The sequence below is a fragment of the Streptomyces tardus genome (assembly GCF_018101125.2).
Lineage (GTDB): Bacteria > Actinomycetota > Actinomycetes > Streptomycetales > Streptomycetaceae > Streptomyces > Streptomyces tardus.
Genome location: NZ_JAELVF020000001.1, coordinates 3,097,320 through 3,140,664, shown reverse-complemented (window position 1 = coordinate 3,140,664; position 43,345 = coordinate 3,097,320). Strand labels below are relative to the sequence as shown.

The following is a 43,345-nucleotide window of genomic DNA, read 5'->3' as shown; positions in this document are numbered from 1 at the left end:
GTGGAGGGGTCGTTTCGACGGGAACGGTGACTGCGTCGGGCGCTGCCGCCGGCAGAGGCGGTCGGGAGCGGCAGGCGGGCCGCCCCTGGTACCGCGGTCGTTGGCGTCCGGGCCGTTGGTGCCGCGGTCTTCGATCTCCCTGTCTTCGATGTCGCTGTCTTCGACGTCGGGGCCACCGCGTCGGGGCGCTCGGTGCCGGGGCCGCCCGTGTCACAGGGAGCGGCCGAGGCCGGCCAGCAGGCGCGTTCCCGCGTCCGCGGTGACTGCCACCGGGACCGGCGCCGCGAACAGCGTGCCCCGGTCCCGGGGCTGCGGCAGCAGCGCGGGCAGGACCGTCAGCAGCCGCTCGGCCAGCGGGCCGGGCGGCGGGCCGGTGTCCGCCGCGCTCCTCGCCCGGCGTATGTCCCAGCCGTGGACCGTCAGTTCGAGCGCTCCGGTGCGGAGGAACAGCGTACGGGCGAGCGGGTGGCCGTCGACGAGCACCGCGGCGCGCAGGCCCTGTTCATGAGCGCCCCGGCAGAGGACGGGCAGTTCGGCGACCCGCCCCGCGAGGCACCGGGCATGAGCCGCGACGGAAGCGGGGCCGGGTGCAGCCCCGTGGGGCGCGGCCGTTCCGGACCGGGAGTCGGGCCCCCGGACCGGAACGGCTGCGCGCCCCCGGCCGGCCGACGAACCCGGCGGAGCGTGCCCGGCTGCCCGCGCAGAAGGCGCGGGGCGCGAGGGCGGGTCCGGTGCCGGGAGCGGCGAACAGCCCGGTGGCGGTGACGGGGGCGGCGGGGCCACCCGGCCGGTGGAAAACCCTTCCCGCAGTGCGCGCACGGACGCGTCGAGGTGGCTGAGCAGTCGTTCGAGGTCCCAACCCGCGCAGGGTGTCGGCAGGAAGCGCTCCGTCTCGGTGAGTCCGGCGAGACCGCCGACGGCGTAGTCGGCCGCGTCCTCCAGCAGCCGCCGGTCCCACCGTTCGCCGTCGCCCGCCCGTTGCTGCTCGCGGCTCGCCACCGCCCACCTCCCGTACGCCCGTGGTGCACTGCGGCCGTACGGATGCGGCCGGAGCCGTCCGTACGCGCTCACCGTGCAGACACCCGGCGGCGGCACAACTCATCGCGCGGGGCTGCCACGGCGTACGAGAGCGCGCACGCGCCGCGCTCTCCCGGCTCCGCGCCCGAGGCGCTGCGGGACGCTGCGGGACGCGCGATACGAGGCGGGACGGTGCGGCGAGCCGCCGCGGCCCGACCGGCCCCCGCGGTGCGGTTCACCGGATCGAGTGGTGTTCTCCCCGTCGCCACACATCCGTGACCAGCGGAACACCCGGACGGTAGGCGAGATGCACATGGCTGGGTGCGTCGAGGAGCGCGAGGTCCGCCCGCGCGCCCGGTGCGAGCCGTCCGACGTCCTCGCGCAGCAGGGCGGCGGCGCCTCCCGCGGTCGCCGACCACAGCGCCTCGTCCGGTGTCATCCCCATCTCCCGCACTGCGACGGCGATGCAGAAGGGCATCGAACTGGTGAAGGACGAACCGGGGTTGCAGTCCGTGGAGAGCGCGACGCTCACCCCCGCGTCCAGCAGGCGACGGGCGTCGGGGTAGACGGCGCGGGTGGAGAACTCGCAGCCCGGCAGCAGCGTGGCGACGGTCGTGCCCGAGGCGAGCGCGTCCACGTCCGCGTCGGCGAGGTGGGTGCAGTGGTCCGCCGAAGCCGCTTCCAGCTCGACCGCGAGGCGTACCCCGGGGCCGTGGGAGAGCTGGTTGGCGTGCACCCGGGGCAGCAGGCCGCGGGCCTTTCCTGCGGTCAGGATCGCGCGGGCCTGGTCACCGTCGAAAGCGCCCTCCTCGCAGAAGACGTCGACCCAACGGGCGTGCGGTGCACAGGCGTCGAGCATCGCGCCGGTGACGAGGTCGACGTATCCGGCCGGGTCGTCGGCGTACTCGGGACCGACGATGTGGGCGCCGAGGTAGGTGACGTCCTCGGTGTGCGCCGCTGCGATCCTCAGCGCCCTCGCCTCCTCCTCGACGGTGAGGCCGTAACCGGACTTGGTCTCCACTGTGGTGGTGCCCTGCCGGAGCATCTCCGTCAGATGGGCGGCGAGGTTGGCCGAGAGGGCGCCGTCGTCCGCCGCGCGGGTGGCCGCGACGGTGGAGCGGATTCCCCCCGCGGTGTAACTGCGGCCCGACATCCGGGCGTTGAACTCGGCGGTGCGGTCGCCGGCGAAGACCAGGTGGGAGTGGGAGTCCACGAAGCCCGGTACGACCGCCCTGCCGGCCGCGTCGAACGCGTTGTCAGTGGCGGGTGCTTTGCTGGACTCGCCTGCCCAGACGACGCGTTCGCCCTCCAGGACGAGCGCGGCGTCCGGGATCAGCCCCAGCGGACCGGTGCCGAGGGAGGGGTCGTTGGTGACCAGAGTGCTGATGTGGTGGATCAGGGTGCTCCGGCGGTCCGGCGCGGTGCGGTCCGGCGCGGTGCGGTCCGGCGCGGTGCGCTTTCGCGGTGTGCGGTCCGGAGTGGTGCGGTCTGCGTGGGCGTCGGACACGAGAGTGCTCCCTGGGGTCCGCCGAGGCGGCTGGGTGTCGTTCGGATCGAGGGTGCCGTGGGGTGGGGGCACGGCGTCGGAGACCGGCGGCAGCGCCGTACGCGTACGGGCCACGGAGCCCGTGCCCGCGCCCGCGCCCGTCGGCGGCGAAGGCGGCTGCCGCCGTGTCGGCGACTGCGTCAGTGCACCGCGGCGATCGCCGTCGCCAGCTCGTCGGGCACATCGGGGCGCAGCGTGTGCACCCCGTCCCGGACGATGTGCCGACCGGCGACCACCGTGTGCCGTACGTCTGCGCCGGTTCCCGCGAATATCGCCGCCTCGGCGGCCAGTCGGGGCGTGGGCCCCGCAGTGCGGACGGTGTCGAGCGCGAGGGTGGTGAAGTCCGCCGCCGCGCCCACCGCGAGCCGTCCGGCCTCCGGCCAGCCGAGCGCGGAGTGCCCGTGCTCGGTGGCGGAGCGCAGGAGCGCCCCCGCGCTCCAGTGACCGCGGACTCTGGTGCGCAGCCGTTCGTTCAGCTCCATCGCGCGCGCCTCCTCCCAGAGGTCGATGACCGCGTGGCTGTCGCTGCCGAGGCTCAGCGGGCTGCCCGCCCGTTCCAGGGCGACCGCGGGGCCGATCCCGTCCGCGAGATCGCGCTCGGTCGTCGGGCACATGCACACACCTGTCCGCGAGCTGCCCAGGAGGTGGATGTCGTCGTCCGTCAGATGAGTGGCGTGCACCGCGGTCGTACCGCTGCCCAACGCCCCGCTGTCGTGCAGCAGTCGGGTGGGGGTGCGGCCGTGCGCGGCGAGCGCGGCCTCGTTCTCCGCGGGTTGCTCGGAGAGGTGGACGTGCAGGGGCGCACCGCGTCCGCGCGCCCAGTCCGCCACCGTGCCCAGCTCGTCTGCGGGGACGGCGCGCACCGAGTGGATGGCCGCGCCGATCCTGGCGTGGTCGCTGCCGGTGAGTCGGTCGGCCCGGGCGGCCCACTGCTGCGCGGTGCCGTCGGAGAAGCGCAGTTGCGACTGTTCGGGAGGGGTGCCGAAGCCGGCCGAGAGATAGCAGGCGTCGAGCAGGGTGATCCGGATCCCGGCCTCGCCCGCGGCGGCGATCAGGGCCTCGCCCATGGCGTTGGGGTCCGCGTACGGGGCGCCGCCCGGGGCGTGGTGGAGGTAGTGGAACTCCCCGACGCAGGTGATCCCGGCCAGCGCCATCTCGGCGTAGGTCGCCCGAGCCAGGGCGAAGTAGCTGTCCGGCGTGAGGTTGTCGGCGACCCGGTACATCACCTCGCGCCAGGCCCAGAAGGAGTCCGGGGCCCGCCCGCCCGGACCGTCCTCGGCACCGCGGGCGCCGCCCGCGCCCACCTGGACGGTGCCGCGCAGCGCCCGGTGGAAGGCGTGGGAATGGGCGTTGGCGAGACCCGGCACCGTCAGCCCGCGCAGCACGACGGCGCCGGGCGGCGGTGCGTCCAGTGCGCGCACGGCAGCGACCCGGCCGCCGTCGGTCTCCAGGACCGCTCCGGTCCGGACCCCGCCGTCCAGCCACGCGTGCTCCGCCCAGTACGTCATCGGCACGCGAGATCCTCCAGTACATCGGCGAGTGCGACGACTCCGGCCGTGCAGTCGTCCTCGGTGGCGAACTCGGCCGGCGAGTGGGAGACCCCGGTGGGGTTGCGCACGTACAGCATCGCCGTCGGTACGGCGGCGGACAGCACGCCCGCGTCGTGGCCCGCACCGGTGGGCAGAATCGGCACCGCACCCGGCCCGCCCGCGCCGTACGAGGCCGGGCCCCGCGAGCCCGCACCGGCCGAGCCCGGGCCGCCGCGTTCGGCGTCCAGGCGGGCGAGGAGTGCGGCGAGCCGGTCGCGCAGCCCGCCCGCGAACTCGACGACCGGGGTGAACGACTCCCGCGTCACCTCGACCCCGACTCCGTCGGCCGCCCCGTGCTCCGCCGCGGACCGTTCGACGGCGCCCACCAGTTCGGCGAGGGTCTCCTCGTCGGCCGCGCGGGAGTCCAGCCAGCCGCGCACCAGCGAGGCGATGGCGTTCACCCCGTTCGGATCGACGGCGACCTTGCCGAAGGTGGCCAACGCCCCTGTCCCGGCGGCATGTTCACGGGCGGCCAGCACCGTGTGCGCGTAGGTCAGCATCGGGTCCCGGCGGTCGGCGAGCCGGGTGGTGCCGGCGTGGTTGGCCTCGCCCCGGAAGTCGAAGCGCCATCTGCCGTGCGGCCAGATCGCGGAGGCCACCCCCACCGGGTGCGGCCCCTCGGCGAGCGCTCTGCCCTGCTCGACGTGGAGTTCGACGAACGCCGCGATGCGGCCGAGCCGTTCGGGGTCCGCGCCGACGGCCTCGGGGTCGTGGCCGGCCCGCTCCATCGCCTGCGGCAGGGTGACACCGTCGGCGTCGGTCAGGCGACCGGCCTGCTCCGCGGTGAGCCGGCCGGCGGTCAGGCGCGAGCCGACGCAGGCGAGCCCGAAACGGGCGCCCTCCTCGTCCACGAAGTTGCTGATCGCCAGCGGTCTGCTGAACTCCGCGCCGCGGGCGCGGAGTTCGTCGAGTGCGGCGAAGGCGGAGACGACCCCGAGCGGGCCGTCGAAGGCGCCGCCGTCGGGCACCGAGTCCAGGTGGGAGCCGGTCACCACCGCGTCCCGGCCCGCCGGATCGCCGAGCCAGGCCCACTGGTTGCCGTTGCGGTCGACCTCGTGGGTCAGGCCGCGGCTCTCGGCCTGCGCACGGAACCAGGCGCGGCAGTCGGCGTCCGCGCCGGTCCAGGCGTACCGCCGGTACCCGCCGCTGTCCCTGTCCCGCCCGATCGGAGACAGTTCACGCCACATCTCGACGAAAGAGGTCCCGCTCCCGGCCCCGCGGCTCTCCGAAGCCCCGTGCCCCGGTCGCGCGCCGCTTCCCGCCTGCGCGCCGCTCTCGGCCGACGGCGCGGTCATGCCTCCCCGCCCTCGCTCATCGGGATGCGCACCTCGCGTTCGGCGGCGACCTCCTCGGCCCGGTCGTACCCGGCGTCCACGTGCCGGATGACGCCCATGCCCGGGTCGTTGGTGAGCACGCGCTGGATCTTCTCCCCGGCAAGCGGGGTGCCGTCGGCCACCGTGACCTGGCCCGCGTGGATCGAGCGCCCCATCCCGACGCCGCCGCCGTGGTGCAGGGAGACCCAGGAGGCGCCGGAGGCGACGTTGACCATGGCGTTGAGCAGCGGCCAGTCGGCGATGGCGTCGGAGCCGTCGAGCATTCCCTCGGTCTCGCGGTAGGGCGAGGCGACCGAACCGCAGTCCAGATGGTCGCGTCCGATGGCCACGGGCGCCGAGAGCTCGCCGGAGGCCACCATGTCGTTGAAGCGCTCGCCCGCGCGCTCCCGTTCGCCGTACCCGAGCCAGCAGATGCGGGCCGGCAGGCCCTGGAAGTGGACGCGCTCGCCCGCGAGTTGGATCCAGCGGGCCAGCGACTCGTTCTCCGGGAAGAGTTCGAGGACGGCGCGGTCGGTGGCCGCGATGTCCTTCGGGTCGCCGCTCAGGGCCGCCCAGCGGAACGGGCCCCTGCCCTCGCAGAAGAGCGGCCGGATGTAGGCCGGTACGAAGCCGGGGAAGTCGAACGCCCGCCCGTAGCCGACGAGTTTGGCCTCACCGCGAATGGAGTTGCCGTAGTCGAACACCTCGGCGCCGGCGTCGAGGAACCCGACCATGGCTTCCACGTGGCGGGCCATGGACTCCCGCGCGCGCTGGGTGAAGTCGGCGGGCTTCTCCGCCGCGAAAGCGGCCATGTCGGCGAAGTCGACCCCGATCGGCAGGTAGGCGAGCGGGTCGTGGGCGCTGGTCTGGTCGGTGACGATGTCGATGGGCGCGCCCATCCCCAGGATGCGCGGCAGGAGTTCGGCGGCGTTGCCGAGGAGCCCGATGGACAACGGCTTGCGCTTGTCCCGGGCGTCGGTCGCCAGCTGGAGGGCCTCCTCCAGGGAGTCGGCCCGCACGTCCAGGAAGCGGTGCTCGATACGGCGCTCGATGGCGCGCGGGTCGCAGTCCACGCAGATCGCCACACCGTCGTTCATCGTGACGGCCAGTGGCTGGGCGCCGCCCATCCCGCCGAGGCCCGCGGTCAGCGTGATGGTGCCGGCCAGGCTGCCGCCGAAGCGCTTGGCGGCGACGGCGGCGAAGGTCTCGTAGGTGCCCTGGAGGATGCCCTGGGTCCCGATGTAGATCCACGAACCGGCGGTCATCTGGCCGTACATGGTCAGTCCGAGGTGTTCCAGGCGGCGGAACTCCTCCCAGTTCGCCCAGTCCCCGACCAGGTTGGAGTTGGCGATCAGCACGCGTGGCGCCCACTCGTGGGTCGTCATCACCCCCACCGGGCGGCCGGACTGGACGAGCATCGTCTCGTCGTTCTTCAGGGTGCGGAGCGTGCGGCTGAGGGCGTCGAAGGAGCGCCAGTCGCGGGCTGCCCGGCCGGTGCCGCCGTAGACGACCAGCTTGTCGGGGTGCTCGGCGACCTCGGGGTCCAGGTTGTTGTGCAGCATCCGCAGCGCGGCCTCCTGCTGCCAGCCCTGGGTGGTGAGCCGGTTGCCCCGTGCGGCCCGTACGGGTCGCGGTCCCGAGATGCCGGACATCGCTGTGCCTCCTCGCCTCGACTGGCTATATTCAGACACCTTACGGACTGAATAGACCTAGTCAACAGCGCACACCGGCCACTTCCGCGCACCGCGTACGGTCGACCGTATGAACGACACACCGCACCTCCACGACGACTCCCCGGCCGACCGCGCCCGTGCCGCGCGCAGGGACGCGGCCGTGGCGGCTGCCGTACGGCAGGGCCTGGTGACGGCCGAACAGCCCGTCGCGGGGCTCCTGGACACCGCGGCGCTGCGCGAGGCCGCCGGCGCCCTGCACGCCGCGTTCGAGGAGGTCGCCGCGCCGGGGCAGCAGGTGCTGCACGCGTTCGCGGTCAAGGCCGCCCCACTGGTCGCCGTGCTGCGGCTGCTCGACGAACTCGGCCTGGGCTGCGAGGTGGCGAGCCCCGGCGAATCGGCGCTGGCCCGCGCCGCCGGCGTCGCCCCGCAGCGCACCGTGCTGGATTCCCCGGCGAAGACCGCCGAGGAGCTCCGGGAGGCGCTGCGCCTCGGCGTCGCGATCAACGTGGACAACCCCCAGGAGCTGGCCCGGCTGGACTCGCTGCGCGGGGAACTGCCGTCGGGGCACCCGCTGCCGCCGATCGGCCTGCGCATCAACCCGCAGCTCGGCGCGGGCAGCATCGACGCCATGAGCACCGCCACCGCCACCTCCAAGTTCGGCGTGGCCCTGGCCGACGAGGGCGCCCGCGACTGGGTGTTGGACGCCTACCGGCTGCGCCCGTGGCTCAACCGCCTCCATGTGCACACCGGTTCGCAGGGCATACCGCTGTCCCTGATGACCGAGGGCGTGGCCGCCGTGTACGCGCTCGCGGAGGAGATCAACGCGGCGGCGGGACGCCCGCAGATCACCGGCATCGACATCGGCGGCGGCCTCCCGGTGAACTTCGCCTCCGAGCGGACCGCCCCCACCTTCGCCGAGTACGCCCGGCTGCTGCGCGAGCGCACACCGGGTCTCTTCGACGGCCGGTACGCGCTGGTCACCGAGTTCGGCAGATCGCTGGCGGCCAAGGCCGGCACGACACTGGCCCGCGTCGAGTACGTGAAGTCCGCCGGCGGCCGGGCGATCGCCGTGACACACGCCGGCGCCCAGACCGCGGTGCGCACCGTGTTCGCGCCGGAGTCCTGGCCGCTGAGGATCGACGCGTACGACAGCTCGGGCCTGCGCAAGCACGAGCCGGACCTCGCCCAGGACGTCGCCGGGCCGTGCTGCTTCGCGGGCGACCTGGTGGCTCGCGACCGCAGCATGCCGGCGCTGGCGGCGGACGATCTGGTGGCGCTGCTGGACACCGGGGCCTACTACTTCTCCAACCCGTTCAGCTACAACAGCCTGCCCAGGCCCGCCGTTTACGGCTACACCGCGGACGAGGCAGGGACGGTCCGTTTCGCCACCGTCCGGCCGCCGCAGTCCACCGCGGAGCTGGTGGCCGAATCCGGCGGCTCCTGCGCGGGCGCACTGACGGCCCCCTGAGCCGCCGACTCGGCCGGCTCGTCCAACTCGGCCGGGCCCCGAACCCCTGGAGCCCGTAGACGCACGACCGCCCGCCCGCACCCGACACTGACGTGCCGACAGCACGGACGGGCGGGACGGGCGGGACGGGCCTGCCGGTTCGGCGCGCGGCTCGGGAGGCGGCTGCGTCACCCCGCCCGCGCAGCACCCCGGCCGCGGACCCGCCCGCACACCTCGACCGCCTCAGCGCGAGGCGATCACACGGTCGGCCAGGACGTACACCGTCTCCTCACCACAGGCAAAGGTCAGCGCGTACGCGCCGGAGACGCCCGAACCGCCGAGCAGTACCGGTGTCACGCCCTCGTCCAGGGCACGGGAGATACGGTCCGCGGTCTCCCGGTGCCCCGGGGTGAGGCAGACGGTGGTGTCGTCGGCGAAGACATAGACGTCCAGGGTGCCCAGCGGCCCGCTGCGCACGTCGGAGAGCGCGGTGCCCTCGTCGGCGAGGCTGCCGAGCCGCTCGATCGTGTGGTCGTGGTCGCCGTGCGGCGCGGAGCCGGGCGCGGACTCGGGCGCCACGGCTTGTGCCGGCACGACCGGCTCGCCCGAGAGCGAGTAGTTGGGGTCCGAGGGGTGGCGACGACGGGCGGCACGTCGGGCTTCGGACTCCGCCGCACCGCTCGTACCGGCGCTGTCGCGCGCGTCCAGCGCGTCGGCGCTCAGGGCGTCCGCGCTCAGATCGTCGACGTTCAGATCGTCGGCGCTCGCCTGCCGCGGCAGGAAGGGGCGCACGTCCCCGCCCGGGCCGTCGGCGGGCTCAGGGCCGGGCTCACCCAGCAGCGCGTCGAGCAGCGCGGCATCCACGGCGGATCCGTAGTCGCTGAAACCGGTGTGGTCGGGGCCGCCGTCGTGGCCGGCGTTCTCGTACTCCAGACCGGAGAAGGCGTACGGCGCGCCGTCCTCCTCCTCGCGTGCCTCCTGGGCGGCCCAGAAGGCACGTGCCTCGGCGAGCTCGCGCTCGCGCTCCTCGGCGAGTGCGTCGGCCACTACGGCTCTGACCTCTTCCAGAGCGGGAGTGTGTCGAGCGGCGGGTACCGCGACCCGGGCGGCGAGAAGCTCCTCGCGCAGCCCCGAGATCTCGCGGCGCAGGCCGCGTGCGTGGCGGGCGGCGGCACTTGCGGCCACCGCGGTCACCACGGCGACCAGCAGCAGGATCAGGGTTATGGCGCTCACGACTTTCTCCAGTACTCGGCTTCCGGTCCTAGGAATTACTACCGCAGGATTCCGCACGACACCTGTCGAACCAACCTGCAAACCGGGTAAATCCGGCCAATATTGGCTATTTGATCTTCTTCACCCCCTGCCCGAGCAGGCAAAACAAACAGCCGCCGGGTTAAACATCACATCCACCCCGGACTTCCGCAGCCCCCGCGACACACAAGTGACCCACGCAACAACACCAACAAAGAACAGCCAGAAACAATCACTCAAGGCTGGGCAACAACTACCGTGGGTATAAGTAAAAGGTGGCGGGAAATGCCGTATCGACATTTCCCGCCACCTTCGGGTTTCACGACCTGCCCGCCCGGGGCGCCGCGCCCGTCCACCGGGCCCCGACCCCGTTCGCCGAACCCACCCGGCCCCGGACGGCCCCGCCTCCGCAGAGGCCGACCGCGCCGAGGCGTCAGCTCAGGCGCTCGATCACCATCGCCATGCCCTGGCCGCCACCGACGCACATGGTCTCCAGCCCGAACTGCTTGTCGTGCCACTGCAGCGAGTTGATCAGCGTCGTGGTGATACGGGCGCCGGTCATGCCGAAGGGGTGGCCGACGGCGATGGCCCCGCCGTTGACGTTCAGCCTGTCCTCCTCGATGCCCAGATCCCGGTACGAGGGGATGACCTGGGCGGCGAACGCCTCGTTGATCTCCACCAGGTCGATGTCGGAGACGGACAGGCCGGCCCGCGCGAGCGCCTGCTTGCTGGCCTCCACCGGGCCGTACCCCATGATCTCCGGGGACAGGCCGGAGACTCCGGTGGAGACGACCCGGGCGAGCGGGGTGAGGCCCAGCTCGCGCGCCTTGGTGTCGGACATGACGACCAGCGCGGCGGCACCGTCGTTGAGCGGACAGCAGTTGCCGGCAGTGATCATCCCGTCGGGACGGAAGGCCGGCTTCAGACCCTCGACGCCCTCCAGCGTCACACCCGCGCGCGGCCCGTCGTCCCGGCTGACGACCGTGCCGTCCGGAGTCGTGATCGGTGTGATCTCGCGCTCCCAGAAGCCGTCCGCGATGGCCTTCTCGGCGAGGTTCTGCGAACGCACGCCGAACTCGTCCATGTCGCGGCGGGTCACACCCTTGGCGCGCGCCAGGTTCTCGGCGGTCTGCCCCATGGAGATGTAGACGTCCGGAACCATCCCCTCCTCGCGGGGGTCGGTCCAGGTCGTGCCGCTCTCCTGGGCGCGCGCGGCGGTACGGGCCTCGGCCTCCTCGAAGACCGGGTTGTGCGTGCCGGGCATCCCGTCGGAGGTGCCGTTGACACTGCGCGAGACGGTCTCCACGCCGGCCGAGATGAAGACATCGCCCTCGCCGGCCTTGATCGCGTGCAGCGCCATCCGCGTCGTCTGGAGCGAGGAGGAGCAGTAACGGGTGACGGTGCAGCCCGGCAGATGGTCCATCCCCAGCTGCACGGCGACCACCCGGCCGAGGTTGTGGCCCTGCTCGCCGCCGGGCAGGCCGCAGCCGAGCATCAGATCGTCGATGTCGCGCGGGTCGAGCTCGGGCACCTTGGCGAGAGCGGCGGCGATGATCTCCGTGGTCAGATCGTCGGGACGGACGTCCTTGAGCGACCCCTTGAACGCACGGCCGATCGGCGAGCGGGCGGTAGAAACGATCACTGCTTCGGGCATGACGGCTCCAGAGACGGGGAAGGGCTGACTGTCTGGGAAGCTACCCGCGCGTAGCGCACAGGTCACGGTCCCCCCGGTGTGATGCGGCTCGCAACACCCCGCCGCCGCAAGCGCCTTGCGGCGATCGGCCCCACACGCGACTCGCACGGCCGACCCGGACGCTCCGCGGGCCCGAACCGCCACCGCGCACCGGCCTCCGAACCGGACGCCGCCGCAACCCGGAACAGAACCGGAACAAAACAAGGCTTCCTTTCGTTCTCACCGGTGCACTAGCGTGCGGTCTTTGCTAACCCATTACTCTTGTACGCAAGGCCGTGCCGTGCGGCCATGGAGGAGTGAGATGAGGAGCAGTAACCCGGTCTTCTCGCGACGGGGAATCGGCCAGGGAGGCCAGGCGGGCTTCAACGCCGGCCCGCAGGCCGGGAATCCCTATGCCCAGGGCGCCCCCGCGGCGAACCCCTACGCGAACAACCCCTACGCACAGCCCCAGCCGGGCACCGCGGGCTTCCCGCCCGCCGCCCCGCCGCAGTCCGACCGGATGACGATGGAAAACGTCGTCTCCAAGACCGCGATCACGCTGGGCACCGTCGTCGCCGCCGCGGCTGTCGCCTGGATCCTCAACCTGGGCATGGGCATCGCCATCGTCGGCGCGCTCGTGGCCATGGGTCTCGGCCTCTGGCAGTCCTTCAAGCGTGAGCCGTCGCCCGGGATCATCCTCGGCTACGCCGTGGCCGAGGGCATCTTCCTCGGCGCGATGAGCAACTTCGTCAACAAGTGGGCGCCCGGCGCCGCCATGCAGGCGGTCATCGGCACCATGGCGGTCTTCGCGGCGGTGCTGTTCCTCTACCGAACCGGCATCATCCAGGTCAACCGCCGCTTCATGCGGTTCGCCATCGCCGCCGGTATCGGCTACGCGGTCCTCTCGCTGGTCAACCTCGGCTTCGCGCTCTTCGGTGCCGGCGACGGCATGGGATTCCGCACCGGCTGGGTCGGCATCCTGATGGGCATCGCCGGGGTCTGCATCGCGGCGCTCTTCCTCGCGCTGGACTTCAAGCAGGTCGAGGACGGCATCGCCTACGGCGCCCCGGCCAAGGAGTCCTGGCTGGCGGCGTTCGGCCTGACGGTCACCCTGGCCTGGATCTACTTCGAGTTCCTGCGCCTGGCCTGGATCCTCAACAGCGACTGAGGCCACGCACCGGCAATGAACCGAGCAGCGCCGTACGGAGGGCCTGCGGGAGAAGCTTCCTGCAGGCCCTCCGTCGTGTGTCGACGGACGGGACGCGCCGAGTGATCGGCGGCGGGGTCAGTATCTGCGCGCCGCCCGGCCGCGCCTTCTGTCGTGTTCGAGGACGATCGCCTTGGCGTGACCGCGGGCGAGCTGGTGCTCTCCTCGCAGCCAGCCGACCTTCTCCTCGAGGCGGGTGAGAGCCGGGCCCTCGTCCACCATGCGGAGCCAGTAGCCGACTTCGCGGCCGGTGCAGTCGGGGATGCGGGCGAGCAGATTCCGGTGAGTTGCTTCGTCGAAGACCTGGGACATCGGCGCCTCCGGAGGCGTTCGCTGAGCCTTCCGGCAACCGTGCCCGACCGCACGGACGTTGGCAACACCGCCTTGGGGACGCATAGGGTTGCGCCGTGCCCGATGTGACCCCGCTCGTGACAGCCGTGGACAGGCTCGCCGACCGTGTGCGTGCCCTGCCGCAGAGTGCGCTGCGCCGCGGCGCGGCCGAGGCGGCGTACGCCCTGTCCTGCGAACTCGCCCTGAGCGCCCAGCAGTTGGAGGAGCCGGGTACGGCGCCCCGCCCGCTGCCTCGCGTCGGCGAGTTCACCGCGGGCGACCAGCTCGCGGTGGTGGGGCACGATCTTGCCGCCGCGCTCGCCGAGCACGGCGCTCCGGACGATCCCGCGCGGGCACTGAGCCTGCTGGAGGAGCACGCCGACGCCCTGCGCTGAGCACCCGCTCCCGCCCGGACACTCCCGCCGCGTGCGCGCGGGCGGATCCCCGCCCCGGGAACGGGCCGCCGGTTCGCCCCGCCTCGGTAGGAAACGGGCCGCCGGTCACTCCAGGAACAGACCGCGCTCGGTCGCCCTGGCGTCGAACTCCTCCAACCGTGCCTGCGCTTCCGGAAGTTGGTCGCAAATCGCTTCCAGCAACGCGCGTCCCAGCAGCATCGGGGCGCAGGCGGTGTCGAAGGCGAGGCCGGTACCGACGGCGGCCGGAAGCAGGATGTCCCCGCCGGCCGCGACGGGTGCGAAGGCACTGTCGGCCACCGTCACCACCCGCAGCCCCGCCGTACGCGCCTGGTCCAGCGCCGCCGCGACCTCACGGGGATGGCGCGGGAGCGCGAAGCACAGCAGCGCGCTCGCGCCCGCGCGGACGGCCGCGTCGATACGGTCGGCGAGCATCGTGCCGCCCTCGTCGAGCAGGCGTACGTCGGGGTGGACCTTCGCGGCGAAGTAGGCGAAGCCGCGGGCCTGGGCCGAGGCGGCACGCAGCCCGAGCACCGGCAGCGGGCGTGAGGCCGCGAGCAGGGCCCCCGCCTCGGCCACCGGAACGGGGTCCGCGAGCTGCGCGGCGAGCATCCGCAGATTCTCGATCTCGGCGTGGATGGCCTGCTGGTAGCTGTTGCCGGCGGGCGGGCCGGCGTCCTCGGTCCCGGTCGGGCCGTGCTCGCGCAGATGACGGCGCAGTCCGGGATAGCCGTCGAAGCCGAGCGCGACGGCGAACCTGGTCACCGAGGGCTGGCTGACGCCGGCGAGCTCCGCGAGTTCGACGCTGGAGAGGAACGGCGCGTCGCCGGCCCTGCGCACCAGGCACTGCGCGATCCGCCGTTGGGTCGGCGTCAGCCGGTGGCCCTCGAAGAGCTTCTGCAACCGCGTGCTCGCTCCGCTCACACCGTTCACCTGTACCTCGCCACCGTCCGGCCCGCGCCCGTCACGAAAGTCCCACCGCCATTCATCGACTCATGACTCTGCATGACTCCATGCAGTGGAGCAAGCCGCGACTGCCCGGACGTTCCGCGCCCCGCACCGGACGGCTGCGGCCGGCACCGGACAGCGCCGGACCGCACAGAACCGCACAGAAGCGTCGCGCCGACCGCACGGACACGTCGCGCCGACCGGGCGGACTGCGGAAAGCCGCAGTCCGGAACTGAGTGAAACCTGGGGACGACTGGGGGGTTAGCACCACTGCCGTCGCTCGGTCCCGCGGTCTAGCGTTGTCCCATGGACCACCAGGAACCGGAGCTCCGGAAGGAGCTCGACGCCACGCTGCAGACGCGCAAGGACCTCGGCTCGGAGTACGAGTCCGAGCTCGTCGACTCCTTCATCGAGAAGCTGGACCACAAGGTCGACTCGGTGGTGGACAAGCGTGTGCGCAGGCAGTTGGCCGAGCAGCAGATGGCCATCGCACGGGGCAGCACACAGACGGAGGGGCCGGTCATCAGCGGGCTGGGAGCGACATTCGGACTGGCGGTGCTCAGCCTGATCCTGGCGATCCCGCTGTCGGCGATCGCGGTGGTCAACGCCGGGCTGCCGGGGCTCGCCACCGCCTGGATGGGCATCGTCGGGGTGAACGCGGTGTATTCGATCGGCCGGGTGTCCTGGACCAGGAGACAGAAGGAGCACGGCGAGACCGACTGGTAGCGAGCCCTGGGAGGCTGCCCCGCACAGTCCGAAGCGCCCCGCGGCGAAGCGAGCCGCATCGAAGACGCCCCGCTCCCCGTCGGCTCACGCACCGTCAACGCAGGCCCGTACAACGCAGGCCCGTCAACGCAGACCCGTCAACCGTGCGCTCCAGCGAGCACACACTCCGCCAGACCCGCGGCCCGGTGACCGCACGGCACGGCACGTGCGTCGCGCGACCGGTGAGCCCGGAAGTCCGGTGGGAGGTGCGAGAGGTGCGAGAGGTGGAGAAGTGGGCGGGAGCCGCCGCACCCCCGGTGGACAGGCCACCGGGAGCGGGACGACGGCGACTCCCGCCGGGCACGGACGCGTCAGAGTGCGTCACGTGCAGGGCCGCCAATGAGTCCGGGAGCCGCTCCGGAAGCTTGGCGCCGCTGCGTCGGCTGCGATGCCGACACCCACCACACTGCCGTACCGGTGTTAACCCCACTTTGCGGCGCCGTGACACTTGCGGTGCGGTTCGCGGGCGCCCGTACGCGCAGGGCCCCGCGAAGGTCTCGACTCCCCCACTGCGCGGGCGAGTCGACGGATCGCCGCTCGGCTCACTTCGCCGTGCGCGCCAGAAAGGCCAGCAGGTCCTGTCGGCTGACCACGCCGGTGGGCTTGCCCTCCACCAGTACGATCGCCGCGTCGGCGCCCTCCAGCACCGCCATCAGGTCCGGCACCGGCTCGCCCGACCCGACCTGCGGCAGCGGTGCGCTCATGTGCTTCTCCAACGGGTCGGCCAGGCTCGCCCGCTTGGTGAACAGCGCGTCCAGCAGCTCCCGTTCGACCACCGAGCCGACGACCTCGGCCGCCATCACGTCGGGGTGGCCGGCGCCGGGCTTGACGATCGGCATCTGCGAGACGCCGTACTCCCGCAGCACGTCGATGGCCTCACCGACGGTCTCGTCCGGGTGCATGTGCACCAGCGAGGGCATCGCGCCCTCCTTGTGCTTGAGCACGTCCGCGACCCGGACCTCGTCCTTCTCGCTCTCCAGGAAGCCGTAGTCCGCCATCCACTCGTCGTTGAAGATCTTGCTGAGGTAGCCGCGTCCGCTGTCGGGCAGCAGCACCACGACGACGTCCTCGGGCGTCAGGCGCTCGGCGACCTCCAGCGCGGCCACCACCGCCATCCCGCAGGAGCCGCCCACCAGCAGCCCCTCCTCGCGGGCGAGCCTGCGGGTCATCCGGAAGCTGTCCTTGTCGGAGACCGCGATGATCTCGTCGACGACCTTGCCGTCATAGGCGGTCGGCCAGAAGTCCTCGCCGACGCCCTCGGTCAGATACGGCCGCCCCGAGCCGCCGGAGTACACCGAACCCTCCGGGTCGGCGCCGACGATCCGCACACCGCCCTCGGACGCCTCCTTCAGATAGCGCCCGGTGCCGGAGATGGTGCCGCCGGTCCCGATGCCCGCGACGAAGTGGGTGATGCGTCCCTCGGTCTGCTCCCACAGCTCCGGGCCCGTCGTCTCGTAGTGCGAGCGCGGGTTGTTGGGGTTGCTGTACTGGTCGGGCTTCCAGGCTCCGGGGGTCTCGCGCACGAGCCGGTCGGAGACGTTGTAGTAGGAGTCCGGGTGCGAGGGGTCGACGGCCGTGGGGCAGACCACGACCTCGGCGCCGTACGCCCGCAGCACGTTGATCTTGTCCGTGGACACCTTGTCCGGGCAGACGAACAGGCAGCGGTAGCCTTTCTGCTGCGCCACGATCGCCAGGCCGACACCGGTGTTGCCGGAGGTGGGCTCGACGATGGTGCCGCCCGGCAGGAGTTCGCCGGAACGTTCGGCGGCCTCGATCATCCGGAGCGCGATACGGTCCTTCACCGAGGCTCCGGGATTGAAGTACTCCACCTTCGCCAGGACGGTGGCCCCGGTCGGTGAGGCGACGTTGTTCAGCTTGACCAGCGGGGTGTTGCCGACAAGCTCAATCATGGACTCGTGATACTGCACAGTGGTCTCCGCGTTCTCGGGGCACCCGCGGTCGCGGGCCCGTGTCAGCAGCCTATTGCGACGTCAACGGCACAAGCACGCGTTCCGCGGTCGCAACAATGGGCAACCAATGGGCAGCAGAGCGATCAGGGAGCACGGCACTACACGACACGGGAACCGGGGGCGGCGCCCTCGGCAGGCGTGCGCAGGGAGGCGGGACCGGATTTATGTCCAGGGCGACGGTGGCACGGCGGATCGCGACAGCGGCGGCGTTCGGCGGGGGCGGGATCGGGCTGCTGGGCGGCGCCGCGGTCGGACTGCTGCTCGCCGAGGCGCAGTTGGCCAAGCGCAGGCTCGGCATCTCCGACGACGTACCGCCGATGGCCGACGGTCTCTACGGCACCGCGTTCGGCCGCGATCCCCTGGTGGGGCGCCCGCTGCTGCTCGGTTTCCTCGGTGACTCCACCGCCGCCGGCCAGGGTGTGCACCGTGCCCGGCAGACACCCGGCGCGCTGCTGGCCTCCGGCCTCGCCGCCGTCGCCGAACGCCCCGTCGAGCTGCGCAACGTGGCGCTGCCCGGGGCGATGTCGGACGATCTGGAGCGCCAGGTCATCACTCTCCTCTCGGAGCGGGAACGCGCTCCCGAGGTCTGCGTCATCATGATCGGCGCCAACGACGTCACCGGCCGGATGCCGCTCGCGGCGTCGGTGCGCCACCTCTCGGAGGCGGTCGCGCGGCTGCGCACAGCCGGCAGCGAAGTGGTCGTGGGCACCTGCCCGGACCTCGGCTCCGTCGAGCCGGTCGGCCAGCCGCTGCGCTGGCTCGCCCGCAGGCTCAGCCGTCAGCTCGCTGCCGCCCAGACCATCGCGGTGGTCGAACTGGGCGGCCGTACGGTCTCGTTGGGCGATCTCCTGGGACCGGAGTTCGCCGCCAACCCCGGGGAGCTGTTCGGCCCGGACAACTACCACCCCTCCGCCGAGGGCTACGCGACCGCCGGGATGGCCGTACTGCCCACCCTCTGCGCCACCCTGGGGCTGTGGCCCACGGCCGAGGAGCCGGTGGAGCCCGCGCGGCGCGAGGGCGTGCTGCCGGTCGCCAGGGCCGCGGCGGAGGCCGCGGCGGAGGGCGGCACCGAGGTCGTCGCCACGCGAGGGCCGTGGGCCCAGTTGCGGCACCGCAGGCGCCGGAGGGTGCCCGCACAGGATCCCGAGCCCACCGGCACGGAGGAGACGGCCGGTTCGCAGGAGGCGACCGGCACGCAGGCCACAACGGAGAACGGGACCGGGCCGGACGGTGGCGAGGGTCCCGCGGCGAAGGATGTCGACGGCAACGCGTCGCCCCGCCGGACCCACCCGCCCCTGCGCTGAGCACACCGCTCCGACTCCGCGGCACACCCTCGGCGGGCGTCAACACCCCACCGCCACAGGGTGAAGGGCCCCGACCGTCTCCCGGTCGGGGCCCTTCGCTCTCAGGCGGACGTGGGCGCGGACTCCGTGCCCACCACCGTCACTCGGCCTTGATCGACTCCAGCATGTTCAGCTTCGCCGCCCGGCGGGCCGGCCACATCGCGGCCAGCACGCCGACCACCGCGGCGAGCGCGAGGAAGATCAGCAGCCGGTCCCACGGGATCAGCAGCGCGTAGGTCGAGAGGCCGGAACCGATGACCTCGCCGACCGCCCAGCCGAAGAAGACGCCCAGGCCGATGCCCATGACGCCGCCGAACAGGGCGATCACCACGGACTCCAGCCGGACCATCCGCTTCACCGCGCGCCGGTCGAGACCGATGGCGCGGAGCATCCCGATCTCCTGGGAGCGCTCGAACACCGACATGGCAAGGGTGTTGACAACGCCGAGCACGGCGACGATGACCGCCATGGCCAGCAGACCGTAGAGGATGTTCAGCAGCATCGTGAAGAGCATCGCGATGCCCTCGGAGATGTCCTCCGGGTCCTGGATGAGGACCGCGGGGTTCTTGCCGAGCGCCTCCTCCAGCTTGGTCTTGTTGGCCTCGGTGATGCCGCCTTCCATCTTCACCATGACCTGGGTGTCGCCGACCTGCTTCATGTGCGGCTCGATGGTCCGGGTGTCCGCGAGGACGCCCTGGATCATCTGGTTGCCCTCATAGATGCCGGTGACGTTGAGCTTGGCGCTCCGGCCGTCCTCGTAGGTGACCGGGAGCGTCGTGCCCTCCTTCCACCCGTTCTTCTTGGCCATGTCCCTGTCGACGACGACGTTGTTGCCGTTCAGTTCGTCGAACGAACCGGACTCGAAGTTGAGGGTGAGGAGCTTCTCGATGTCGCCGCCGTTGACGCCGGCCACCGTCTCCTTCTTGCCCTCGACCTCGGCCTGGGTGGTGCGCAGCGGGCTGACCGCGGTGATGGCCGGGTCCTGCTCCAGCTTCTGGCCGACCTCGGGCGCCAGCGGCGACATGTTCGCCATGCTGATCGTGTAGTCGGCCTTCAGGGAATCGGCCGCCATCTTGTTGATGGCTTCCTGGAAGCTGCTCGCGATGACCGTCATACCGGTGATCAGCGTGAGGCCGATCATCAGCGCGGAGGCGGTGGCCGCCGTACGGCGGGGGTTGCGGACCGAGTTCTGGCGGGCGAGCTTGCCGGAGATGCCGAAGACGCGCAGCAGCGGCGTCGCGGCGGCGATCAGCGGACGGGACAGCAGCGGCGTCAGCACGAAGACACCGACGACCAGCAGCAGCGCGCCGATGCCCATGATGCCCTTGGCGTCGTCCATGCCCATGCCGGTGCCGGCGAGCACCAGGGCGCCACCGCCGGCTGCGAGCACCGAGCCGATGGAGTTGCGCACGACCAGCGAGCGGGTGGTGGCCGCGGCGTGGATGCTGCTCATCGCCGCCACCGGCGGAATCTTGGCCGCCCTGCGCGCGGGCAGCCAGGCGGCGAGCATCGTCACCAGCACACCCACGGCGAACGAGGCGATGACCGCGGAGCTGCCGATCACCAACGGGCCGTCGGGGATGGTCATTTCGAGGCTGTTCATCAGCGAGCGCAGTCCGGCGCCGATGCCGATGCCGGCCAGCAGGCCCAGTACCGCGGCGAACGTACCGACCACGGCCGCCTCGATCAGCACCGAGCGGGTGACCTGCCGGCGGCTGGCACCGATGGCACGCATCAGCGCCAGTTCCTTGGTGCGCTGGGCGACCAGCATGGTGAAGGTGTTGGCGATGATGAAGATGCCGACGAAGAGCGCGATGCCCGCGAAGACCAGCAGGCCGGTCTGCATGCCGCTCATCTGGGTCGCGATCGCCTCGGACTGGTCCTCGGCGAGCTTCTCGCCGGTGACGGCCTTGGTGTCCTTGGGGAGGATCTTCTCGACCTGGCTGCGCAGCTCGCTCTGGGAGGTGCCCTCGGCGGTCTTCAGAATGATCTGCTCGTACTCGCCGGGTGCGGTGAAGAGCTGCTGGGCGGTCTTGGAGTCGAACAGCACGAGGGTGCCGCCGGCCGCGACGTTGCCGTCGTCGGTGTTGAAGATGCCGACGATCTTGTCCTGGCGGACCGGACCGTCGACGGACATCCGCACCTTCTCGCCGACCTTGTAGCCGGTGCGCTCGGCGGTCTTGTAGTCGAGCGCGATCTCACCCGACTTCTGGGGCGCGCGGCCGTCCTTGAGCGGGTAGCGGGGGTCCTCGCCGTTCTGGCCGACGTAGTAGTTGCCGCCGGTGGTGGCCCAGCCCTCACCGACGAGCTTGTCGTCCTTGTCGGCGAGCGCCGCGAAGCCGGAGGCCTCGCCGATCACCGAGGCGGTGCCCGGAAGCTTGGCTGCGTCTTCCAGCAGCTTCTGGCTGAGGCGCTCGGGCTGGCCGAGGCCGTCGTACCCGTCGCGGTCGGCCTGGAGGGCCACGTCCACGTGGGAGAAGCCCTCTTCGGAACTCTTCTGGAATGCCTGCGAGATGGTGGAGGTGAAGACGAGGGTGCCGGAGACGAAGGCGACACCGAGCATCACGGCGAGCGCTGTCATCAGCAGCCGCGCCTTGTGCGCAAGCACGTTGCGCAAGGCGGTACGGAGCATGAGAAATCCTGGTGGGAGACCCCCTCCTTGAGCTGTGGTCCGCGAGCGGCGCGTGCAGCGTGGAGAAGGTGGCGAATGACGAAGGGTGAGGACCGTCAGGTCGTCTGCGACCGGTGGGCCGGTGTCGGAGACTGGCTCGACCGACCGGCCCTCGGCTCAGCTGGTGCGGCCCTTCGCATCGAAGCCCTTCATGCGCTCCAACACGGAGTCGGCGGTGGGCGCCTGGATGTCGTCGACGATGCGGCCGTCGGCGAGGAAGATGACGCGGTCGGCGTAGGAGGCGGCGACGGGGTCGTGCGTCACCATCACGACGGTCTGGCCCAGCTCGCGGACGGAGTTCCGCAGGAAGCCCAGGACCTCGGCGCCGGAGCGGGAGTCGAGGTTGCCGGTGGGCTCGTCGCCGAAGATGATCTCGGGCTGCGAGGCCAGCGCGCGGGCAACGGCGACACGCTGCTGCTGACCGCCGGAGAGCTGGCTCGGCCGGTGCTTGAGCCGGCCGGAGAGGCCGACGGTCTCCACGACGCGGTCCAGCCACTCCGTGTTCGGCTTGCGGCCGGCGATGTCCATCGGGAGCGTGATGTTCTCCATCGCGGTCAGCGTGGGGAGCAGGTTGAACGCCTGGAAGATGAAGCCGATCTTGTCGCGGCGAAGCTGGGTGAGCTTCTTGTCCTTCAGCGCGGTCAGCTCCACGTCCCCGATGCGCGCCGAGCCGGAGGAGATGGAGTCAAGGCCGGCCATGCAGTGCATGAGCGTCGACTTGCCGGAACCGGAGGGGCCCATGATCGCGGTGAACTGGCCCTGGTGAAAGTCGACGGACACCTGGTCGAGTGCGATCACCTGCGTCTCGCCCTGGCCGTAGACCTTCGAGAGGTCCGTGGCGCGAGCCGCGGCGACACCTGAGTTGGCGACGTAGGCGCCTGGCTGGGTGGTAGTGGTGGTCACGAACTTGACTCCTGTGCGAGGGGACGAAGAGGTACCACTACATCGTCGCCCCGCCACGCCTCTCCGGGATCAGCCCCTGATCCGGTCTTGGCCGGGCCCACAGGCGTATCCGCCACCGGGCCGGCTCCTACCTGGGGATGACATGCCCGCGATGGATCCAGCCACGAGAAGGAACTACTTTGCGACATTCCTGATCTACTGGCATATGCTGCCAGCGCCCTTCTGGCCAGAAAGGGCCACAAGCAGACCTCGGCGCACACATAAAATAAGACAACGGCCTTGCCGTGTACCGCAGTTCGGAACTGAAGGCCGACTAGGCTGCGTCTCGCACCAGTGAGTGGTCAAGCAGCTACCGAGCTGCGCGGCTCCTGTGAGTCGGTGCCCGGGTGGTGGAATGCAGACACGACGAGCTTAAACCTCGTTGGCCTACGTGGCCGTGCCGGTTCAAGTCCGGCTCCGGGCACACCTCGCCGCTTCTGGTCCGCGCCTCGCGCGCGGACGCGGTACTTCCTCGTCCCGCCGTCGACGGCGGCGCCCACGGACCGGCACCCCAACTCCGCACCGCCCGGACACTTCTGACGTGCTGCCACCTCGTCCCGGGCGCATTCGATCCCTGTCACGACCGACCCCGGACACTAGCGACCCCCGCGCCCGCCGACGCGCTGACGACCCGTCGGGCCACGGGAACGTCGGAGCGCCCGGGCCGACCGGACTGCGAAGACCGTGGAACCTGCGGGAACGCCGAAAGGGCGCCCACACCACGGAGTTGGTGGGCGCCCTCGGGCGTGCGGTCGACTGTCGCGCCGAACCTCAGGAAGCCTTCGCGCCGGCCTTCTCGGCGTCGCGCTGCTCCTGGACCGGCTTGGCGTCGGCGGGCCTCGGCGCCGGCTTGGCCGCCTCGTAGAACTCCTCGCGCGGGTTCTCCATGGCGCCGAGGGAGACGACCTCGCGCTTGAGGAACATGCCCAGGGTCCAGTCCGCGAAGACGCGGATCTTGCGGTTCCAGGTCGGCACCGCCATGCCGTGGTAGCCGCGGTGCATGTACCAGGCGAGTCGGCCCTTGAGCTTGATCTTCATCTTGCCCATCACGATCATCGCCACGCCCTTGTGCAGTCCCAGCCCGGCGACCGCACCCTTGTTGGCGTGCTTGTAGTCCGACTGCGGGAAGCCGCGCATCCCGGAGATCACGTTGTCGCCGAGAGCCTTGGCCTGGCGCAGCGCGTGCTGGGCGTTGGGCGGGCACCAGGCGTCCTTGTTGCCCGCGGCGCGAGCGGCGAGGTCGGGCACCTGCGCGTTGTCACCGGCCGCCCACACATGGCCGGTGCCCTTCACCTGGAGGGTGGCTTCGGCCTCGACATGACCGCGCGGGCCCAGCGGCAGGCCGTAGCGGGCGAGCACCGGGTTGGGCTTGACGCCCGCGGTCCACACGAGGGTGTTGGAGTCGACCTCCAGGCCGTTGGCCAGCACCACGCGGCCGTCGACGCAGGAGTTCATCGAGGTCTCCAGATAGACCTCGACACCACGCTTCTGCAGGTGCTCCAGCCCCCACTTGCCCAGCTGCGGGCCGACCTCGGGGAGGATCTTGTCCGCGGCGTCGACGAGGACGAAGCGCATGTCCTCGCGCTTGACGCTCGGGTAGTACTTGCACGCGTCGCGGGCCAGGTCCTCGATCTCGCCGATGGTCTCGGCGCCGGCGAAGCCACCGCCCACGAAGACGAAGGTGAGCGCCCGGCGACGGGCCTCCTCGTCCTTGGTGGAGTCGGCCTTGTCGAGCTGCTCCAGCACGTGGTTGCGCAGACCGATGGCCTCCTCCACGCCCTTCATCCCGATGCCCTGCTCCGCGAGGCCGGGGATGGGGAAGGTGCGGGAGACCGCGCCGAGCGCGACGACGAGGTAGTCGAAGGGAAGTTCGTAGGAGTCACCGACGAGCGGGGTGATCGAGGCGACCCTGCGGTCCTGGTCGATCGTCGTCACTCGTCCGGTGAGGACCTCCGCACCCGGCAGCACCCGCCGCAGCGGGACCACGACATGTCGGGGGGAGATGGAGCCTGCAGCCGCCTCGGGGAGGAACGGCTGGTACGTCATGTACGAACGCGGGTCGACGACGGTCACGGTCGCCTCGCCGTATCGCATCTTCTTGAGGATGCGGCGAGCGGCGTACAGACCGACGTACCCGCCACCTACGACGAGGATTCGAGGACGCTCCGTGGTGCTCATGCCATCGAGTATCCCCCCTCCCCATGGGGGGTGCTCGTGAGCCCCTTCACAAGCACCTGGACGACTTCTGCTACACTCCCCCGCCGTCGTGACCGGAATGGATCATTCCGGCAGGCTCGCACCCTCGCGCTCCACCTCGTCCACCGTCGTGAGCTGCAGAGTTGGACCGTACCAGCGAGTAGCGAGCGGGCGGGCGCGCGGTTCGCGCCGGAGCGGGCGCACCGCCCCGAGGGCCGCACGCCGAGGGTCGGCGGGGCCGGTACGGCCCATCGGGTGCCGATCGACTGCCCGCAGAGGTCATTTTCTTGTGAAGAAGTTCACGAAGTTTCTCGCGAGGGTGCGCGAGCCACCCCTCCCAGGGCCCCCGAACCCCTTCCGCGGCCCGGCGCCACAAGGGCTCGGAGCGGTCGGCCAGGCCCACCGGCAGAGCGCCGACCCGCCGCCCCCGCCGCCGAAAACCACGCAACCGGCTCCTGCGCACCGACGCCGGGAAGCTCGCCGACCCCGCCGGGCTCCACCGGCTTCCGCGGACCCCGGCGGGGCGACGCAGGCCGTTGTCGGGTCACCTCTCGCGGGCAGCCGTCGGAACGATCAGAAGGTCGCGGTGAAGCGGTACGCGTGGTGGTCGGAACCGAACTTCTGGAGGCGCTTCACCTTGGAGTTGTTCACCGAGCCGGTGGCGTAGGACTGGTCGATCGGCACGCCCTTGGCACCCTCGACGCGGATGTAGTCGACTCCGGCCGGCAGCTTCAGTGCCTTGCGCCGGTTGAAGTCACCGACCAGGAAGATCGGCAGGTTCGGGTGCTTCTGGTGCAGGGTGCTGATCGACTTGCGCAGCTTCTCCGCGTGGGTGAGCCAACGCGCCTGGCGGTTGGGGTGCTTGCTCCAGGCGCCGGAGATGAAGTGCGTGTTCATCGCGACAAGGCGCTTGTTCGTCTTCTTGTGCTCCAGGACGGCCCACACGACGTAGCGGTTCGGCGTCACCTTGGCCTCGCCCTTGTGCGTCAGCTCTGCGGCGCCCTTGACGAACTCGAACGTGTCCTTGCGCCAGGAGATCGGCACCTGTCGCGCCGGCTCCTTGCCTGGCATGAAGTGGCCGTATCCCCCGAGCGTGGCCCTGAGCCGCTCCCGGTCCTGCGGGTCCTGGACCTCCTGCCAGCCGATGATGTCGGCGAACGGCCGGTACTCGGCTTCGCCGCGCAGCACGTTGTGCGTACCGACCGTCATCGTGACAGCGGCCCTCGCACCGGACGACCCGTCCTCCTGGGACGGTGCGGCGCCGGCGGGCACGGCGGCGAGCGCGACCAGGGAGGCCATCGGGATCGCCGCCGAGACGATCAGCGTCTTCCTGCGCTTGTTCACGAACAACTCCTCGCTGCTGAACGGTCTGTGCGGGCGCCGGTCCGCTCAGGACCCGAGCAGGCACTGGCCTCGGCGCACCCCGCTGTCTGCCGGTCGACGGCGTGCGACCGGTACGTGTTCGGCCCGACACACCGACCCGACCACAAGTACCGGCCGGACATACAACTGACCTACAAACCGGGGCCGTTCAGGGAAAGCGCCGGAGCCCAGGCGCGCAGCGGCAGATCCGGGCCATCGACCGACTCGAGGCCGACTCGAGGCCGACTCGAGGCCGTGCGCATCCTGACCGCACTGACTGCTCTCGGCGACCATCCGTACCGCGAGAACGCCGACATCAAGAACCTCACCGGCCCCTCGGGGCTCCACCGGCTGCGAGTCGGCAACCACCGGGTCGCGTACCTGATCGACGACGGTGAACTCGTCGTCCTCGTCGTCAGGGTGGGCCACCGGCGGGACCTCTGTCGCAGCCTGTAGCGCCCGCTCCTTCTACTGCGCGTCGAGTGCGGTGTGGATCGCGATGCCGTCGAGGATGTCGTGTTCGCTGACGACGACCTCCGGGGCTCCGCAGCGTTCCATCACGGCTTGCAGGATCACCGCGCCCGAAGCGATGACGTCGACCCTGCCGGGGTGCATCGCCGGGATGGCGGCACGTTCTGCGTGGGTGGAGGTCAGCAGCCGGGCGGCCAGTTCGCGCACCGCCGAGAGCGGGAGCCGGCTGTGGTGGATGGCGGCCGAGTCGTACTCCGGGAGGTCGAGGTGGATCGCGGCGAGCGTCGTGACGGTGCCGGCGAGGCCGACGAGGGTACGGGTCCCGGTCAGCGGCACGGTCCGTTCCGCCTCGTCGAGCGCGGCGTGGGCATCCGCGCGGATGGCGGCGGCCTGCTCGGCAGTGGGCGGGTCGCCGACTTCGCCGTCGGTCAGCAGATGGCGCTCGGTCAGGCGTACGCAGCCGATGTCCACGCTCCGCGCGGCCCGCACCTCCCGTTCCCCCACGACGAGTTCGGTGGAGCCGCCGCCGATGTCGACCACCAGATAGGGGGTGGGCAGATCCGACCCGGCCAGCTCCCTGGTGGCGCCGGAGAAGGAGAACGCGGCCTCTTGGTCTCCGCTGATCACCTCGGGGAGCACCCCGAGGATGTCCTGGACACCGCGCACGAAGTCCGCGCGGTTCTCCGCGTCGCGCGAGGCGGAGGTGGCGACGAACTTGACGTGTGTGGCGCCGAGTCGGCGGATCTCCTCGGCGTAGCGGCGGCAGGCGTCGAAGGTGCGTTCCAGGGCCTCGGGGGCGAGCCGGCCGGTTCGGTCCACGCCCTGACCGAGCCGGACGATCTCCATCCGCCGGGACAGCTCGGCGAGTTGGCCGGTGGCGGGGTCGATGTCGGCGACCAGGAGGCGGATCGAGTTGGTGCCGCAGTCGATCGCGGCGACCCGCACGGGGACGGAGGCGCTCATCGTCCGGCCTCCTCGCCGCCGCAGGCCCCGGGGGTCACGCAGGGGCCCTTGCGCCACCACTCGGGCAGCAGGGCGATCGCCTCGTCGCCGAGCGGGTTGACGCCGGGGCCGGCGACCAACGAGTGGGCCACCAGTACGTGCAGGCACTTGACGCGGTCGGGCATCCCGCCCGCGCTGGGAAAGCCCTGGAGCACCTCGATGGCGTCCCGGCGGGCGATGTAGTCCTCGTGGGCCGCACGGTAGGCCGCCGCGAGCTCCTCGTCCTCGGCGAGGCGGGCGGTCATCTCCTTCATGACGCCCTCCGCCTCCAGCGTGCCGATCGCGGAGGCCGCGCGCGGGCAGCTGAGGTAGTACGTGGTCGGGAACGGCGTACCGTCCTCCAACCGCGGCGCGGTCTCCACCACATCGGGCTGTCCGCACGGGCAGCGGTGCGCGATGGCGCGCAACCCTCGCGGCGGGCGGCCGAGTTGCTGCTGGAATGCCTCGATGTCCGCCTCGGTGGGCGTCGTCGGGTCGGTCGGGGGCGGCGCGGTGTCCATACGGGCTGGTCTCTTCAGTTCTGCTCGGTGGCGTGGGTGCGTGGGTGCGGGAGTGCGTGGGTGCGGGAGTGCGGGGGTGCGGGAGTGCGGGGGTGCCGCCGGAGCACGGGCCGCGGCGGCGGTTGCGGGCCGACGGCGTGGGCCGACCGGTCAGCGGATGGTGGCCTGGGGGCGGTCGGCGGCGTCGACGCCGTCCCACAGGTTCTCGTACCAGGCGCGGTCGGAGGCGCTGCGGTCCGAGGGCCTGCGCTCCTCCTCGCGACCGTGGCGCATCGTGTAGCCGATCTCGCCGGGGCGCAGATAGTGCAGGTGCCGGCGGGCCTGCTGCTCGACGTACGCGGGGTCGCGCCAGCGGGCCTTCTCCTCGCGCAGCTCCCGCACGCGCTCCCGGGCCTCCTGGGCCTGTCGCCGCTGGTCGGCGATCTCCGAGCGCTGCGAGACGTACTGCCTTATCGGATAGGCGAGCGCGACGATCAACGAGCAGACCACCAGGACCAACAACGCGGCCCTGCCGGTGAGGCGACTGCGACGCGGTTTGCGGAGCCTGCGGTTCTGGGCCCGGTAGACCCGCGCCGCGGCCTCCTCGCCGAGCGCCCGAAGCCGGGTCGCCGTGGAGGTCGCGGCCAGGCCCTGCCGCCGTTTGTCGGCGGGACGCTCACGCCCACGGTCCGCGGCCACATCGTCTCCCTGTCCGTCACACCACTCGTCCCGGCTCACGGTACGGGACCGTGGGCCGGGACGAGGAGGTGACGGGCTGTCGCGTGACGGGGTCAGCCGTTGAAGCGCGGGAAGGCGCTGCGACCGGCGTACTCCGCGGCGTCGTCGAGGATCTCCTCGATGCGCAGCAGCTGGTTGTACTTGGCGACGCGCTCGGACCGGGCCGGCGCTCCGGTCTTGATCTGACCGCAGTTGGTGGCGACGGCGAGGTCGGCGATGGTGACGTCCTCGGTCTCGCCGGAGCGGTGGCTCATCATGCACTTGAAGCCGCTGCGCTGGGCCAGCTCGACGGCGTCCAGGGTCTCGGTGAGCGAACCGATCTGGTTGACCTTCACCAGCAGGGCGTTGGCCGACTTCTCGTCGATGCCGCGCTGGAGGCGCTCGGGGTTGGTGACGAACAGGTCGTCGCCCACCAGCTGGACCTTCTCGCCCAGCTCGGAGGTGAGGGTCTTCCAGCCGTCCCAGTCGTCCTCGAACAGCGGGTCCTCGATGGAGACCAGCGGGTAGGCGTCGACCAGCTCGCCGTAGTACGCCGACATCTCCACCGCCGTACGGGACTTGCCCTCGAACTCGTACGAGCCGTCCTTGTAGAACTCGGAGGCGGCGACGTCCAGGGCGAGCGCGATGTCGCGGCCCGGGGTGTAGCCGGCCTTCTCGATGGCCTCCAGGATCAGGTCCAGGGCCTCGCGGTTGGAGCCGAGGTTGGGGGCGAAGCCGCCCTCGTCGCCGAGGCCGGTGGAGAGCCCGCGCTCCTTGAGGACCGCCTTGAGCGCGTGGTAGGTCTCGGTGCCCCAGCGCAGCGCCTCGGAGAACGACTCGGCGCCGATGGGCGCGATCATGAACTCCTGGATGTCCACGTTGGAGTCGGCGTGCGAGCCGCCGTTGAGGATGTTCATCATCGGGACCGGCAGCAGGTGCGCGTTGGGGCCGCCGAGGTAGCGGAAGAGCGGCAGGTCGGACGCCTCGGAGGCGGCGTGCGCGACCGCGAGCGAGACGCCGAGGATGGCGTTGGCGCCGAGCGAGGACTTGTCGGCGGTGGCGTCCAGGTCGAACATCGCCTGGTCGATCAGCCGCTGCTCGGTCGCGTCGTAGCCGACCAGCTCCGGGCCGATCTGCTCGATGACGGCCAGCACGGCCTTCTCCACGCCCTTGCCGAGGTAACGGCCCTTGTCGCCGTCACGCAGTTCGAGGGCCTCGAAGGCGCCGGTGGAGGCGCCGGAGGGGACAGCGGCACGGCCGGTGCTGCTGTCGTCGAGGCCGACCTCGACCTCGACCGTGGGGTTGCCTCGCGAGTCGAGGATCTCGCGGGCTACGACGACGTCGATGGACGGCACGAGGGTCTCCTTCGTGTGTGGCGGCTGTCAGTCGAGAGCCTAGCGTTCCCACGGCACCGACCGACGCTCCCGTCCCTGCGGAGGGCCGTCACGGCCTCTGAGCCACGGGGGAAGGCGCAGCTCAAAGGCGCGTGACGAGTTTGTTTTTAGCTGGAATAAATTCCCCGGGTGCGAGGACGCGCCGTCCTGCACGGCACTCGCGGAAGACGTGTCGCCGCCGAGAGCAAGGGAATTGCCCTGAATCTGCCGATTGGCGGCTTTGACAGTGGTACGCATGTCGGCGCGACCGGTGCCGCCCGGGCTGTCCGCACCACCCTGACCTGCCCGGACTATCCGGGTTGCTGGATCTACCGGCTTGTCTCCGCGTCGTCCTCTTCGCCGAGTTGAAGGAGCTGGCCGGGGAGGATGTGATCCGGGTCCTCGCCGACGGCAGGCCGGTTCGTCTCGTACAACTCGGGCCAGCCGCCCGCCAGTTCGTGCCGTTCGGCGATCGAGGTCAGGGTGTCGCCGATCTCCACGAGGTGACCGTCGTCCCTGCCGCTGCGATCGGCCCTGTCCTTCTCGGCGGGGTCCGGCCGGCCGCGGTGCTTGCCCGAGCCGGAGCCGGGATCGGACTCGGCAGCCCCGTCGGTCGGATCGTCGGGGTCGTCCGTGCCGATCCGGCCGTCGTGGCCGCCGGACGGGTCGCCGGCGCCCTTGCCGTTGTCGACCTCTTCCTCGGCGGCGTCGCTGTTGCCGCTGCCCGAGCCGGCGCCCGACGAGTGCTCGGGGTCCGGGTCGGTGTCCTGCTCGCGCTCGTCCGGGGAGGGGACGGAGGTGTCTCCGGGCGGCTTCGGCGAGTCGGAGCCGTCGGAGTTGTCGGGGCGCTCCTTCTCGTCGGCGTCCTCGGAGTCGTCGGCGTCGTCGGAGTCGTCGGAGTCGGAGTCGCCCGGCTTCTGGGCGTCCTCGTCCGCGTCATCCTCGTCCGCGTCGCCCTTGCCGTCGTCGTCGCTGTCCGCGTCGTCGCTGTCCGCGTCGTCGCTGTCCTCGTCGCCGCCCTTGTCCGGGCCGGGGAGGGGGAGTTCGAGGTCCGGGGCCTCGTTGACCTCCTCCTCCAGCCCGCTGTCGACGGCGCACGCCGGCCAGGCGCGCGGGCCCTCGGCGGCGAGGATCTTCTCCGCGACCCGGATCTGCTGGCCGCGGCTGGCGAGGTCGGGGCGGTCCGCGAACTCCGTACCGCCGTACGCCTCCCAGGACTTCAGGGTGAGCTGGAGGCCTCCGTAGTAGCCGTTCTCCTTGTTCAGACTCCACGCGCCGCCGCTCTCGCACTGGGCGACCGAGTCCCAGGTCGAGGCCTCCACGGCCTGCGCACCCGAGGCGCCCAGCAGCGAGGTGGCGATTCCGGCCCCGGCCACCCCTGCGGTGACCAGGAGGGCGGGAGCCTGACGAGGGCGGCGATGGCGGCCTTTCCCGGAACGCATGCGGTGCCTCTCCTGAAGTCCTGTGACAGCCGGGAGAGTTGAGGTGGGCCCCGCAAGGGCGTACGCACACTCCGGCGTACCCCGCAACGGACCTCGCCAATCCCGACTTGACGATCAGCGGCGAACGTAGCCGTCAATCCCGTCCATCACAAGCCAGTGTCGCGGAGATCACGCAGGGGTCACGGGGTGGAACCCGACCGGCAGTTGGCGCAGCCCGCGCATGATGAGCCCGCCGCGCCAGCTCAACTCCTCGGGCTGAGCGGCCAGTCGGAGGTCCGGCAGGCGGCGCAGCAGCGTCGCCAATGCGATCCGGCCCTCCAGGCGGGCCAGTGGCGCGCCCACGCAGTAGTGGATGCCGTGACCGTATCCGAGGTGGGGGTTCTCCTGCCGGGTGAGGTCCAGTACGTCCGGCTGCTCGAAGCGGGCGGGGTCGCGGTCGGCCGCCGCCAACACCACCAGCACCGGGTCGCCCGCCGCGATCTGCCGCCCGTCGATCGTGAGCGGCTCGGTCGCGAACCGCCAGGTGGCCAGCTCGACCGGGCCGTCGTAGCGCAGCAGCTCCTCGACGGCGGTGTCCAGCAGCCTCTCGGCCTCCTCGCCGCCCGCGGCCAACGCGTCCTGGAGCAGGGCGCGTTGCTCGGGGTGACGGAGCAGGGCGTACGTCCCGTTGCCGATCAGGTTCACCGTGGTCTCGAAGCCGGCGAAGAGGAGGATGAACGCCATCGCGGCGGCCTCGTTCTCGCTGAGGTGCTCGCCGTGGTCGCTCGCCCTGATCAGCCCGGAGATCAGATCGCCGCCGGGGGCGTCGCGCTTGCGGTGGATCAGCTCGGCGAGGTAGGCGCGCATCCGCTTCACCGAACGCCCCACACCGCCGCGCGGTCCGCCGCCGTGCCGGATCATCATTCCGGCCCAGTCGCGGAAGTCGTCCTGGTCCTCGGGCGGAACGCCCAGCAGATCGCAGATCACGTGGATCGGCAGCGGAAAGGCGAACTCGTGGATGAGATCGGCCTCGCCCCGCGTCGCGAAACCGTCGATCAGCCCGTCGGTCAACTCCTGGATCCGCGGCCGGAATTCGGCGATCCGCCGCGGGGTGAACGCCTTGGAGACGAGTCGGCGCAGCCTGGTGTGGTCCGGCGGATCGATGTTGAGCAGATGCGTCATCAGGTTCGCGCTGCGCTCGCCCGGGATGCCGATCTTGCCCCGGCCGTCGCTCCCGGAGTCCCGGTAGTGCGCCGAACTCTTGCTCAGCCGCTGGTCGGCGAGCGCCTGGCGGGCGTCGGCGTACCGCGTGACCAGCCACGCCTCCACACCGCTGGGCAGAGTCGTGCGGTGGACCGGATCGTGCTGGCGCAACCAGGCGTACGCCGGGTACGGGTCGGCGGCGAACTCCCAGCTGAACAGCTCGGGACGGGGCGGGTCGGTGTCGAGGTGCTGCACACCGCGACCGTACGGGGCGGGGCTACTGCCGCTCCAGCCAGCCCGTGGTGATCAGGTACTGGCCCAGCAGATAGCCGGCCATGATCAGCACCTCCTGGGAGGGGAACTCGTGGCCCGCCGCCTTCAGCCCGATCAGGGCGTCCGAGCCGAGGAAGGACATCGCACCCGCGCCGACCTTGCCGCCGACGGCGAGCGCGGTGGCGCCCATCGCGACGAGCGCCAGACTGTATCCGGCGACCGGCAGTCGGAGTCCGCGGTCCAGCGAGGGCTGGATGACGGCGTTGGCTGCGACCCACACGCCGAGGCAGCCGAGCGCCGGCCGGGGGTTGGCGGCGATGCCGCGCAGCGCACCCATCCGCGCGAAGCCCGCCGTGTACGCGGTCTGGGTGCCGAGGAACGCGGCCATCCCGAGCAGGAAGGCGGGTTCACGCTTGTCGAAGAGCAGCGCCGTGTCGCCGACCGTGGCGCAGGCGAGCCCGAACAGCAGCGGGCGCGGCACCGGTTCGGCGAGCACGTCGTCCCGGCCGGCCCGCCGGCGCACCACGTGCACGGCGAGCGCGGGCATCAGCAGCGACTTGCCGGCCCTCGCCGCGGAACGGGGGCGCGTGGCGGTGGCGAGCAGATCCGCCGCGGCAAGCGCGCCGTACGCCGCGAGGGCGCCTCGTCCGTGGCCGTCGGGCCTGGTCAGTCGGGCGGCCGTCCGGGAGAGGAAGCCGCGGGTGCCGCGTGCGGTGATCGCCATGGTCGGCAGTCTCCTGGGCGGCGGGACGGCGCGTCAACGGAGACCGGCTGTGACGTCCGGCCCCTGCCCGTGCAGGCGGGGCGGGACATCACCGCCGGTCGCTGCCGGTGGCTGCCGGCACAGCCGGTCGCTGTCGGGTGAGACCGGGCGCTGCTGCGGGACGCGGCGCGTGCGGAGACGTGCGGACGAGGCTCGTACGGCCCGGCCCGCGACAGGTGCCGCCGGCAGAAGGAGGGAACCACCAAGGGCCTCCTGCGGGGCGGCCCTCACCGCATGGCAAAGGGGCCGAGGAAAGACCGCCGAAGCGGTCTGGCACATCCTGGGCCCCTTCTCACCAAAACCACACCCGAGAAGGCGTAGTCGAGTCGGCATCGTAACCGTGCCCCACTCGCAGCAGCCAACCGATCAAGGGACGCTGCGCAGTCAACCGCCGGTCCGGGGATCGCGGGTGCGCACCATGGTGCGCACTGGCCTCTGGACGCCAACGGCGGCGTCGAGCAACGGAGTTGACCGGCGCGTGCCGCGGGCGACGGTGCGGCACGGCGCCGCAGGCGGCGCGGCGGGCTCGCGCGGCGGGCGGGCTCAGTGTGCCGGACGGGCTCAGTGTGCCGGACGGACTCAGTGTGCCGGACGGGCTCGGTGCGGCGGGAGGCCGAGCCAGCGGGCCCTGGTGCGCGGCATGCCCGAGTCGCCGCCGTCGGTGGTGCGGACGGCGAGGACCTGGTTCACGCCGATCCGGTTGCGTTCGAAGGCGAGCGCGGAGGCGGCCATGTACAGGTGCCACACCCGTACCCGGCCCGGTGTGGTGAACGCGTCGAGGGCCGCTCGGTGCCGTTGGAGGTTGGTCACCCAGGCACGCAGGGTCAGCGCGTAGTGCTCGCGGATCGACTCGACGTCCCGCACCTCGAAACCGGACCGCTCCAACAGCCCGACGGTCGACCCGATCGTCTCCAACTCGCCGTCGGGGAAGACGTACCGGTCGATGAACTCGTCGGTCCGGTAGCGGCCCGCGTCCGTAGTCGGGCGCCGGGAGATCTGGTGGTTGAGCAGTCGACCGCCCGGGCGCAGCAGCCCGTACAGCTGCTCGCCGTACGCCCTGAAACGCGTCGCGCCGACGTGCTCCGCCATGCCGACGGAGGAGATCGCGTCGTACGGGCCGTCGGTGACCTCGCGGTAGTCCTGCACCCGGATCTCGGCCCGGTCGGTCAGCCCCGCCTCGGCCAGCCGCTTGCGGGCGAGCCCGGCCTGCTCCTCGGAGATCGTGATGCCGACGGCCCGCACCCCGTACTCCTCGACCGCGTGCAGCACCAACGAGCCCCAACCGCAGCCGACGTCCAACAGCCTCCGGCCCGGACGGAGTTGGAGCTTGCGGCAGATCAGGTCCAGTTTGGCGCGTTGCGCGTCCTCCAGCGTGCCCGCCTCGTCCTCCCAGTAGGCGCAGGAGTAGACCATCGACGGGCCGAGGACCAGCGAGTAGAAGTCGTTGCCGACGTCGTAGTGGTGGCTGATCGCCTCGCTGTCGCGGCGCAGGGTGTGCAGCGGGCCGCGCCGGGTCGGGGTCTCCTCCGGCGGTGGCTTCGGCGGGCCGGCCGGACCGGCCAGCGCCAACAACTGCGCGCCGGCGCGGAGTTGGCGCGGTCGCGCGAGCGCGGACAGCGCCCGCAGGGCGGCGGGCAGGCTCTGCCTGCGACGACGACCTGCCTGGTCGTCCCGGTGCCACAGCAGGTGCCCGAGGCGGTCCAACGCCTCGTAGAGGTCCCCTTCGAGGTCGAGGTCACCGGCCACCCAGGCGCGTGCGAGACCCAGATGGCCGGGCTTCCACAGCAGTCGACGCAGCGACTGCCTGCCGGTGAGCACGACGACGGGAGCGCCCTCGGGCCCTGCCTCACTGCCGTCCCAGGCACGGATCCGCAGTGGGAGGGGGCGGCCCTCCAGCGTCTGCTCCGCCAGCGCCGCGAGCCGTTCGGCGATGCCACTCATGACCGCAACCTCCAGAAGCTGTCCGGGAATTCCCCGTTTGTCGGAGGCGATGCTCGGACATGCGCACCGGCCCGCCGGACCGCCGGGCCGGGACCTCCGCACGGGCCGACCCTTCGAGCGAAACGCGCCCGGTGAGGTTGACGGTCGGCAGCGCCGCGACGGAGCCGGCCCGGCGGGCGGAAGCGGCGGGACGGACTGGGGAGGCAGACGGGGCGGCGCGGAGGCTTCGGGGCGATGAGTTCCGCCGGCTCGGGCCGTCTGCACCGGTGAACGCACTCGAACCGGAGGACGACCATGAAGCTCGTCGTGACCACTTTCCTCACCATGGACGGCGTCATGCAGGCGCCCGGCGGCCCGCAGGAGGACACCTCGGGCGGCTTCCGCCACGGCGGCTGGCTCGCGCCCCACTTCGACGAGACCCTCGGGGAGGTGATGACCGCGCGGATGGGACAGGCCGACGCCTTCCTGCTCGGCCGCAGGACGTACGAGATCTTCGCCGCCCACTGGCCCGGGGTCGACAACGCCGACGACCCGATCGCCGACTCGCTCAACCGCCTCCCCAAGCACGTCGCCTCCCGCACCCTGGACCGGGTGGAGTGGCAGGGCGCGGAGTTGATCAGCGGCGAGGTGCCGCAGGCCGTCGCCGAGCTGAAGAAGCGCCCCGGCCGCGAGCTGCAGGTGCACGGCAGCGCCGACCTCGTACACACCCTCGCCGCGCACGACCTCGTCGACGCGTACCAGCTGCTGGTCTTCCCGGTGCTGCTCGGCAGCGGCAAGCGGCTGTTCGCCGAGGGGCTGGAGCCGACCGCGTTCGCCCTCACCGAGGCACGCACCAGCAGCACCGGCGTGACGGTGCAGGTCTACGAGCGGACGGGCCGTCCCGAGTACGGCCTCGTCGGCAGCTGAGCCGCCGCGCGGCGCCGGGTACCGGCGGCTCGGGCGCGGGAGTGGCTGCTCGGGCGTGGGCGCGGCGGCGTGGGCGCGGGAGTGGGCGCGCTGTTCAGTCGACCGGGACCAGGGTGAGGTAGGCGAGGCCGAGCACTCCGCGGTAGCCGCGCAGCCAGCTCGACCGGTGCCGCCGCACCCGCTCGCGCGTCCCTGCGGCCTCCGGGTGGTCGTGGTGGGCGGCGAGCCAGACCTCCACATCCGACTGGTAGCGCGACTCGAACTCCTCCCACTCGTCGCGGTTGGCGGTCTCGATCCACTCGACGCGGAAGCCCGCCTCCTCGGCGAGTTCGGCGAGCGTGGCGAGGTCGTGGTGCTCCTCGGCGGAGGCGCCCGGCCACATCGCGGCGAGTTCGTCGGCGGTGGGAGGGCGCTCCCAGAACCCCTCGCCCAGCAGCACGCGCCCGCCCGGAGCGACGAGGCCGCGCAGCACGCGCAGTGCGTCGGCGGTGTGCGGCGGAGCGTTGTCGGTGAGGGCCTGGGCGGCACCGAGGCACAGAACGAGATCGGCCGCGGCGCCTGGGAGTTCGGCCGCGTTGCCCTCGACAAAGTCGGCACGGTCGGCGAGCCCGCGCGCCTCGGCGTTGCGGCGACCCCGGGCCAGGTCCTCGGCGTTGAGGTCGACGCCGACGGCGGTGGCGGTGGGCTGCGCCTCGAGCAGCCGCAGCGTCAACTCCCCCCAGCCACAGCCGATGTCCAGGATCGTGGCGGGGCCGTTGCGGACGAGCCTGTCGACGAGACCGGCGGCCCGGGTCTCGGAGAGCGGTCCGTGGAAGGTGAGGCGGGACAGACGTGGCGGATCGGTGAGCGTCATCGCGCGAAGCTAGCAGCGCACCGCGCGTACGCCCACAGGATTTGTGCGGCCGGCGAGGCGAAGCACCCAACTCCCGTATGTAGCTGTGGTGTTGATACAGGAGGTCACTCCGACTCCCCTGCGCAGCCCGCCGGTCGGCCCAGCCCCGAGGCCGGGAAGGGCACCGGGCGGAGCGAGAACTCCCAGGTGCAGTCCGCACCGTCGTACGCGTGGGCGACGACATGGCCGCACAGCAGCCGGGCCCGGGTGCCTTCCTCGGTCGATCTCCGGCTCCAGTCGTGGAACGCCGCGACCTCCCCGCCGTCCGCCGAACCCGGCCCGAGGACGGCCGCGATGCTCAACGCCCGCTCGTACGCCCAGTGTTGGACCTCGGCAACACTGGTGGAGAACGCCTCGCCGAGGTGGTACATCCGAGGTTCCGGCTCACCCTGGTAGGCGACGAACTCCGCGCGGTACGCACGCCGCCGGTTCACCGGGCGTGCCCGCGCGGAGTGGCCAACAGGCAGCGGAACCACACCCACTTGCCGTCCGGCGTACAGGTGTAGCCGAGCGCGTCCGCCATCTCGCGCAGCAGCCACAGCCCTCTGCCCTCCTCGGCGTCCCACGTCGGCACGCGTACGGCCGGCACCTGCGGCGAACGGTCGAAGAGCCGTACGCGGACGCCCGCACCTTCCCGTTCCACCTCCAGGCGGCACCGCCGGTCCCCCACGTGCTTGCACACGTTGCTCAGCAGCTCCGACACCCCGAGCCGCGCAACCGCCACCGCACCGTAGTCCCCACCCAACTCCCGCACAACATGGGCAACTTGGCGCCTCCAGGACTCCAGATCTTCCGGGCGAATCCGTAACTCCCACTGGTACACGGGCTGCTGGCTTTCAACTCGCAGTGCGCCGTTCACGGGACCTCCCTTGGCAGACGTAACACGCGTGCAGGCATGCAGGCGTGACTCAGACACACACCGCTTGGCGTAACTGTCCGCACTCACAGGATGACAACGACGCCTTGCATGGTGCAAGTCATACACCGTGATTCACTTCTACGAGCGACTGGCGGCTCAACTCCCAGCGGTACCCTGTCGATCAACGAAGGAGAGGGAGCGCATGCCAGACGATCCGAAGCCGACAGTCCGTCGCCGGGTACTGGGCACCAACCTTCGACGCCTTCGCGAGGAACGTGGCCTGCACCTGGAACACGCAGCGGACCAACTGAGCTGCAACCCTTCGAAGGTCAGCAGGATTGAGTCGGGGCGAAGCCCGATACGCCCTCTCGACCTCAAGGCATTGCTGGACCTTTACGAGATTGAGGACACCGCAACTCGCGACGGTTGGCTCTCACTTGCACGAGAGAGTCGGAAGCAGCGCTGGTGGCGAGTACTTGAAGACCGGCTTCCCCAAGATTTCCTTGATCTCATTGGCCTGGAAGAGGATGCCTCCTACTGCCGAGGATTCGAACCGGGAGTAGTCGATGGCCTCTTCCAGACGGGAAGCTACGCGGAGGCAGTCATTGGGGGCGGCTCACCAGGGCCTCTCGACTCTGATGCCCAGACGAAGTTGGACGTGCGCCTTGAGCGCCAGAAGGCCCTTACTCGCGAAGAGAACCCGATCTCTACTTGGGTGATCCTCGGCGAAGCCGCACTCCGTCAACAGTACGGAAGCGTGTCCACCATGCGCACTCAGCTTGGCCACCTACTTGAGTTGTCACACCTACCGAACGTGACGCTGCAAGTACTACCCTTCTCTGTGGGCGCCTATCGAGGCGGCCCACTCCCCTTCAAGATCTACCGGTTCCCTGCGCCCTCGAGCATGGAAGTGGTGTTGACCGAGAGCCATGTGAGCCATACGTACCTCGAAGGACCGGACGATCTCGCCTACTACGCGGATGTTTTCGATCACCTACGAGCTACAGCCCTCGGCGAACTTGAGAGCAAGGCGCTTATCGACGAGATCCGTCAAGAGTCGACCGAGTAGAGAGAATCAGTCGAGATGAACACAGACCGTTCGCGTTGGTTCAAGAGCAGCTACAGCGCCCAGAACGGCGCATGCGTGGAAGCGCAGTACCGATCTGACGGGCGCATGGCGTTCCGCGATTCGAAGACTTTCGCGGGCCCGGAGGTCACTTTCCCGGGCAATGGATGGCTCACCTTCCTCGCAGCCGTCAAAACCGGTTCCTTCTTTGCCTGAGCATGAAGGAACGGCCTGATCGCGAGCCTGGAAGGCAGGTAAGACTGATGGAGAAGCAGGACCTTTACTCGATCGACCCCACGCCACCTATCTGACAGAAGAGCATTCTGACCGCGAGCAACAGTCAGTGCTGCGAACTCGCTGCGCTACTCGTAGGTGGCATGGCCGTACACGTCTCCAAGCACCCCCATGCCTCTCACCTCTGCTTCACTGCCGGCGAGTGGCTGGCGTTCAAAGGGGGCGTGCACAAGAACGACTTCGACAATCTCGGTTAGGTGCAGCACCGCACCGCGACGGCACCTCTTGCCGGAGGAAACAGCATGCGACACGATCTGCCCGCACATCTGTGGCACAAGTCGAGCTATTCCAACGGAGGCAGCGGCAACTGCCTGGAGACCCAGCTGACGGCCGACGGCCTCGTCGCGGTCGGCGACAGCAAGGACCGCACCCGTGGCGCCTTCGCCTTCTCCCCCACAGAGTGGGCCGCCTTCGTCGACCTCATCAAGCAGGGCGACTGACCGAACCACAACACCCGCACCAAGCAGAGGCGCAGGTCGGCACGCGGTCGGCGCCTCTGCTCATGGCGCAGGTCGGGCCAAGGCAGGGACGATCCTCGCGCACGGGCAGTGCCGTCGACGGGCGCACGGGGTCAGCTCGGGGTGAACTCGCCTGCCGCTCGCTCCACTTGGCGATGGTGGCGCTCCCACCAGGCGCGGTCGTCGGTGGGCATGTTGTCGTTGCCCTCGCGCATGCCGACCGCCCCGTCGATCAACTCGCGCAGGATGTCGGCGTGCCCCGCGTGCCGGGTGAGGTCGGCGATGACGTGGACCACGATCTGGTGCAGCGTCACATGTCTGCGGTCCTGCGGCCAGTGGGGCACCTCGCCGGGCGCGTCCAGCGGCAGCCTTTCGATCGTCGCGTCCGCGTGCTCCCACACCCGGCGGTAGAGGCCGACGATGTCCGCGCTCGACTCCTCCGCCGTGGCCCACATGTCCACGTTCTCCTCGGCGTTCTCCTCGGCGTTCTCGATGTCGACCAGCCAGGCGGGCAGCGGGTCGAAGGGCCGCCCGAAGGTCTCGCCGAAGTAGCCGATCTCCACCCCGGCCATGTGCTTGACGAGCCCGAGCAGATTGGTGCCGGTCGGCGTCATGGGGCGTCGCATCTCGTACTCGGACAGCCCGTCGAGCTTCCACAGCAGAGCCTCGCGGCCCGCCTGCAGGTACCGCCGGAGGTCTGCCTTCTGCCGCGCTTCCGTCATGCCGGTCAGTCTCGCACCGGGCACTGACATTGATGCTGATACTCGGGTTCCGGCGGTCGTGACTCGGGCACTGACTGACGCCCTGCTGGGCTGTCCTCGCGCTGGTCTGTCCGGCCGCCGGAACTCGTTCTCATGGCTCCGGCCGGGCGGAACATGACCTGATAGGAGCTTGGTCAGAAGCCCCTTCAATGTCCTGTCTGCGCCACCCGGCCGGCGCCTACCTTCGGCTGGGAAGGCAGTATCAGCATGGCATCAGAGGTCGCGGCGGACACCATGGACCGGGACGTGTTCGGCGGGGTTGACTCCCACGCCGACACCGTCCACGTCGCGGTCATCAGCGACAACGGCGGCCATCTCGCGGACGCGGAGTTCGCCACCACCACCGCTGGATACGCAGCGGCCCTGGCCTTCCTGACCGCCCACGGAGGTGTGGTCGCGATCGGAGTGGAAGGCACCTCGTCCTACGGGGCCGGCTTCACCCGCACCGCCCGCTCCCGCGGGCACCAGGTCGTCGAGGTCAACCGCCCTGACAGGGCCGAACGCCGCCGCACTGGCAAGTCCGACCCGATCGACGCCTACGCCGCCGCTCGCGCCGCCCTGTCCGGCAGAGCCTCCAGCTCACCCAAGGACGAGACGGTCGCCGGGATACGCGCCCTGCACAACGCCGCCCGCTCCGCCGTCAAGGCCCGCACCGCCGCACTCAACCAGATCGGCAACGTCCTCATCACCGCCCCGGACGCCATCCGCGCGAAATACGGGCAGCTCAAGAGCACCGACCGCACCGAGGCCCTGGCCCGGCTGCGGCCGACCGGCGACGCCCTACACGTCGCCGTCCTGACCGCACTGAAAAGCCTCGCCCGCCGCGTCAAGGAACTCACCGCCGAGCACGAGACGCTGACGCGGGCCCTGGACGCAGAGGTCACCACCCACAACCCGGGTTTGCGGGCCGCCTACGGTGTCGGCCCCGACACCGCCGCACAACTGCTGATCACCGCAGGCGGCAACCCCGAACGGATGCGGACCGAGGCGTCCTTCGCAGCACTCTGCGGAGCCGCGCCGGTCCCTGCCTCCAGCGGCAGAACCAACCGGCACCGCCTCTCCCGAGGCGGTGACCGAACAGCCAACGCAGCCCTCTACCGCGTCGCCCTGGTCCGCATGTCCAGCGACGCCCGGACCCGGGCCTACGTCGCACGACAGACCGCTGCCGGACGGACCAAGAAGGAAATCATCCGGATGCTGAAACGGGCCATCGCCCGGGAGATGTTCCGCTGCCTCACCACCACGGTCACCATCCCGGGCACAGCCGATCTGCGTCCCTTGCGGCAGGCCAAGAACATCACTCTCACCGCTGTCGCCCAGCACTTCGGAGTCTGGCCCACCACCATCTCCAGAATCGAACGAGGACTCAGCAGAGACGACGACCTCACCTACGCCTACCGCAACTGGCTCCAAGCCGCTTGACAGCAATAGGAGCATCAGCGAGCACCCGACTGTTCCGTGGCCGTCCGCCGGCCGTCAACCGAGTCCGAGCCGGCCGGGCTCAACCCGGTCGCGCGGAGCCGGAAACGTGCAGCGGCCGAGGCGTACCGTACGGCGAGCGAACGGGCGCCCACGGCCGGAGTAGCGACAGGCGCGAACGCGGCCTCCGCTCGCGCGTGGCTGCTCCTCGTGGGGCTGTCGGCTCAGGTGGTGCCGCGTCTGATCAGCCGGTGCGGGACGACGAGTTGCTGCGGGGGAACGGTGTTGCCGGGGCTGTAGACGCGGTCCGCCAGGCATTGCAGCGACCGTTCGGCGATCTGCTGCTTGTCGGGCGCGATGGTGGTCAGCGCGGGGTGGCTGTAGCGGCCGTCCTCGATGTCGTCGAAGCCGACGATCGCGATGTCCTCGGGCACGCGCAGGCCCCGCTGGTGCGCCACGTGGAGGGCGCCCAGGGCGAGTTCGTCGCTGAAGGCGAACACGGCGTCGGGGGCGGACGGCCCGTCGAGGAGTTCGGCCATGGTGCGGGCGCCGTCGGCCCGGTGCAGCGCGGCCGTGGAGCGCTGGGCGGCCGGTTCATGAGGAAGCCCTGCGCGGTCCAGTGCGCGGCGGTAGCCCTCGGCGCGCAGCCGGGCGGTGCCGTTGTGGAGATGGGGCTGGAGGCCGATGGCGGCGATGCGTCGGTGACCCAGACCGATGAGGTGGCTGGTGGCTTCGTCGGCGGCGGCGACGTTGTCGACGGCGACGTGGTCCGCCGCCCCGTGCGGACTGCGCTCGCCGAGGAGAACGAGCGGGACGGCGGGCTCCGTCGCGGCCAACTCGGCCGGATCCAGCGCCCAGGGGCTGATGATGAGGCCGTCGACCATCCGCCCGCCACCCGGGACGAGCAGGCGGCGTTCGGCGTCCGCGTCGCCCCGCGTCTGGTCGATGACCACGGTCCAGGACCGGCGCTGGGCGCCGTCCACCAGGAGTCCGGCGAGTTCGCCGAAGTAGGGCGAGTGCAGTTCGGGTATGGCCAGGCCGATGATGCCGGTGCGGCCCGCGCGCAGGCTGCGGGCTGCGAGGTTGGGGCGGTAGCCGAGCTCGTCGATCACCTCCTGGACGCGCCGCCGGGTCTCCGGGGCGACCGGTGCGGACCCGCTGACGACGTTCGACACGGTGCGCACGGAGACGCCGGCCCGGGCTGCCACATCCTTCAGTCGACTGCTCACCCTCGTCATCCTGCCATGCGCCAACATCCGCACAGGAGTTGTCGCACAGACTGTTGCAACGCTGCATTCATCGATGCAATCTGAGGCAGGAAGCTCTGCCCGCGAGGAGGCGAGGATGACTGTGTCCGCATATCCCGGAGACCGTGCCGGCGACCTGGACGTC

General features: G+C 71.1%; 39 protein-coding genes, 1 tRNA gene and 1 pseudogene (1 of these 41 running past the window's edge). 14 read left to right on the top strand and 27 right to left on the bottom strand.

The genetic code is table 11. The features are described from left to right. Window positions 1-210: 210 nt before the first annotated feature. The 5 genes from JGS22_RS13475 to hutU form a co-directional block, all read right to left on the bottom strand. Window positions 211-999: a DinB family protein gene (locus JGS22_RS13475; RefSeq protein ID WP_211040862.1), complete on the bottom strand. Its 789-nt coding sequence runs from the start codon at window positions 997-999 to the stop codon at window positions 211-213. A 253-nt stretch (window positions 1,000-1,252) separates the two neighbouring features. Beyond that, entirely contained in the window at window positions 1,253-2,416 is a 1,164-nt protein-coding gene (gene hutI, locus JGS22_RS13470) for an imidazolonepropionase (RefSeq protein WP_236073905.1), read from the bottom strand. A gap of 287 nt (window positions 2,417-2,703) precedes the next feature. Continuing rightward, on the bottom strand, window positions 2,704-4,071 hold the full coding sequence (locus tag JGS22_RS13465; protein ID WP_211040860.1) for a formimidoylglutamate deiminase: 1,368 nt from the start codon (window positions 4,069-4,071) through the stop codon (window positions 2,704-2,706). After that, window positions 4,068-5,339: an allantoate amidohydrolase gene (locus JGS22_RS13460; RefSeq protein ID WP_211040859.1), complete on the bottom strand. Its 1,272-nt coding sequence runs from the start codon at window positions 5,337-5,339 to the stop codon at window positions 4,068-4,070. Before JGS22_RS13460 ends, JGS22_RS13465 begins: the two co-directional genes overlap by 4 nt. A gap of 104 nt (window positions 5,340-5,443) precedes the next feature. Continuing rightward, window positions 5,444-7,108, bottom strand: coding sequence for a urocanate hydratase (gene hutU / locus JGS22_RS13455; RefSeq protein WP_211040864.1), 1,665 nt, complete (start codon window positions 7,106-7,108; stop codon window positions 5,444-5,446). A 118-nt stretch (window positions 7,109-7,226) separates the two neighbouring features. Between hutU and JGS22_RS13450 the strand changes: the two genes are divergently transcribed. Then, window positions 7,227-8,606, top strand: a complete 1,380-nt coding sequence (locus JGS22_RS13450) for a type III PLP-dependent enzyme domain-containing protein (protein WP_211040858.1) — start codon at window positions 7,227-7,229, stop codon at window positions 8,604-8,606. 222 nt (window positions 8,607-8,828) lie between these two features. On the opposite strand, the gene JGS22_RS13445 is transcribed toward JGS22_RS13450, so the two are convergent. Next, window positions 8,829-9,818, bottom strand: coding sequence for a hypothetical protein (locus tag JGS22_RS13445; RefSeq protein WP_211040857.1), 990 nt, complete (start codon window positions 9,816-9,818; stop codon window positions 8,829-8,831). Window positions 9,819-10,269: 451 nt separating this feature from the next. After that, window positions 10,270-11,490, bottom strand: coding sequence for an acetyl-CoA C-acetyltransferase (locus JGS22_RS13440; protein ID WP_211040856.1), 1,221 nt, complete (start codon window positions 11,488-11,490; stop codon window positions 10,270-10,272). A gap of 340 nt (window positions 11,491-11,830) precedes the next feature. On the opposite strand from JGS22_RS13440, the gene JGS22_RS13435 reads away from it, so the two are divergent. After that, window positions 11,831-12,676 (top strand): Bax inhibitor-1/YccA family protein, encoded by an 846-nt coding sequence (locus JGS22_RS13435; protein ID WP_211040855.1) that lies wholly within the window; start codon window positions 11,831-11,833, stop codon window positions 12,674-12,676. A 117-nt stretch (window positions 12,677-12,793) separates the two neighbouring features. On the opposite strand, the gene JGS22_RS13430 is transcribed toward JGS22_RS13435, so the two are convergent. Beyond that, window positions 12,794-13,027 (bottom strand): DUF4287 domain-containing protein, encoded by a 234-nt coding sequence (locus tag JGS22_RS13430; protein ID WP_211040854.1) that lies wholly within the window; start codon window positions 13,025-13,027, stop codon window positions 12,794-12,796. Window positions 13,028-13,122: 95 nt separating this feature from the next. Here JGS22_RS13430 and JGS22_RS13425 point away from each other — a divergent pair, with 95 nt between their 5' ends. Continuing rightward, a complete protein-coding gene (locus tag JGS22_RS13425; protein WP_308405651.1) occupies window positions 13,123-13,440 on the top strand; it encodes a hypothetical protein in 318 nt (105 codons plus the stop codon). Between the two features lie 105 nt (window positions 13,441-13,545). On the opposite strand, the gene JGS22_RS13420 is transcribed toward JGS22_RS13425, so the two are convergent. Continuing rightward, window positions 13,546-14,382, bottom strand: a complete 837-nt coding sequence (locus JGS22_RS13420; protein ID WP_211040853.1) for a MurR/RpiR family transcriptional regulator — start codon at window positions 14,380-14,382, stop codon at window positions 13,546-13,548. Between the two features lie 330 nt (window positions 14,383-14,712). Between JGS22_RS13420 and JGS22_RS13415 the strand changes: the two genes are divergently transcribed. Then, a complete protein-coding gene (locus tag JGS22_RS13415; RefSeq protein ID WP_211040852.1) occupies window positions 14,713-15,132 on the top strand; it encodes a hypothetical protein in 420 nt (139 codons plus the stop codon). Between the two features lie 581 nt (window positions 15,133-15,713). On the opposite strand, the gene JGS22_RS13410 is transcribed toward JGS22_RS13415, so the two are convergent. After that, window positions 15,714-17,099, bottom strand: a complete 1,386-nt coding sequence (locus JGS22_RS13410) for a cystathionine beta-synthase (RefSeq protein ID WP_211040851.1) — start codon at window positions 17,097-17,099, stop codon at window positions 15,714-15,716. A gap of 206 nt (window positions 17,100-17,305) precedes the next feature. Between JGS22_RS13410 and JGS22_RS13405 the strand changes: the two genes are divergently transcribed. Next, window positions 17,306-18,445 (top strand): SGNH/GDSL hydrolase family protein, encoded by a 1,140-nt coding sequence (locus tag JGS22_RS13405; RefSeq protein ID WP_211040850.1) that lies wholly within the window; start codon window positions 17,306-17,308, stop codon window positions 18,443-18,445. Window positions 18,446-18,584: 139 nt separating this feature from the next. Here JGS22_RS13405 and JGS22_RS13400 read toward each other — a convergent pair whose 3' ends face one another. Both JGS22_RS13400 and JGS22_RS13395 read right to left on the bottom strand, forming a co-directional pair. Next, window positions 18,585-21,116: an ABC transporter permease gene (locus JGS22_RS13400; RefSeq protein ID WP_211040849.1), complete on the bottom strand. Its 2,532-nt coding sequence runs from the start codon at window positions 21,114-21,116 to the stop codon at window positions 18,585-18,587. A gap of 156 nt (window positions 21,117-21,272) precedes the next feature. Next, window positions 21,273-22,058, bottom strand: coding sequence for an ABC transporter ATP-binding protein (locus JGS22_RS13395; protein ID WP_211040848.1), 786 nt, complete (start codon window positions 22,056-22,058; stop codon window positions 21,273-21,275). Window positions 22,059-22,438: 380 nt separating this feature from the next. Between JGS22_RS13395 and JGS22_RS13390 the strand changes: the two genes are divergently transcribed. After that, window positions 22,439-22,521 (top strand) — tRNA-Leu (locus tag JGS22_RS13390). 347 nt (window positions 22,522-22,868) lie between these two features. Here JGS22_RS13390 and JGS22_RS13385 read toward each other — a convergent pair. Both JGS22_RS13385 and JGS22_RS13380 read right to left on the bottom strand, forming a co-directional pair. Further along, window positions 22,869-24,275 carry an NAD(P)/FAD-dependent oxidoreductase gene (locus JGS22_RS13385; protein WP_211040847.1) on the bottom strand — a complete coding sequence of 469 codons (1,407 nt, stop codon included), beginning with the start codon at window positions 24,273-24,275 and terminating at the stop codon, window positions 22,869-22,871. Between the two features lie 591 nt (window positions 24,276-24,866). Then, window positions 24,867-25,637 carry an endonuclease/exonuclease/phosphatase family protein gene (locus JGS22_RS13380; protein WP_211041578.1) on the bottom strand — a complete coding sequence of 257 codons (771 nt, stop codon included), beginning with the start codon at window positions 25,635-25,637 and terminating at the stop codon, window positions 24,867-24,869. Window positions 25,638-25,861: 224 nt separating this feature from the next. Between JGS22_RS13380 and JGS22_RS13375 the strand changes: the two are divergent. Next, window positions 25,862-26,111: pseudogene (locus JGS22_RS13375) on the top strand (type II toxin-antitoxin system RelE family toxin). A 12-nt stretch (window positions 26,112-26,123) separates the two neighbouring features. Here JGS22_RS13375 and JGS22_RS13370 read toward each other — a convergent pair. From JGS22_RS13370 to JGS22_RS13335, 8 genes are all read right to left on the bottom strand, one after another. Then, window positions 26,124-27,089, bottom strand: a complete 966-nt coding sequence (locus tag JGS22_RS13370; RefSeq protein ID WP_211041580.1) for a Ppx/GppA phosphatase family protein — start codon at window positions 27,087-27,089, stop codon at window positions 26,124-26,126. Next, window positions 27,086-27,628 (bottom strand): DUF501 domain-containing protein, encoded by a 543-nt coding sequence (locus JGS22_RS13365; RefSeq protein WP_211041581.1) that lies wholly within the window; start codon window positions 27,626-27,628, stop codon window positions 27,086-27,088. The genes JGS22_RS13370 and JGS22_RS13365 overlap by 4 nt, the downstream gene beginning before the upstream one ends. A gap of 150 nt (window positions 27,629-27,778) precedes the next feature. Continuing rightward, on the bottom strand, window positions 27,779-28,255 hold the full coding sequence (locus JGS22_RS13360) for an FtsB family cell division protein (RefSeq protein WP_211041594.1): 477 nt from the start codon (window positions 28,253-28,255) through the stop codon (window positions 27,779-27,781). A gap of 143 nt (window positions 28,256-28,398) precedes the next feature. After that, window positions 28,399-29,679 carry a phosphopyruvate hydratase gene (gene eno, locus JGS22_RS13355; protein ID WP_211041582.1) on the bottom strand — a complete coding sequence of 427 codons (1,281 nt, stop codon included), beginning with the start codon at window positions 29,677-29,679 and terminating at the stop codon, window positions 28,399-28,401. Between the two features lie 347 nt (window positions 29,680-30,026). Further along, window positions 30,027-31,139: a LysM peptidoglycan-binding domain-containing protein gene (locus tag JGS22_RS26825; protein WP_211041583.1), complete on the bottom strand. Its 1,113-nt coding sequence runs from the start codon at window positions 31,137-31,139 to the stop codon at window positions 30,027-30,029. A gap of 168 nt (window positions 31,140-31,307) precedes the next feature. Beyond that, a complete protein-coding gene (locus tag JGS22_RS13345) occupies window positions 31,308-32,576 on the bottom strand; it encodes a cytochrome P450 family protein (RefSeq protein WP_211041584.1) in 1,269 nt (422 codons plus the stop codon). Between the two features lie 22 nt (window positions 32,577-32,598). Continuing rightward, window positions 32,599-33,318: a lysoplasmalogenase gene (locus tag JGS22_RS13340; protein WP_211041585.1), complete on the bottom strand. Its 720-nt coding sequence runs from the start codon at window positions 33,316-33,318 to the stop codon at window positions 32,599-32,601. A gap of 618 nt (window positions 33,319-33,936) precedes the next feature. Next, complete coding sequence (locus JGS22_RS13335) at window positions 33,937-35,298, bottom strand: class I SAM-dependent methyltransferase (RefSeq protein WP_211041586.1); 1,362 nt, start codon at window positions 35,296-35,298, stop codon at window positions 33,937-33,939. Between the two features lie 294 nt (window positions 35,299-35,592). Here JGS22_RS13335 and JGS22_RS13330 point away from each other — a divergent pair, with 294 nt between their 5' ends. Beyond that, a complete protein-coding gene (locus JGS22_RS13330) occupies window positions 35,593-36,204 on the top strand; it encodes a dihydrofolate reductase family protein (protein WP_211041587.1) in 612 nt (203 codons plus the stop codon). A gap of 94 nt (window positions 36,205-36,298) precedes the next feature. On the opposite strand, the gene JGS22_RS13325 is transcribed toward JGS22_RS13330, so the two are convergent. The 3 genes from JGS22_RS13325 to JGS22_RS13315 form a co-directional block, all read right to left on the bottom strand. Further along, the gene (locus JGS22_RS13325) at window positions 36,299-37,057 is read right to left on the bottom strand and encodes an SAM-dependent methyltransferase (protein WP_211041588.1); all 759 of its coding nucleotides are present in this window, start codon (window positions 37,055-37,057) and stop codon (window positions 36,299-36,301) included. Between the two features lie 104 nt (window positions 37,058-37,161). Then, window positions 37,162-37,530 carry a hypothetical protein gene (locus JGS22_RS13320; RefSeq protein ID WP_211041589.1) on the bottom strand — a complete coding sequence of 123 codons (369 nt, stop codon included), beginning with the start codon at window positions 37,528-37,530 and terminating at the stop codon, window positions 37,162-37,164. Further along, window positions 37,527-37,955 carry an ATP-binding protein gene (locus JGS22_RS13315; protein ID WP_308405650.1) on the bottom strand — a complete coding sequence of 143 codons (429 nt, stop codon included), beginning with the start codon at window positions 37,953-37,955 and terminating at the stop codon, window positions 37,527-37,529. Before JGS22_RS13315 ends, JGS22_RS13320 begins: the two co-directional genes overlap by 4 nt. A 202-nt stretch (window positions 37,956-38,157) precedes the next feature. Between JGS22_RS13315 and JGS22_RS13310 the strand changes: the two genes are divergently transcribed. From JGS22_RS13310 to JGS22_RS13295, 4 genes are all read left to right on the top strand, one after another. Then, a complete protein-coding gene (locus JGS22_RS13310; RefSeq protein ID WP_211041590.1) occupies window positions 38,158-39,024 on the top strand; it encodes a helix-turn-helix domain-containing protein in 867 nt (288 codons plus the stop codon). Between the two features lie 15 nt (window positions 39,025-39,039). Then, window positions 39,040-39,237 (top strand): DUF397 domain-containing protein, encoded by a 198-nt coding sequence (locus JGS22_RS13305; protein WP_211041591.1) that lies wholly within the window; start codon window positions 39,040-39,042, stop codon window positions 39,235-39,237. 104 nt (window positions 39,238-39,341) lie between these two features. Then, window positions 39,342-39,512: a DUF397 domain-containing protein gene (locus tag JGS22_RS13300; RefSeq protein WP_211041596.1), complete on the top strand. Its 171-nt coding sequence runs from the start codon at window positions 39,342-39,344 to the stop codon at window positions 39,510-39,512. A 45-nt stretch (window positions 39,513-39,557) separates the two neighbouring features. Then, window positions 39,558-39,755: a DUF397 domain-containing protein gene (locus tag JGS22_RS13295; RefSeq protein WP_211041592.1), complete on the top strand. Its 198-nt coding sequence runs from the start codon at window positions 39,558-39,560 to the stop codon at window positions 39,753-39,755. Between the two features lie 131 nt (window positions 39,756-39,886). Here JGS22_RS13295 and JGS22_RS13290 read toward each other — a convergent pair whose 3' ends face one another. Further along, the gene (locus tag JGS22_RS13290) at window positions 39,887-40,495 is read right to left on the bottom strand and encodes a DinB family protein (RefSeq protein ID WP_211041593.1); all 609 of its coding nucleotides are present in this window, start codon (window positions 40,493-40,495) and stop codon (window positions 39,887-39,889) included. 246 nt (window positions 40,496-40,741) lie between these two features. On the opposite strand from JGS22_RS13290, the gene JGS22_RS13285 reads away from it, so the two are divergent. After that, window positions 40,742-41,956: an IS110 family RNA-guided transposase gene (locus JGS22_RS13285; RefSeq protein WP_236073140.1), complete on the top strand. Its 1,215-nt coding sequence runs from the start codon at window positions 40,742-40,744 to the stop codon at window positions 41,954-41,956. Window positions 41,957-42,177: 221 nt separating this feature from the next. Here the strand turns inward: JGS22_RS13285 and JGS22_RS13275 are convergent, their stop codons facing one another. Further along, window positions 42,178-43,182 (bottom strand): LacI family DNA-binding transcriptional regulator, encoded by a 1,005-nt coding sequence (locus JGS22_RS13275; protein ID WP_211043088.1) that lies wholly within the window; start codon window positions 43,180-43,182, stop codon window positions 42,178-42,180. 115 nt (window positions 43,183-43,297) lie between these two features. Here JGS22_RS13275 and JGS22_RS13270 point away from each other — a divergent pair, with 115 nt between their 5' ends. Then, window positions 43,298-43,345, top strand: the 5' end (the start) of a protein-coding gene (locus JGS22_RS13270; RefSeq protein ID WP_211043090.1) for a phytanoyl-CoA dioxygenase family protein. It continues 804 nt past the right edge of the window; only the first 48 of its 852 coding nucleotides appear in the window; the start codon lies at window positions 43,298-43,300; its stop codon lies off the right edge, out of view.

Coding starts and splice junctions, on each gene's coding strand:
- JGS22_RS13465 (WP_211040860.1), bottom strand. CDS start 4,071: ATGACGTACTGGGCGGAGCACGCGTGGCTGGACGGCGGGGTCCGGACC.
- JGS22_RS13295 (WP_211041592.1), top strand. CDS start 39,558: ATGCGACACGATCTGCCCGCACATCTGTGGCACAAGTCGAGCTATTCC.
- JGS22_RS13430 (WP_211040854.1), bottom strand. CDS start 13,027: ATGTCCCAGGTCTTCGACGAAGCAACTCACCGGAATCTGCTCGCCCGC.
- JGS22_RS13450 (WP_211040858.1), top strand. CDS start 7,227: ATGAACGACACACCGCACCTCCACGACGACTCCCCGGCCGACCGCGCC.
- JGS22_RS13385 (WP_211040847.1), bottom strand. CDS start 24,275: ATGAGCACCACGGAGCGTCCTCGAATCCTCGTCGTAGGTGGCGGGTAC.
- JGS22_RS13285 (WP_236073140.1), top strand. CDS start 40,742: ATGGCATCAGAGGTCGCGGCGGACACCATGGACCGGGACGTGTTCGGC.
- JGS22_RS13340 (WP_211041585.1), bottom strand. CDS start 33,318: ATGGCGATCACCGCACGCGGCACCCGCGGCTTCCTCTCCCGGACGGCC.
- JGS22_RS13335 (WP_211041586.1), bottom strand. CDS start 35,298: ATGAGTGGCATCGCCGAACGGCTCGCGGCGCTGGCGGAGCAGACGCTG.
- JGS22_RS13415 (WP_211040852.1), top strand. CDS start 14,713: ATGGACCACCAGGAACCGGAGCTCCGGAAGGAGCTCGACGCCACGCTG.
- JGS22_RS13370 (WP_211041580.1), bottom strand. CDS start 27,089: ATGAGCGCCTCCGTCCCCGTGCGGGTCGCCGCGATCGACTGCGGCACC.
- JGS22_RS26825 (WP_211041583.1), bottom strand. CDS start 31,139: ATGCGTTCCGGGAAAGGCCGCCATCGCCGCCCTCGTCAGGCTCCCGCC.
- JGS22_RS13305 (WP_211041591.1), top strand. CDS start 39,040: ATGAACACAGACCGTTCGCGTTGGTTCAAGAGCAGCTACAGCGCCCAG.
- JGS22_RS13290 (WP_211041593.1), bottom strand. CDS start 40,495: ATGACGGAAGCGCGGCAGAAGGCAGACCTCCGGCGGTACCTGCAGGCG.
- JGS22_RS13365 (WP_211041581.1), bottom strand. CDS start 27,628: ATGGACACCGCGCCGCCCCCGACCGACCCGACGACGCCCACCGAGGCG.
- JGS22_RS13440 (WP_211040856.1), bottom strand. CDS start 11,490: ATGCCCGAAGCAGTGATCGTTTCTACCGCCCGCTCGCCGATCGGCCGT.
- JGS22_RS13435 (WP_211040855.1), top strand. CDS start 11,831: ATGAGGAGCAGTAACCCGGTCTTCTCGCGACGGGGAATCGGCCAGGGA.
- JGS22_RS13405 (WP_211040850.1), top strand. CDS start 17,306: ATGTCCAGGGCGACGGTGGCACGGCGGATCGCGACAGCGGCGGCGTTC.
- JGS22_RS13400 (WP_211040849.1), bottom strand. CDS start 21,116: ATGCTCCGTACCGCCTTGCGCAACGTGCTTGCGCACAAGGCGCGGCTG.
- JGS22_RS13330 (WP_211041587.1), top strand. CDS start 35,593: ATGAAGCTCGTCGTGACCACTTTCCTCACCATGGACGGCGTCATGCAG.
- JGS22_RS13310 (WP_211041590.1), top strand. CDS start 38,158: ATGCCAGACGATCCGAAGCCGACAGTCCGTCGCCGGGTACTGGGCACC.
- JGS22_RS13460 (WP_211040859.1), bottom strand. CDS start 5,339: ATGTGGCGTGAACTGTCTCCGATCGGGCGGGACAGGGACAGCGGCGGG.
- JGS22_RS13325 (WP_211041588.1), bottom strand. CDS start 37,057: ATGACGCTCACCGATCCGCCACGTCTGTCCCGCCTCACCTTCCACGGA.